34 protein-coding genes are annotated in these 40,677 nt (G+C 71.3%); 15 read left to right on the forward strand and 19 right to left on the reverse strand.

Annotated features, from left to right (window positions below):
• Nucleotides 1–1,509: metallophosphoesterase (locus ACOJUJ_RS19190; protein WP_420128511.1), on the forward strand; the 1,509-nt coding region annotated here is incomplete at its 5' end.
• Between the two features lie 43 nt (nt 1,510–1,552).
• Here ACOJUJ_RS19190 and ACOJUJ_RS19195 read toward each other — a convergent pair.
• Nucleotides 1,553–2,110, reverse strand: coding sequence for an RNA polymerase sigma factor (locus ACOJUJ_RS19195; RefSeq protein WP_420128512.1), 558 nt, complete (start codon nt 2,108–2,110; stop codon nt 1,553–1,555).
• 5 nt (nt 2,111–2,115) lie between these two features.
• A complete protein-coding gene (locus ACOJUJ_RS19200; RefSeq protein ID WP_420128513.1) occupies nt 2,116–2,412 on the reverse strand; it encodes a hypothetical protein in 297 nt (98 codons plus the stop codon).
• A gap of 372 nt (nt 2,413–2,784) precedes the next feature.
• Between ACOJUJ_RS19200 and ACOJUJ_RS19205 the strand changes: the two genes are divergently transcribed.
• The 7 genes from ACOJUJ_RS19205 (at nt 2,785) to ACOJUJ_RS19235 (ending at nt 11,821) form a co-directional block, all read left to right on the forward strand.
• Nucleotides 2,785–2,982 carry an SEC-C metal-binding domain-containing protein gene (locus ACOJUJ_RS19205; RefSeq protein ID WP_420128544.1) on the forward strand — a complete coding sequence of 66 codons (198 nt, stop codon included), beginning with the start codon at nt 2,785–2,787 and terminating at the stop codon, nt 2,980–2,982.
• Nucleotides 2,983–3,292: 310 nt separating this feature from the next.
• Complete coding sequence (locus tag ACOJUJ_RS19210; RefSeq protein WP_420128514.1) at nt 3,293–4,690, forward strand: 3' terminal RNA ribose 2'-O-methyltransferase Hen1; 1,398 nt, start codon at nt 3,293–3,295, stop codon at nt 4,688–4,690.
• Nucleotides 4,687–4,929, forward strand: coding sequence for a hypothetical protein (locus ACOJUJ_RS19215; RefSeq protein WP_420128515.1), 243 nt, complete (start codon nt 4,687–4,689; stop codon nt 4,927–4,929). Before ACOJUJ_RS19210 ends, ACOJUJ_RS19215 begins: the two co-directional genes overlap by 4 nt.
• A gap of 50 nt (nt 4,930–4,979) precedes the next feature.
• Nucleotides 4,980–5,903: a DNA polymerase beta superfamily protein gene (locus ACOJUJ_RS19220; RefSeq protein WP_420128516.1), complete on the forward strand. Its 924-nt coding sequence runs from the start codon at nt 4,980–4,982 to the stop codon at nt 5,901–5,903.
• Between the two features lie 25 nt (nt 5,904–5,928).
• On the forward strand, nt 5,929–6,699 hold the full coding sequence (locus ACOJUJ_RS19225) for a DNA polymerase beta superfamily protein (RefSeq protein ID WP_420128517.1): 771 nt from the start codon (nt 5,929–5,931) through the stop codon (nt 6,697–6,699).
• A gap of 662 nt (nt 6,700–7,361) precedes the next feature.
• Nucleotides 7,362–8,948 (forward strand): HEAT repeat domain-containing protein, encoded by a 1,587-nt coding sequence (locus ACOJUJ_RS19230; protein WP_420128518.1) that lies wholly within the window; start codon nt 7,362–7,364, stop codon nt 8,946–8,948.
• Nucleotides 8,949–9,181: 233 nt separating this feature from the next.
• Nucleotides 9,182–11,821: a polynucleotide kinase-phosphatase gene (locus ACOJUJ_RS19235; protein WP_420128519.1), complete on the forward strand. Its 2,640-nt coding sequence runs from the start codon at nt 9,182–9,184 to the stop codon at nt 11,819–11,821.
• Nucleotides 11,822–12,253: 432 nt separating this feature from the next.
• Here ACOJUJ_RS19235 and ACOJUJ_RS19240 read toward each other — a convergent pair whose 3' ends face one another.
• Both ACOJUJ_RS19240 and ACOJUJ_RS19245 read right to left on the reverse strand, forming a co-directional pair.
• Nucleotides 12,254–13,090 carry a PIG-L deacetylase family protein gene (locus ACOJUJ_RS19240; protein ID WP_420128520.1) on the reverse strand — a complete coding sequence of 279 codons (837 nt, stop codon included), beginning with the start codon at nt 13,088–13,090 and terminating at the stop codon, nt 12,254–12,256.
• 385 nt (nt 13,091–13,475) lie between these two features.
• Nucleotides 13,476–14,561, reverse strand: coding sequence for a hypothetical protein (locus ACOJUJ_RS19245; protein ID WP_420128521.1), 1,086 nt, complete (start codon nt 14,559–14,561; stop codon nt 13,476–13,478).
• 285 nt (nt 14,562–14,846) lie between these two features.
• Between ACOJUJ_RS19245 and ACOJUJ_RS19250 the strand changes: the two genes are divergently transcribed.
• The 3 genes from ACOJUJ_RS19250 to ACOJUJ_RS19260 all read left to right on the forward strand — a co-directional run bounded on the left by ACOJUJ_RS19250 (nt 14,847) and on the right by ACOJUJ_RS19260 (nt 19,656).
• On the forward strand, nt 14,847–15,230 hold the full coding sequence (locus ACOJUJ_RS19250; RefSeq protein WP_420128522.1) for a BlaI/MecI/CopY family transcriptional regulator: 384 nt from the start codon (nt 14,847–14,849) through the stop codon (nt 15,228–15,230).
• The gene (locus ACOJUJ_RS19255; protein WP_420128523.1) at nt 15,227–17,806 is read left to right on the forward strand and encodes a M56 family metallopeptidase; all 2,580 of its coding nucleotides are present in this window, start codon (nt 15,227–15,229) and stop codon (nt 17,804–17,806) included. Before ACOJUJ_RS19250 ends, ACOJUJ_RS19255 begins: the two co-directional genes overlap by 4 nt.
• A 98-nt stretch (nt 17,807–17,904) precedes the next feature.
• Nucleotides 17,905–19,656, forward strand: coding sequence for a serine hydrolase domain-containing protein (locus tag ACOJUJ_RS19260; RefSeq protein ID WP_420128524.1), 1,752 nt, complete (start codon nt 17,905–17,907; stop codon nt 19,654–19,656).
• Nucleotides 19,657–19,853: 197 nt separating this feature from the next.
• Here the strand turns inward: ACOJUJ_RS19260 and ACOJUJ_RS19265 are convergent, their stop codons facing one another.
• Both ACOJUJ_RS19265 and ACOJUJ_RS19270 read right to left on the reverse strand, forming a co-directional pair.
• Nucleotides 19,854–20,591, reverse strand: coding sequence for a Bax inhibitor-1/YccA family membrane protein (locus tag ACOJUJ_RS19265; protein WP_420128525.1), 738 nt, complete (start codon nt 20,589–20,591; stop codon nt 19,854–19,856).
• Nucleotides 20,592–20,683: 92 nt separating this feature from the next.
• The gene (locus ACOJUJ_RS19270; RefSeq protein ID WP_420128526.1) at nt 20,684–21,673 is read right to left on the reverse strand and encodes a lipid A-modifier LpxR family protein; all 990 of its coding nucleotides are present in this window, start codon (nt 21,671–21,673) and stop codon (nt 20,684–20,686) included.
• Between the two features lie 210 nt (nt 21,674–21,883).
• Here ACOJUJ_RS19270 and ACOJUJ_RS19275 point away from each other — a divergent pair, with 210 nt between their 5' ends.
• Nucleotides 21,884–22,180 (forward strand): Rho termination factor N-terminal domain-containing protein, encoded by a 297-nt coding sequence (locus ACOJUJ_RS19275; RefSeq protein WP_420128527.1) that lies wholly within the window; start codon nt 21,884–21,886, stop codon nt 22,178–22,180.
• A gap of 631 nt (nt 22,181–22,811) precedes the next feature.
• On the opposite strand, the gene ACOJUJ_RS19280 is transcribed toward ACOJUJ_RS19275, so the two are convergent.
• The 11 genes from ACOJUJ_RS19280 to gcvH all read right to left on the reverse strand — a co-directional run bounded on the left by ACOJUJ_RS19280 (nt 22,812) and on the right by gcvH (nt 35,892).
• Complete coding sequence (locus tag ACOJUJ_RS19280; protein WP_420128528.1) at nt 22,812–23,846, reverse strand: FAD binding domain-containing protein; 1,035 nt, start codon at nt 23,844–23,846, stop codon at nt 22,812–22,814.
• Between the two features lie 370 nt (nt 23,847–24,216).
• Nucleotides 24,217–25,683, reverse strand: coding sequence for a PAS domain-containing sensor histidine kinase (locus ACOJUJ_RS19285; protein ID WP_420128529.1), 1,467 nt, complete (start codon nt 25,681–25,683; stop codon nt 24,217–24,219).
• Nucleotides 25,684–25,834: 151 nt separating this feature from the next.
• Nucleotides 25,835–27,400 (reverse strand): M28 family peptidase, encoded by a 1,566-nt coding sequence (locus tag ACOJUJ_RS19290; RefSeq protein WP_420128530.1) that lies wholly within the window; start codon nt 27,398–27,400, stop codon nt 25,835–25,837.
• A complete protein-coding gene (locus ACOJUJ_RS19295) occupies nt 27,401–28,210 on the reverse strand; it encodes an MBL fold metallo-hydrolase (protein ID WP_420128531.1) in 810 nt (269 codons plus the stop codon).
• Between the two features lie 473 nt (nt 28,211–28,683).
• Nucleotides 28,684–29,361 (reverse strand): cyclase family protein, encoded by a 678-nt coding sequence (locus tag ACOJUJ_RS19300; protein WP_420128532.1) that lies wholly within the window; start codon nt 29,359–29,361, stop codon nt 28,684–28,686.
• Nucleotides 29,361–30,524 (reverse strand): NAD(P)/FAD-dependent oxidoreductase, encoded by a 1,164-nt coding sequence (locus tag ACOJUJ_RS19305; protein ID WP_420128533.1) that lies wholly within the window; start codon nt 30,522–30,524, stop codon nt 29,361–29,363. The genes ACOJUJ_RS19300 and ACOJUJ_RS19305 overlap by 1 nt, the downstream gene beginning before the upstream one ends.
• Nucleotides 30,525–30,984: 460 nt before the next feature.
• Nucleotides 30,985–31,698 carry a methyltransferase domain-containing protein gene (locus ACOJUJ_RS19310; protein WP_420128534.1) on the reverse strand — a complete coding sequence of 238 codons (714 nt, stop codon included), beginning with the start codon at nt 31,696–31,698 and terminating at the stop codon, nt 30,985–30,987.
• Nucleotides 31,695–32,618: a cation diffusion facilitator family transporter gene (locus tag ACOJUJ_RS19315; RefSeq protein ID WP_420128535.1), complete on the reverse strand. Its 924-nt coding sequence runs from the start codon at nt 32,616–32,618 to the stop codon at nt 31,695–31,697. Before ACOJUJ_RS19315 ends, ACOJUJ_RS19310 begins: the two co-directional genes overlap by 4 nt.
• Entirely contained in the window at nt 32,615–33,976 is a 1,362-nt protein-coding gene (locus tag ACOJUJ_RS19320; RefSeq protein ID WP_420128536.1) for an amidohydrolase family protein, read from the reverse strand. The genes ACOJUJ_RS19315 and ACOJUJ_RS19320 overlap by 4 nt, the downstream gene beginning before the upstream one ends.
• Nucleotides 33,977–34,715: 739 nt before the next feature.
• Complete coding sequence (locus ACOJUJ_RS19325; protein ID WP_420128537.1) at nt 34,716–35,399, reverse strand: metal-dependent hydrolase; 684 nt, start codon at nt 35,397–35,399, stop codon at nt 34,716–34,718.
• Nucleotides 35,400–35,505: 106 nt separating this feature from the next.
• The gene (gene gcvH, locus ACOJUJ_RS19330; protein WP_420128538.1) at nt 35,506–35,892 is read right to left on the reverse strand and encodes a glycine cleavage system protein GcvH; all 387 of its coding nucleotides are present in this window, start codon (nt 35,890–35,892) and stop codon (nt 35,506–35,508) included.
• 172 nt (nt 35,893–36,064) lie between these two features.
• On the opposite strand from gcvH, the gene ACOJUJ_RS19335 reads away from it, so the two are divergent.
• Complete coding sequence (locus tag ACOJUJ_RS19335; RefSeq protein ID WP_420128539.1) at nt 36,065–37,273, forward strand: hypothetical protein; 1,209 nt, start codon at nt 36,065–36,067, stop codon at nt 37,271–37,273.
• 85 nt (nt 37,274–37,358) lie between these two features.
• Nucleotides 37,359–37,733: a hypothetical protein gene (locus ACOJUJ_RS19340; protein WP_420128540.1), complete on the forward strand. Its 375-nt coding sequence runs from the start codon at nt 37,359–37,361 to the stop codon at nt 37,731–37,733.
• Between the two features lie 213 nt (nt 37,734–37,946).
• Here ACOJUJ_RS19340 and ACOJUJ_RS19345 read toward each other — a convergent pair whose 3' ends face one another.
• The gene (locus tag ACOJUJ_RS19345) at nt 37,947–38,624 is read right to left on the reverse strand and encodes an HAD-IA family hydrolase (RefSeq protein WP_420128541.1); all 678 of its coding nucleotides are present in this window, start codon (nt 38,622–38,624) and stop codon (nt 37,947–37,949) included.
• Between the two features lie 43 nt (nt 38,625–38,667).
• Nucleotides 38,668–39,618, reverse strand: coding sequence for an alkaline phosphatase family protein (locus tag ACOJUJ_RS19350; RefSeq protein WP_420128542.1), 951 nt, complete (start codon nt 39,616–39,618; stop codon nt 38,668–38,670).
• Between the two features lie 511 nt (nt 39,619–40,129).
• On the opposite strand from ACOJUJ_RS19350, the gene ACOJUJ_RS19355 reads away from it, so the two are divergent.
• The coding region (locus tag ACOJUJ_RS19355) for a hypothetical protein (protein WP_420128543.1) at nt 40,130–40,677 on the forward strand (548 nt) is incomplete at its 3' end.

Here is a 40,677-nt window from a genome sequence, read left to right on the forward strand (position 1 = left end):
GGGATGTGGGGCGTGCTGCTGCTGGTCGCCGTCCCGCTGTGGATCGGCCTCGCGCTGCGCGAGCGCCGCTCCCCGGTCGAGCACGCCGTCAGCGGCGAGGCGCCCCCGAGCGGCCGGATCATCCACTCCCGCACGGACGCACTGCGTGGATCGGTGTTGGAGGGCGTGTGGGGACGGATTACCATTCGCCCCGGCCCTACCCGTACCGCGTCGGCGCGTCCGGCGCGATCCACTCACCCGTTGCATGCAGGAGACGGATCAATGAAGCGGATTTCGCTTGTCGTGGCGGCGCTGCTGGCGCTGTGCGCGGGCTCGGCGCGCGCGCAGCAGGGGATGCTGCTGTACTGGTGGACACAGGCGGGCGCGGAGGGAGAGTGGCAGCTGCGCACCGTGTATCAGGGCGGCACGGTCTGCCCCGCGCCGGCATCGGTACGGGCGATGCCTTCGGACAGCTTTCCCGTGCTGGTATGCCAGCAGCGGCTGGACGGCACCCCCGTTCAACTGCCGGAAATGCCGCGGCCGGTCGCCCCGCCGCCGTCGCGGGTGCAGCGGGTGGTGGCCATCGGCGACACCGGGTGCCGGGCGGAAAAGCAGGACTGCGCGGTCCCCGCGGACTGGCCCTTTGCCGCGGTGGCGTATCAGGCGGCGCGGGCGGGGGGCGACCTGACGGTGCACGTGGGCGACTACATCTACCGCGAAACGGTCAAGGATTGCGGCGGACACACGCCGTGCGGAGACAACTGGGCCGCATGGAACGCCGACTGGTTTGCGCCCGCGGGCGAGCTGCTGCCCGCCGCGCCATGGGTGTTCGCGCGCGGCAATCACGAAGACTGCGTGCGCGGCGGGCGCGGATGGTTCGTGTTCTTCGATCCGCGCGCAATGCCGGCGGGCGGGTGCGCCGACACCACGGATCCGTACGCCGTGCAGGTGCCGGGCGTGGGCACGCTGCTGATCATGGACACGGCCTGCGCGCCCTCGTACTCCCCCGACTGCTGGCCCAAGAACGGGCAGAACGACTCGGCACGGGCGATTCCCGCGTACGCGCGGCAGTTTGAGCGGCTGCCGGGGCTGATCGCCGCCGGGGAGCCGGCGTGGCTGGTGACGCACGTGCCCACGTGGGCGCGCGATTTTGCTGGACAGGCGGATTCGGCGGGCTCGTACATCCTGCAGGCGGCGCTGCGGCGGGCATCGCCCAGCGGAGAGCTTCCCGCGGCGGTCGCACTCTCGCTGGTGGGCCACGTGCACGCGTGGGAGGGATTGGATTTCGCGGCCCCCCGCGCGCCGGTCCTGGTGGTGGGCGACGGCGGCACCGACGAGAGCGTGGGGCTGCCGGCGACACTCGGATCACCCGCCGGCGGGGTGGCGGTGGATGGCTACTGGTCCGGCCTTGCGTTTGGATACACGGTCCTGCAGGCGGCGCCGAACGGGTGGAACGTCACCCTGGTTCCGGTCTCCGGAACCGGCGGGGGCATCACCTGCGCGCTGGTGAACGGGCAGCTGGCCTGCTGAGGAAAGTGCGGGAGTGCGAAAGTGACGGATCACCACGTCTGCACTAACGCAGTTCCGCCTCCGTAAGCGCGCGGCGCAGCGTCGCCAGGCCGTACGCCAGGCGCGATTTGACGGTGCCGGTGGGCAGGTCCAGCACGGCGGCGGTTTCGTCCAGCGACAGGTCGTCCAGGTAGTGCAGCGCCAGCACGGCGCGGCTGGCGGGGGAAACGCGCGCCAGCAGTTGGGGAAGGCGCTGAAGCAGGTCGTCCGGGGGCGCCGGGGGATCGGCGTTATCCGGGAGATCCGGGGGAAGCTCGTCGTGCAACTGGTCGTGGGCGCGGCGGCGGCGCAGCGCGCGAAAGATCTCGCGGCTGGCGGTGCGCCGGGCCCACGCGGCAAAGGCGCGCGGCTCGCGCAGCGTCCCCAGCTTGCGGTAGATCAGCAGCAGCACGTCCTGCAGCACGTCGTCCGCGGCGTCGGCGTCGCGCAGCATGAGGGTGGCGAACGGGCGCAGCAGCGTGTCCGCGTGCGCCAGCAGCGCCTCCAGCGCGGCGCGGTCGCCGGCCTGCGCGCGCAGCACCAGCCAGACGGTGCCGCGCGCGTCCTCGGCGGGAGCGGGCACGACGGCTACGCGGCCGGCCGGCGCTCGTCCAGCATCTGGATGGCGTGCAGCAGCCGCGCGTCGGCCGCGGCGGCGCGCGAGGCGATGGCCGCCAGCCCCAGTGCCAGCGTGCTGTACACCAGGATGCCGATGATCAGGATGAGCAGGTGCGTGTCGTCATCGAAATCCATCACCAGCAGCGCCGTGGCAAGCAGCACCATCTCCAGCAGCGCGGCGGCGTACAGGGCGTAGCGGCTCATGCGGTCGCGGCGGTCGGCGGCCGCCAGCGCGGTGTGCACGGGGTTCGGTCTGTCGGGGGTCATGAGAGATGTCTCCGATCGTTTGTAAATGAACGTTCAGGATTCAGTCGCCGCGGATGCGCACGATCAGCACGGTGGCGATGATCACCGCCTCGATGATGGCGAAGGCGATGATCGCCCACTTCTGGATCCGTGCGTCTCGCTGGTTCACGGCTGAAAGTCCGGTGAAGGTTCCGTCGGCGGCGCGGCGTCATCGTGCGCCGCCACAAGACGGGAGGCGGTGAAGGGCCCGGGTGTTCGAATCAACCAAAAACTCTGGAGCGGAGGGTGTGACGATGGCGAAGAACAAGACGGACCAGCAAGCCTCCTTTTGAGCGCACCAGCAAGCGGCGCCACGGCTACCCCTCTGAGACGAAGGTGAAGCGCGGCGTGCGCGTGGTCCATGGCGACAAGGAGCTGCTGGAGAAGCTGGGGCGCAACGACCTGTGCCCCTGCGGAAGCGCGAGGCGGTTTCAAGAAGTGCTGCATGAAGTCCGGCGGCCACGATGGCTCCAACCGCCACGACTACTTTCAGGGAGTGACGCGGGAATCCGATCCGGCGACCGCGCGCGTCCCCTCCCCAGGAGCGATTGAAATCGCCGCTGGAACTGCGCGAAGTACGCCTTCGCGGACTGTTGCCGCGAGTTCCCGACGCGCGACGACCATCCCGGTAGCGGACGCGCAGTCGCCTGGGACGCCGTACCCGGCCGGGCCGGCGAGTCCTTGAAGGCGGACTTTGCGATTTTCCAGCGGCGAATTCATTCGCTCCCGCGGGCGGACGCAGCCGATTCCCGGCTCGGATTCGCCGGATTGTGAGTCGCTCCCGCGGGGTAGTCGGCTCGCAACCCGGCCGTAGTCGGGACGCATTGACCGTCTCACGAGCCACGAACATCGACCGAAGCACATGCTCCTGACCATCCGCACCACGCACTTCCCGGCGACGGACCTGGGCTACCTGCTGGGGAAGAACCCGGCGCGCGCGCAGTCGTTCGAGCTGGCGTTCGGGCACGCGCACGTCTTCTACCCCGAGGCGGAGGAAGCGGCGTGCACGGCGGCGCTGCTGCTGGACGTCGATCCAGTCGGCCTGGTGCGCGGCAAGGGCGGCGGCGAGGGCGCGCTGGACCAGTACGTCAACGACCGGCCGTACGTGGCCTCGTCGTTCCTGTCCGTGGCCATCGCGCGGGTGCTGCGCAGCGCCATGACGGGCGCATGCCGCGAGCGGCCGGAGCTGGCGCAGACGCCCATCCCGCTGGAGGCGCGGCTGGCCGTGCTCCCCGCGCGCGGCGGCGATGACGGCGTGCGCCGCCTGTTCGAGCCGCTTGGCTACACGGTGGACGTGCAGCCGCACGCGCTGGACGAGGCGCACCCCGAGTGGGGCGACAGCCGCTACTTCACCGTCACCCTGTCGGCCATCAAGCGGCTGTCGGAGCTGCTGACGCACATCTACGTGCTGGTGCCGGTGCTGGACGGCGCCAAGCACTACTGGGTAGGCGACGAAGAGGTGGAAAAGCTGGTGCGCCACGGCGAAGGCTGGCTTTCGGCGCACCCGGAGCGCGAGTGGATCGCCTCGCGCTACCTGAAGCACCGCCGCAGCCTGGTGCGTGACGCCATCGCCCGGCTGGAGCCGCTGGAAGAGGTGGAGGACGAGCCGGAGGAGGCACCGGCGGCGGGCGAGGACGCGCTGGAGGAGCGCATAAGCCTGAACCAGCAGCGCCTGGCCACGGTGCTGGCGGCCCTGCGCGGCAGCGGCGCAAAGCGCGTGGTGGACCTGGGATGCGGCGAGGGTCGGCTGCTGCGGATGCTGCTGGACGAGCCCGCGTTCGACGAGATCGTGGGGATGGACGTATCGCACCGCGCGCTGGAGATCGCGGCCGACCGGCTTAAGCTGGACCGGCTTCCGCCGCGCCGCCGCGAGCGCATCCGGCTGATGCACGGCTCGCTGATGTACCGCGACCGCCGCCTGGACGGCTACGACGCGGCGGCCGTGGTGGAGGTGATCGAGCACATGGACCCGCCACGGCTGGCGGCGTTCGAGCGGGTGCTGTGGGAGCACGCGCGCCCGGCCACCGTCGTGCTCACCACGCCCAACGCCGAGTACAACGTGCGCTGGCCGTCGCTCCCCGCGGGCAACTTTCGCCACCGCGACCACCGCTTCGAGTGGACGCGCACGCAGTTGCAGGCGTGGGCCGGCGGCGTGGCGGAGCGGTTTGGCTACACCGTCCGCTACGCGCCCGTGGGTCCCGACGACGCCGAGGTGGGTTCGCCCACGCAGATGGCCATCTTTACGCGGATGGACGGATGAGCGCCAATCCCCTGCAGGCGCTGCTGGATTTTCTGCTCGCGCTGGAGACGCGGAAGATCTTTTACCGGCTCTCCAGGCCGCGGGGCGAGGCGCTGATGGTGGAGGTCGCCATGCCCGGCGAGCGGTGGGAGGTGGAGTTCTTTGCAGACGGAAGGGTGGAAACTGAGCGGTTCGTGACGGAGGGCGTCGTGTGGTCCGATCCCGCGCTGCTGGACGAGTTGCTGAAGCACGGCGCCTGAGCCGGCGGGGTGACCCTCAGCCGCACGAACGTAAAACATCGTACAGATCCATGAGGAACCTGCACCTGATCCTGCCGGTGGGCACCCAGGTGGTCACGCGACGCGCGGTGGCCACGGGGGCCGGCGTGCCCATCTGCCCCGCCGGTGCCGTGGGCCAGGTGATCGGCGCGCCCGCGGACTACTCGCACGCCTACCGCGTCCGCCTTCCCGACGGGGTGGAGGTCTCGCTGCGCCGCGACGAGCTGAGCATCCGCAAGCAGGAGCAGACCGGCGTGATGGGCGACCCCGGCGAGATCCTGCGCGACCACGACCTGTACGCGCACGTCGTCTACCGCTGCGTGGTCGGCTCGCGGGCGTACGGGCTGCAGAACGACGCGTCGGACGTGGACCTGCGCGGCGTGTACCTGCCGCCGGCGGAGCTGCACTGGTCGCTGTACGGGGTCCCTGAGCAGCTGGAGAACCCGGCCGCGGAGGAGTGCTACTGGGAGATGCAGAAGTTCCTGGGGCTGGCCCTCAAGGCCAACCCCAACATCCTGGAGTGCCTGTACACGCCGCTGGTTCAGCACGCCGCGCCGGTGATGCAGGAGTTGCTGGCGGAGCGGCACCGGGTGCTGTCGCGGATGGTCTACCAGACCTTCACCGGCTACGTGCTTTCGCAGTTCAAGCGGCTGGAGGCGGACTTTCGCGCCAGCGGCGCGCCGCGCTGGAAGCACGCCATGCACCTGATCCGGCTGCTGCTGGCCGGCATCGCCACCCTGCGCGAGGGGCACGTGCCGGTGCGCGTGGACGAGCACCGCGACCGCTTGCTGCGCATCAAGGCCGGCGACGCCGCGTGGGACGAGGTGAACGCGTGGCGGCTGGCGCTGCACCGCGAGTTCGACGCCGCGTACGCATCCACCGGCCTTCCCGAGCGGCCGGACTACGAGTGGGCCAACGACTTCCTGGTGCGCGCCCGGAGGAGCGCGGTCCAGTAATCAAACGAACGAAGGGCAGGGAACGATGAAGAGGATGTTGGATTCGGTGTTGATGGACGAGGTGCGGGCGCACCCGTATCCGCTGCTGTTCGCCACCGTGAGCGGCGCGCACCTGTACGGCTTTCCCTCCGCGGACAGCGACTACGACGTGCGTGGCGCGCACCTGCTGCCGCTGGACCACTTTGTGGGGCTGGAGCCCGGCGCCGAGACGGTGCAGACGTCGCGCGTGCGCCACGGCGTAGAGGTGGACCTGGTCACGCACGACGCGCGCAAGTTCCTGGGGCTGCTGCTGCGCAACAACGGCTACGTGCTTGAGCAGCTGTACTCGCCGCTGGTGGTGCACACCACGCCCGAGCACGCCGAGTTGCGGGCGCTCGCGCGCGGGTGCATCACGCGCCGGTGCGTGAGGCACTACGTGGGCTTTGCCGCCAACCAGTGGCGGCTGTTCGAAAAGGAGCAACCCCGGCGGGTAAAGCCGCTGCTGTACGTGTACCGCGTGCTGCTTACCGGCATCCACCTGATGCGCACCGGCCGCGTGGTGGCGTCGCTGCCGGAGTGCAACGCGCACGTGGGGCTGCCGTACGTGGACGAGCTGATCGCCCGCAAGACGGCCGGCCCCGAGCAGTCCGTGCTGGCGGATGCCGACGTGGAGTTTCACCGCGCCGAGTACCTGCGGCTCAACGAGGTGCTGGTGGATGCCGCCGAGCGCAGCCACCTCCCCGAAGAGCCGACCGCCCGCGCCGCCCTGCACGATCTGCTGCTGCGCATCCGCCGCACCCCCGCCGCCGTCGCCTGACGCGGCGGCGGGGGAGGCCTCGGCCGAAGCGGCGACTTCCTGAGGCTGAGGCTGAAGGTGGTGCCCAACGTCACCCGCTGCCGCCAGTCGCACACTGTCATCCTGAGGGAGCGCACGCCCCGCAACTTTTATCACCACGGAAGCTTGTGCGCGACCGAAGGATCTTTGTCGGGTCGCGCAAGGCCCAGCCTTCGGGAGCCGTTCACGTCCTGCGGTCAGGCGGACGAGGTGTCTCGGTCGCGCGCAGGCCGTTGTGAAGGTTTTGGGTTCCCGCGGCGTTCCCTCAGAGGGTATTTAAGAATCGACCGAGGGCTCGATTTCCTGAGGGAGGCGCCGCTCCGAACCTGCTGCCACAAAGCCACTTGGCGCCGACCGAAGGATCTCGCTGGCAGCACCCCGGGGCTGGACCTGTGCCGCCGGGCCTGCCTCGCGATCGCCGAGACGAGATCCTTCGGTCGCGCGTAAGCGGTTGAGTGGATTCAAGTTGAGGAGGCGCGCTCCCTCAGGGAATCAAACGTTGGGTTGTCTGAGGATCAGATTCTTAGACACACTCTCAGGAAGGCGACGCGCGGGAGTTGGGGATCTACCCGCTAACGTGGCATGACCGGCAGATACCCAAGGGGCCCGATGTACACGCAGGCGATGGATGGATTGGAGATGCGATGCCGTTGAAGTGGCTGATGGGCCTGTTTGAGCAGGACGCGCCGGAGCACCTGGAAGCGTCGGCCGTGCTCCCCGAGGGCGCCGCCGAGTCGTGGGACGGAAGGCTGATGACCCTGCTGGCCGACGCTGGCGCCCGCGATCCCGGGCGCGCGGACGCGGCGGCGAGGGAGCTGCGCAACCGGGTCGAGCGGATGGATGCGCCGCAGTGGGTGCGCGCGGACGACGCGTTGCGCCACTGGCTGCGCATCTACTATCGAGCACAGTCGCCCGCGTGGCTGGGGGGCACGGAGGATGTGCGGGCGCTGCGCCTGCCGGCGGATGCCGAAGCCGCGGTGGTGGGGCTGCTGGGGGCGCACCACAGCGGCTACATCCGCGAAGCCGCCGTCCGGCGCCTCGCCCTGGTCCGCGGCGGCGACGAGATGCCGCCGCTGCTTCTGCGCGCCAACGACTGGGTGCCGCAGGTGCGCGGGTTGGCGCTGGATGCCCTGCGTGCCCGGCTGAGTCCCACGTACGCGGAGGCGTGGGTGCGCTGGCTGCACCTGGTGCTGCGGCTGGGCGGCAGGGGCAGCGCGGACGCGCGTCCGCTGGTGGACGCGGTGATGGAGCTGCTCCGCGCGCCGGAGTGCGCGGACGCCGTGTGGGCGGGGCTCGGCTCTCCGGACCGTACCGTGAGGCGTACCTGCTTCGGCATCCTGGAGCGGGCGGGCGGCACCGGGCTGCGGCCGCTGGCGCAAGCGGCGCTGGGCAGCAACGACGTGGTCCTGCGGCGCCACGCCGTGCGTGTGGCGGATGCGCTGGACGATGCCTCGCTTCGGACTGTTCTCCCCGCGCTGGTGCGCGACCCGCTGCCCGGCATCCGGCGCGACGCGCTGGGGCTGGCGGCGCGGCGCGCGGGCGCGGATGCGCTCCCCTGGCTGCGCGAGGCGCTGCTGGACTCCGCCGGCGGCGTCCGCGCCGAAGCCCGTGCCGCGTTGCAGCGCCTGTCCCCGGTGGACTTCGCCGCATTCTATCGCGAGCAGGTGGCGGCGGGTGGCGCCCGATTGGCCGCCGCCGTGGCGGGGCTGGGGGAGACCGGCGGCGAACCGGACGCCGAATCCGTGTGCCCGCTGCTGGGCGATCCGCTTCCGCGCGTACGCGCCGCCGCGGTGCGAGCCCTGGCGCGGCTGGGCGGAACCGCGGCGCTCCCCACCGTGCTCGCTGCGGTCGCGGATGCCAGCCCGTCCGTCTCTCGCGCGGCGGCCGCGGCGGTGCTGGACGGGGTGCGAACCCTCGGCATCGCGCCGCTTGGCGCGCTGATGCGCGACGGGCGGGCGCACGTGCGACAGAGCGCGCTGTCGCTGCTGGTGGCGCGCGGCAAATGGGAGTCGATTCCGTGGATCCTGCGTGCGCTGGTGGATCCGGATGAGCGCATCCGCAGGTACGCGCGCACGTACCTGCGGCAGTGGAACCAGCGCTTCAACCGCGTGGCCTCGCAGCCCACGCCGGAGCAGCTGGCCGAGTTCGGCGCCGCTCTGGAGCAGGCGGCGGACGCCGTCGATCCGCAGATGCGCGACTGGCTGCGCTTCGCCGCCGGCCTCCCGCGTTGACGCAGGAAGGTGGTGCAGCGGATGCTCTCCGGTTGCGGACGCGCAGGCGCATGGAACGCCGCACACACCCGGGCCGCCGAGTCCGCGCAGGCGGACTTTGTGTAGTTGTTGCCGCGAATTTATTCGCCCCGGCAGGTGGCCGCTCCGAACTCTGTCGATGACGCGCAACCCGCCGCGGATCAAGACGGCAGCCGTAGCCGATCGTTGTTTTGATGAACCACGCTCCACATCCGATGACCGACACCAACGAGCAGCATCCATCCGAACCCATCGTCGTGCCGGAGTCCGCCCCGGAGTCCGGGCACCGCGACGCCGCACCAGCGACCAGCATCCGCATCCCCAACCTGGCGATGGTTGTGCTGGTGGGCGCGTCGGGGTGCGGCAAGAGCACGTTCGCGCGGCGGCACTTCAAGCCCACGGAGGTGCTGTCGTCGGACTTCTTTCGCGGCATGGTCTCGGACGACGAGACGGACCAGACATCCACCGACGATGCCTTCAAGGTGCTGCACTTTGTGGCGCGCACGAGGCTGCGGGCGGGGCGGCTGACCGTCATCGACGCCACCAACACGCAGTCCGCCGCCCGCAAGCCGCTGGTGGCCATCGCGCGTGAGACGCACGTGCTTCCCGTCGCCATCGTCCTGAACGTTCCCGAGCGGGTGTGCCAGGCGCGCAACCGCTCGCGCCAGGACCGGCAGGTGCCGCCGCACGCCATCACCAACCAGGTGCAGCAGCTACGCAAGTCTATCCGCGAGCTGCGGCGCGAGGGCTTTCGCCACGTCTTCGTGCTCGACGAGGCACAGGCCGACGCGGTGGAGACCATCGTGCGCGAGCCGCTGTGGAACGACCGGCGTCAGGAGCACGGCCCCTTCGACATCATCGGCGACGTGCACGGCTGCGGGGATGAGATGGACGCGCTGCTGGATACGCTCGGCTACCTGCCGGGCGCAGACGGCGTGCGCCGGCACCCGGAAGGCCGTAAGGCGGTGTTCGTGGGCGACCTGGTGGACCGCGGGCCGCGCATCGTCCACGTCCTGAACACCGCGATGGCGATGGTGCAGGCGGGGAGCGCGCTGGCGGTGCCCGGCAACCACGACATCAAGCTGGTAAGGGCGCTGCGCGGCCGCGACGTGCGCATTACCCACGGGCTGGACCGCACGCTGGCCGAGCTGGAGGCGCAGACCCCGGAGTTCCGCGCCGCCGTCGCGGAGTTCCTGGACAAGCTGGTCAGCCACTACGTGCTGGACGGCGGCGCCCTGGTGGTGGCCCACGCGGGGCTCAAGGAAGAGCTGCAGGGGCGCGGCTCCGGCGCCGTGCGCGAGTTCGCGCTGTACGGCGAGACCACGGGCGAAACGGACGAGTTTGGCCTGCCCGTGCGCTACAACTGGGCGGCGGAGTACCGCGGCAAGGCGGCCGTCGTCTACGGCCACACGCCGGTGCCGGAGCCGGAGTGGCTGAACCGGACGATCAACGTCGACACCGGCTGCGTGTTCGGCGGCCGGCTTACGGCGCTGCGCTGGCCGGAGCGCGAGCTGGTCTCCGTTCCCGCCGCGCACACTTACGCCGAGCCCGCGCGCCCCTTTCTGGCCGCGGACGAGGCGGCGCCCGCGCTTACCGCGCAGCAGCAGCACGACGAGCTGCTGAACCTGGACGACGTCACCGGCAAGCGCATCGTGCAAACGCGCCTGTCCGGCCGCGTGACCATCCGCGAGGAGAACGCCGCCGCCGCGCTGGAGGTAATGAGCCGCTTCGCCGCGAATCCGCGCTGGCTGGTCTACCTGCCGCCCACGATGTCGCCCTCCGCCACCACCGCGGAGCCCGGCCTGCTGGAGCACCCCGCGGAGGCGTTCGCGTACTACCGCAACGAGGGGATTCCCAAGGTGGTGTGCGAGGAAAAGCATATGGGCTCGCGCGCCGTCGTCGTCATCTGCCGCGACGAGGAGGCGGCACGGAGGCGCTTTGGGGTGGTGGATGAGGGGATCGGCATCGTCTACACCCGCACCGGCCGCCGCTTCTTCGACGACGCGGCGCTGGAGGCGCAGGCGCTGGACATCCTGCGCGACGCGATGACGGCGTCGGAGTTCTGGGAGCAGATGGGGACGGACTGGGCCGTGCTGGACTGCGAGCTGATGCCGTGGTCCGCCAAGGCGCAGGAGCTCATCCGCGGCCAGTACGCCGCGGTGGGCGCCGCCGCGCGCGGCGCGCTGGATTCGGTGGCCGGCGTGCTGCGGCAGGCGGAGGCGCGCGGCGCGCCGGTGGACGGCCTGCGGGCGAAGTTCGCCGAACGGCAGGCGCTGGCGGGTGCGTACGTGCAGGCGTACGGGCGATACTGCTGGCCCGTCGAGTCGGTGGACGACCTGCGCCTGGCGCCCTTCCACGTGCTGGCCACGGAAGGCGCGGTGCACACCGACCGCGACCACCTGTGGCACATGGAAACCATCGGCCGGGTACGCGCCGCGTCGGACCGGCTGCTGTACGCCACCGAGCACCGCGTGGTGGACGTCACGGACCCGGAAAGCCAGGCCGCCGCCATCGCCTGGTGGGAGCAGATGACGGGCGCCGGCGGCGAGGGGATGGTGGTAAAGCCGCTGGAGTTCGCCGCGCGCGGCCGCCGCGGCGTGGTGCAGCCGGCCGTGAAGTGCCGCGGCCGCGAGTACCTGCGCATCATCTACGGCCCGGAGTACACCATGCCCCAGAACCTGGAGCGGCTGCGCATCCGCGGCCTGGGCGCCAAGCGCTCCCTGGCCATGCGCGAGTTCGCCCTGGGCATCGAGGGGCTGGAGCGCTTTGTCCGTGGCGAGCCGCTGCGCCGCGTGCACGAGTGCGTGTTCGGCGTCCTTGCCCTGGAATCAGAGCCGGTGGATCCGCGGCTGTGAGGGTGTGAGGGTGTGAGGTGTGGGGGTGTGAGGGTGTGAGCGTGAATGGCACAACGGCAACAGCGTCGCGCTGCGCGCGGACCCCTCACCCCCGGCCCCTCTCCCGCAAACTGCGCGGGAGAGGGGTGACGCGATCCGAACGTTTGGCGCGCAACGGGAAGCACGACGTAACGCAGGCTTTTTCGAAGCGGGATCCAGTTCTCCCCCCCCACACACAATGTGTGGGGAAAGGTCGGGGATGGGGGGCGGCTCACCATCCCGCGCCGGACTGTGCGGAGCACTACGATAGTTGCCCGAACACCCACCCCGCCCCCCCGGGTTGGGGCGGGGTGGGGGGCGGAGTACCCCATCGGCGCCAGTTCAATTCTCGTCGAAGCGCCTCGACCTCAACCCCCGCCCTCGACCACGCCCCGCATCCCGGTCCGGCTCCATTTACCACCGCCGGTTCAGCTCCAGCAGCTCCATGGCGTCGGCGGCCAGGGCGCGCCAGTGCTTGCCGCGGATACCCAGCGGATACCGTTCGTAACGCAGGCGGCCGGCGTGGGGGGCCTGGGTAAAGTCGTAACGCGGCGCGGGGCGAAAGCGCTCCACGCGCACGGGCATGTCGCGCAGCACGCCGCCCTGCGTGTAGAAGCAGTCGTACATCCGCCGCTTCATGTCCTTTTCCTCCGCCGCCAGCACCACCTCCGTCTCCGGCGCGCCGTCGAAGGGAAGAAAGCGGTTCACCACCTTGTCGCCGCCCTCGTTGTGGTACGAGGTGAACTCGGTGATGGCCGGCGCCGGGGCGCCGTCGCGCGCCAGCAGCGTGCAGGCGGCGCGGACCGCAAAGGCGGTGGCGTCGTGGTCGGTGTGGCCGCCCTCGTACGGGTGCGTAATCACCACCTCGGGGCGCAGGTCGTCCAGGATCTCCATCAGCCGGCGGGTGACCGGCACCATGTTGAGCGACACCTCGCTGTCCATCACCTCCATCCGCCGGCACACGGACGGGTCCACCCCCGCCACCCGCAGCGCGCACTCCACCTCGTGCAGCCGCTGGCGGGCGTAGTCGTCCCAGGTGGCGTACTCCTGCCGCCCCCATTGCCGCCGGTGGCGCGGCGCGCCGTCGGTCACGTGCAGAACGGTGAGCGCGCCGTCCAGCCGCGGAAACATTCCGCCCACGCCGATGGTCTCGTCGTCGGGGTGCGCGGCGATCACCAGGGTGCTGGGCGGATCGCCCTGCCCCGGCGGCACGTTGAAGCAGCGCAACAATGCCGTAATTCGCGGGTCCACCGTGCGTGGAGCCGGGACTACATACTCGTACGAAACACGTGGGACAGTGAACGCCATCTACAATTCCTGTAACGCTCTACGCCGCCGCCATCTGGCGCGGGGCGAGACGGCTTTGCAGGAATCACACCCGCTCTGCCGCACGTTGAAGTAGCAGAGTTTGTTCGATCTGGATCATCAGCGACACACGCGTTCGGTGCGGGGTGCGATGGAGCCGGGATGATGGAGGGTCGGGAGACGGTCGCACCGCGGGCGGGTCCCCTTCGTTCCTCGATTCCGCGACGACAAGCTTTCTGCCGTTCTCCCTCCCCACGCAGTTTGTTGGAGAGCCCGGGGAGCAACCACCGCGCACCCAATCAGCCGAAGCTTGCGGGCGTCTGCCGATTACCTACGGATCGTCCGCGGGAATGCCGAAGATGAGGACGCGCTCGCCGGCGACCGCGGCGTCCAGGCCCCAGCGCAGGCCGCCGGCGCTCTGCAGGTCACGGACGCGGTAAAGCACCTGCGCGTGCGCCACGTCTTCCGGCGTGGGCGAGGGTGAGCGCATCTCCGGACAGCGCCGCAGGTCCGCGCTGATGGAACGCCACGCGCAGGTGTGGCCAAAGCCCAGCGCGTGCATCATCTCGTGCCCCACCAGCTCCGGCCCGTAGCCGGTGCGCACCACGTCGCGCCGCTGCAGGCTCACGGCGGCGTACTCCACGATCCCCCGCCGCCCCAGCGCCATGGTGAGCCCCGCGACCGGCAGGCCGGGGTCGACCACCACCAGCACCACGTCGTCCGCGCCGATCTCCTCCATCCCCCGCGCCAGCGTCTGCAGGTAGCGCGCGGGGCGGAACAGGTCCATCCCGAACGCGTCTTCCATGCTTTCCACGCCGCGCCAGAACGCCGCGGAATCCGGCGCCGCGCCGGCGGGGATGGAGTGCTCGCGGTCAAAGGCCACGCGCAGCGGAAAGCGCGAGGCGGGCCACCCCTGAAAGCGCACCACCCCGTCCGGAAGGGGATCCTTTACCCAGAACACGCTGCATCCCGGGCACACCGGCGTGCGCGCGCGGTGCGGGCTGACGGCCACCGACTCGCCCGCGTAGCGGCCCGTGGGGATGGTCCACGTCCGCGGCACCATCACGATTCCCTGCTCCGCCTGCGCGTCGCGCCGGTGGATGCGCGCCAGGGCGGGGTGGTACGCTCGCGCCCCGCGGTCCGCCGCGTCCACGACCAGCTGCAGCGAATCCGCCGCGCCCTCCGCCAGCGGCAGCGCGAAGCGGCCCGCCGAATCCACCGCCGCGGAATCCACCCGCGTCGCCGTGTCGCCCGGCGCGCGCCAGCGGACGAACGCGCGCAGGCTGTCCGTCCGCGCGCCGTCCGCCGCGACCACGCGCCCGCGCAGCATCGCCGGTTGCTGCGCCGCGGCCGGCGCGGCGGCGAGCATCAGCGCCAGCAGGATCATCAACGGCGTGAGGCGCGGGACTCTGGGCATGCAGGGGATCGGGTGCGGATGATGCGCGATTCAGCAAACATCCAGGCATCTGGCGTACCGGCGGCGGCGCAGGGGCCCGTCCACCGCCCTCTCCCCTCTCCGCGAGGAACGAGCGGAGAAGGGGCGGGGGAGGGGCACCGCCTCGGCGTAATCGGAGGCTCCTGGAAGCGCCACATCACCTCGCCTCGCACAAAACACTTGACGCACCTCCGCACTGGATGCTACGTTCGTAGCACGATGCTACGGACGTAGCACCTCCATCCTCCGAAGATCCTCGTCAGCCCCATGCGCGAAGCCTACCGCGACCTGACCCGCCGCGAGCGCCAGATCATGGATTCCGTGTACCAGCGCGGCTCCGCCACCGCCGCGGAGGTTCTGGAAGACCTTCCCGAGCCGCCCAGCTACAGCGCCGTGCGTGCCATGCTGCGCAAGCTGCAGGACAAGGGCTACCTGACCTCGGTGCAGGACGGCCCCCGCTACCTGTACTCCGCCGTCATCCCCCGCGACGAGGCGCGCGAGTCGGCGCTGCACCGGCTGGTGCGCACCTTCTTTGACGGATCACGCGCCAAGGCCGTGGCCGCGCTGCTGGATCCAGACGAAGGGGCGCTCTCCGCCGAAGAGATGCGTGAGCTGGAAGAGCTGATCCGGCGCCAGAAGGAGGGCAAATGAGCGGGATGATGGGGATCGACACCGCCGCGGCCGTGAGCGCCGTCGCGGACCTGGCACTCAAGGGCACCGTCGTCCTGGCGGCCGCGGCGATCGCGGCGGTGATGCTGCGGCGCGCGGCGGCCAGCGCGCGGCACATGGCGTGGACCCTCGGCTTCGCGGGGCTGCTGGCGCTTCCGGTCCTGGGCCTGGCGCTCCCCTCCTGGCGGCTCCCGATCCTTCCGGCAGAGCCCGTCGCGTACGCGCCTGCCCGTTCCTCGGAGCCGGCGCGCGAGACGAGGACGGCGGATGCGCTGCGGTTGATCCTGGACACGGCTCCGAACGCCGACGCCGCGCCGGCCGCGGCCGGGACGATCGAGACTTCCGCGCCCGCCGTGGACGAGCGGAGCGGGATGTGGGATGCGCTCGGCGGCGTGGTGGTGGGGTCGTGGATGCTGGGCGTGCTGCTGGCGCTGGCGCGGCTGGCCAGCAGTGTGACCCGCGTGCGGCGCGAGGCGCGGACGGCACGGCCGCTGGCGGACGGGCCCGCGGCGGAGATGCGCGACCGGCTGGTGTGGCGGATGGGGATCGACCGCCGCGTCACGCTTCTGGAGGGCGCGGTGGGGTGCATGCCGCTCACCTGGGGGGTCGCGCGACCCTGCGTGCTGCTTCCCGCCGGGACGGAGCAGTGGCCGGCGGACCGGCTTGAAGCCGTGCTGACGCACGAGCTGGCGCACGTGCGGCGGCGCGACTGCGCGTGGCGGCTGGTGGCCGAGGCCGCGTGCGCGCTGCACTGGTTCAACCCGCTGGCCTGGGCGGCCGCGCGCCGGCTGCGGCTGGAAAGCGAGCACGCCTGCGACGACCAGGTGCTCATCGCCGGGTCGCGCGGCGCGGACTACGCCGGGCACCTGCTGGACGTGGCGCGCACGCTGCGCCCGCCCCGCGCCACCCCGCTGGCCGCCGTCCCCATGGCGCGCCCCAGCCAGCTTCGCACGCGGCTGCACGCGGTGCTGAGCGCCGAGCGCGCGCGTGGCCCCGTCCCCGCGCACGTGGCGGCGCCCGCGCTGATTGGCGCCGGGGCGCTGCTGGCCGTGATCGCGGCGCTCACCCCCGCGCGCGCCGGCGCCGCGGAGCCGCTGACCGTTGCTCCCGCGCCCTGCTTTGTTCCCGCGCGCGGCAGCAGCTTTGACGAAGAAACCGACGTCCAGGGCGTGTACACCGCCCGGTGGAACACCGGCACGTGCAGCGGCAGCGCGCGCATGGAGGGCGACGTGCGCTTCGCGGACGACTACACGGCCGTCCGCTCGGTGGCGCCGGGGGGAACGTTCCAGATCGCCCTGCGCGACGGCGGCCGCTCCACGGAGGTCGTCCTCCGCGCCGGGGAGCGCGGCGGCATCCATCGGACGCTGCGCATCGGCGGGCGTGAGGTGGCGTGGGGGCCGGAGGGCGAGCGCTGGCTGGCGTCCGCGCTCTCCGAGCTGATGGGCATCTCCCAGTACGGCGCCAACCACCGCGCGGCCACCCTCCTGGCGCAGCAGGGCGCGGACGCCGTGGCTGGTGAGACGGACCGCGCGGCCAACGAGACGCTGCGGTCCGAGTACGCCGCCGCGCTGCTGCGTGGCGGGCTGGACCCGGTGACCATGAGCCGGGCGCTGGACGGGGTCGCCACCCTGGAGGACTACGCCGAGGTGCCCGACCTGCTGCTCCGCGCCGCCGATCTGGTTCCCGCCGACCCGCGGGTGCACGCCGCCTACCTGCGCGCCGCCGGCCGCATCGGCGCTGAGGCGGACCTGCGCCGGGTGCTGACCGCGCTGGCGGCGCCCGGAAAGCTGCGGACGGAGGGTTGGATGGAGATGTTCCGCCACGCGCGGCGCATCGGCGGCGGCAAGGAGCTGGCGCTGCTGCTGATCGGCATTGCCCCCGCGCTCCCCGCGGACGGCCGGGTGCACGCCGAGTACCTGGCCCTGTCGCGGCGCCTGGGCGACGACGCGGACCGCCGCCACGCCCTCGCGGGGCTGATCGCCAGCCGCAAGGTGGACGCGGCCATGCAGGTGCGGGTGATCGGCGAGGCGGCGGCGCTGGGCTCCGAGCGGGAGAAGGAGCGGATGATGACGCAGATCGCCCCCCTCCTTTCCCGTGACGCGCGGGTGGCGCAGGCGTTCGAGGCCGCGGCCGGTTCGATCGGCGGCGCGCCGGCCCGCGCGCGGGTGATGGCGGCCTGGTCCGGTGCGGCCGCGCCGGACCAGGCTCCCTCCCCGGCCGACACCGTGCCGGAGGAGAACCTGGACGATACCGACGGGACCACCGTCCTTTCGCACCAGCAGACCGTGGACGGGCGGCGGAGCGACCTGGTGCTCCTGGCCAGGGACGTCCTGCTCACCGCCGACCGCCGCGACTTCGAGCGCATCTCCGGGGACGGCTTCGTGGTCTTTCGCGAAACCGCGGAAGGCGCCACCCGCCGCGTCCGCATCCAGCCGGGAAGCGACGGCCGGCTGCGCTACACCTGGAACGGCGACTTCAGCGGCACCGACCGCGACGCCTGGCTGCGGCGCATGTTCACCCACTTCGCCGATTCCACCCGGCCCAACCGACGGTGGTAGCACCGGCCTGAACCCACCCTCCCCACAACACGAAACGGCCCCCCGCGGGATGCCTGAAACGGGCATCCCGGGGCGGAGCCCTTGCCCCGGAACGAACGATGAACATCCACAGAACCCTGTTTTCCCTCGCAACGGTGGCGATGACGGCCACGGCCGCCGGCGCACAGCAGCCCGCGCAGCAGACCGGCCCCCTTCCCATCAACCAGGACGCGCGGCAGGTGGCGCAGCGGCTGGACGAGCACATGAAGCGCCTGGTCCCCTTCGGCTACTCCGGCTCGCTGCTCGTCGGCAAGGACGGCCAGGTGGTGCTGGCCCACGGCTACGGGCTGGCGGACCGGGAGAACAACGTCGCCGTGACGCCGGAAACCGTGTTCGACATCGGCTCCATCACCAAGCAGTTCACCGCCGCGGCCATCCTGAAGCTTGAGATGGAGGGCAAGGTCAGCGTGAACGACCCCGTCTCGCGCTGGTTCCCGGACGTCCCAGCGGACAAGCAGGGGATGACGCTGCACCACCTGCTGACGCACTCGTCCGGGCTGCAGGACGTGTTCGGCGGCGACTACCAGGTAGCGGAGCGCGACTCGCTGGCCGGCGTCATCCTGGCCTCGCGGCTGCAGTGGGCGCCGGGCACGCGCTACGACTACAGCAACGCCGGTTACTCGCTGCTGGCCATGGTGGTGGAAAAGGCGTCGGGGATGCCGTACGAGGACTACGCCCGCCAGAAGCTGTGGGCGCCCGCGGGGATGACGCGCACCGGCTACCGTGGCGTGCAGTGGCGCCCGGGTGAGCTGGCGGTGGGCTACCGCGGCGGCCAGCGCTGGGGCACGCCGACGGACCACCTGTGGGCGGCGGACGGGCCGTACTGGAACCTGCGCGGCAACGGCGGCGTGCTGTCCAGTGTGGCGGACCTGTTCCGCTGGCACCAGGCGCTGGAGGGCGACGCCATCCTGAGCGCGGAGGCCAAGCGGAAGATGTGGATGCCGCACGTTCCCGAAGACCCGGAAGGCCGCTCGCACTACGGCTACGGCTGGGCCATCGGTCCCACGGCGCGGGGAACGAAGCTGATCGCCCATAACGGCGGCAACGGCATCTTCTTCGCCGACTTTCGCCGCTACGTGGACGAGGGCGTGGTGGTGCTGGTGATGTCGAACACCACCGAGGCGCCCGCCGAGCGCACGCTCACCGCCGTGGCGCGGACGATCTTTGGCGGCGGCGAGGTGGTCGCCCCGCCCGCGGCGGCCGGCGGCGACCCGGCGCGCGCCGCCGCCGCGGCGGGCACGTACCGCCTTTCCGGAGACGCCACGATGGCGGTAGCGGCGGACGGCGAGCGGCTGGTCCTGCGGCCGCAGGGGCAGGAGGCGTACGCGCTGCTCAACGGCGGTGTGGGCGATGCGCGGATGGATTCGCTGGGCGCGCGCGCCGTCGCCATGCTGCGGGCGGCGGCGGACGGCGACTACGCGTTGCTTCTGCGGGCGTTTGGCCCCGAAGTGCCCGAAGGCGAGATTCGCGCGGAGCACGAGGAGTACATGACCGACGCCCGCGCGCGGCTGGGCGCCCTGCAGGGGGTGGAGCACGTGGGCACCTCGCCGCGCGGCGGCAGGGCGTTCACGACGGTTCGCCTGCGTTTCGAGCGCGGCACGCCGCTGCTGCGCGTAACCTGGGCCGGCGACCGGGTGTCCGGCGTTACGCCCATGCGCGAGCCGCCGGCGGCCGTGTTCGTTCCCGTGGCCCCGGACGCGTGGGCCTCGTACGACATCGGCACCGGCGCCATCAGCCGCGTGCGCCTGGAAGCCGGCGCGCTGGTGGTCGACACCCCCGCCGGCCCGGTGCGCGCATCCAGGTCCGAGTAGGTCCACACAACCAAACAGAGGATGGGGTACAGAGGAACAGAGCACGGCCAGAGGAACAGAGGAAGCACGTCCTCTGTTCCTCCGGCTTTGTCTGTTCCTCTGTACCCCATCCTCTTTTGATTTTTGGGGGATGAAAGAAAGGGCGGGCTCCCGCGCCGGGGAGCCCGCCCTTCATCCATCCACCGAAAACCGGAAACTCAGTCGCGGCTCTGCAGCTTGGCCAGCAGGCGCAGGATCTCCAGGTACAGCCACACCAGCGTCACCATCAGGCCGAACGCGGCGTACCACTCCATGTACTTGGGCGCGCCCATCTCCGCGCCCTGCTCGATGAAGTCAAAGTCCAGCACCAGGTTGAGCGCCGCGATCACGACCACGAACAGGGTGAACAGGATGCCGAACGTGCCGTTGCTGTGGATGAGCGGCATCTGCACGCCAAAAAAGCCCAGCACGATGCTCGCCATGTAGAACAGAAAGATGCCGCCGGTGGCCGCTACGATGCCCAGCTTGAAGTTCTCCGTGGCGCGGATCAGCCCCGAGCGGTACGCCAGCAGCAGCGTGAACAGCGTGCCGATGGTCAGCGCGATCGCCTGCAGCGCAATGCCGGGGAACCTGGCCTCGAACACGCCCGAGATGCCGCCCAGGAACAGGCCTTCCAGCACCGCGTAGATCGGCGCGGTCACCGGGGCCCACGTCTTCTTGAAGACGGTGATCAGCGCAAAGATCAGCGCGCCGATCGCTCCCATCACCGCGGTGCCCATCGCGGCGTTGGGATCCCAGTTCGTCAGCACCTTGCTGAACATGTACGACGCGGGCACCAGCATCAGCACCAGCAGGATGCCCACCTTGTTGACCGTGCCCCCGATGGTCATGACGCCCGCGCCCGGGGCGGCCTGCTCGAAGGTCTTGGAGTTCAGCGACGGATTGGACGTTCTCATGGCTCCGTGAGACTCGGGTTGGGTGGTTCCGACGGCGCTTGATACGCCGATGGTGTGCGGCGTGTTTCGCATCGCCGCGTGAAAACGGCGGCCTAGCGCCGCCAGGTGATCTCGATGGTGCTGTACGGGTGCCCGCCCGGCTCCTCGGCGTACGACCGGGAGCGGCGCTGCACGCGGTACTCCACGCCCAGCCGCCGCGCCACGATTCCGACGCCCCAGCTGGTCTCGGCCACCAGCGGCTCGCGCGAGACGCGCGTGTTGCCGCCAAAGGTGTTGCCGTCCAGAAACAGGTCGTGCGCCACCACCTGCGCCGCCGCGCCCGCCGCCACGTACGCCGACAGGGCCCGCGGTGCCCGCGCGGCCCACGGGTGCGGCAGCTGCATCCCCGCGCGCGCCCGGGCACCCGCCTGGACGGCGGTGCGCAGGTTCCCCGCCGACGCGCCCGCCTGTGCCACCACGTCCGCCGCGCGCACCCCGCCGATCCGCGCCTCGGCCACGCGCCGCTCCATCCCGTAGCGGATCGCCACCGCCGGCTCGAACGCCAGCTGGTGGCGCCATCCCACCGGGGCCCAGAAGCCGGCCACGCGGTGGTACGTCTCCATCACCGGCTCGCCCAGCGAGGGACTTCCCGTCACGCCGGCCTCGATGCCCACGGTGTGGCGCGTGTTTCCATCCACCACCCGCCCGGTGGCCGCGGCGTACAGCCAGCCGGCGTACGGGCGCTGGCCCACCATCGGCTCGTACGTGTCCAGGCGCGGCGCGTACAGCCGCTGCCCCGCCTCGAACGTGGTCGAGGCGCACCCGGCCTCCGCGTCCGGCGCCGCCGTCCCCGCCGCGCAGGGGGCAAGGGTGCGCGACAATCCGCTCCACAGTACCGCCCCGTCCGCCTCTACCGCCACCCGCAGCCCGTTGCTGTACTCGTAGTCGGGCCGCACCGCCATGGGGATCCAGAAGTTGTACGCGTCGTTGTCGCTGGTAAGCTGGTACGCGCGCACCTGCGCCGCCGCCGGCGTGGCCATGCCCGGCGAAACCAGCAGAACCGCGAGCGCGATGGCTCGCCGGGACAGGCGAAACGGCCGCATGCGCTGGGGAGAACGAAACGTACGGCGGAAGGACGAGGTGCAGCGGACAGGGAATGTAATCGATTCCCGGGCGTCACGTAAAGACGGACATTCCTTCGCGTGTGGGGCGCGTGCGATCCGCCACTCGTCCATGGGGGATCAAAATGCAGCGTTCAGGCCGATTTCTTGCCTCACGCGGGGCCGCGGGCACACCTGATCCTGGAGGAAGCGATGCCGAAGGGCTGGAGCAAGCACGACGAAACGATGTACGAGGCGATCAAGGAGAGCAACCTCGACAAGGGGATGGACGAAGGGCGCGCCCAGGAGATCGCCGCGCGCACCGTCAACAAGAACCGCCGGTTGGAGGGCCGCACGCCCAACAAGCACACGCAGGGCACCGGCAATCCCAACAGCGGCTACGAGGACCGCACCCGCGACGAGCTGTACAACATCGCGAAGCAGAAGAAGATCCCCGGGCGCAGCAAGATGGACAAGCAGGAGCTGATGGAGGCGTTGCGCAGTCTGTGAGGGTGTGGAGGTGTGATGGTGTGATGGTGTGATGGTGTGATGGGCCCGCGCCGGTGTTTGGCGAGTGAACGTGAAATCGCGGCTGGAAAGTCACGAAATCCGCCTTCGCGGATTGTGGCCGCTGGCCCGGGGGCGCAACGACGAATCACGGGTCGTCGGACGGTGGCTTGCTGACGGAGCGCCGCGCAGATCCATCCGCCACCCCAACCGTTTGGCGCGCGGACGAAGGACCTTCTCTCCGACGACGTGGGGCCGGCTTCGACCAATCGGAGCCGGCCCCACGGGTTTTGCGTCGAAGGCGATACTGATCCGGGAATCTCCCCGGTTGCGGACGCGCAGGTGTCTGGAACGCCCTCCGCCGTCCGGCCGCCGAGTCCGCGCAGGCGGACTTTGCGCCTTTGTAGCGGCGAATTCATTCGCTCCTGCAGGCGGACGCGCCACGTCACCGGATCCAACGCGCGGTCCGTGGATGCAGACGCGCCACGTTGCCGGATCGAACGCGCCAACCCCCTATGCGCGGACGGCACGTCCCCGATCACGATCCGAACTCCGGGATGCGCGCGGCACGCCCCTGGTTCCAATCGCGACGGGTCGGCGGCGGATGATCGCGGACCGGCTTCCGGTGCGGGCCCTACGCCGCCAGGGCGCGGGTGGGGATCATCTCCTGCAGCGCGCGGCGCACGTAGACGGGGACCATCGCCCGGCGCCATTCGGGATCGACGATCAGGTTCTCCAGCGGATGGCACTGCTTGAACGCCTGCTGCGCCACCGCCTCCACCACCTCGCCCAGCCGGTGCCCCACCGCGACCTTTTCCAGTCCCGTCACCACCCGCGGCCGCGACCCCAGCGCAGACACGACGAGCGAGATGCGCTGCACCGTCTCGTCCGGCGCCAGCTCCACCGCCGCGGCGATGGAGAGCAGGGGAAAGTCGATGGAGTTGCGCTGCCGCACCTTTACATACGCCGTGCGCACCGCGGGATCGGGCAGCGGGATGCGCACGCGCGCCACCAGCTCGTCGCGCTTCCGCACCGTGTTCCACATGCCGTCGGCCACGAAGAACGGGTCTACTCCCACCGTTCGCGTTCCGTCCGCCGACACCAGGTCAACCGACGCCCCCAGGGTGATGAGCGCCGGCACCGTGTCGGCCGAGTGGGCGGCCACGCACTTCTTGCCGGTGCGCGTGACGTGGCACACCTCGCCGTCCTTCTTGAGGCAGAAGCCCAGCGCCTGACGCCAGAACAGCGACTGGTTGTAGTAGGTGCAGCGCGTATCCAGGCACAGGTTGCCGCCGATGGTCCCCTGGTTGCGGATCTGCGGTCCCGCCACCTTTCCCGCCGCCTCGGCCAGCGACGGCATCGTCCGGCGCACCAGCGGGTTGCGCGCGATCTGCGTGAGCGTGGTGCACGCGCCGATCACCACCTGCGCCGCCGCCGGCGATCCCTCCTCCACCGCGTTTCCGTCCGCATCCGCCAGCCACACGCCATGCAGCTCGCGCACGCCCTTGAGCGCCACCAGGTGGCGGGGCGTGAACAGCCGGTGCTTCATGTTCGGCATCAGGTCCGTCCCGCCCGCGATGGGCATGGCGTCCTCATGCGCGCGCAAAAACGCGACGGCCTCGTCCAGCGTGCCGGGGCGGTGGTACGCGTACTCGTGAAGGCGAAGCATCAGCCGTGCTGCGGGTGATTGGGCGATCGAGAACGCGGCAAGATACGCCGCCGAGGCACAAGTTTCCAGAGGAGACGCGGGTCGTCGGGGTGGTTGGGACGGAAGAAGGCGCGACGACAGACATCGAACTTCGTCCGCGGGCGGCCCTCACCCCCCCGACCCCCTCTCCCACAAACTGCGTGGGAGAGGGGGAGACCTCAATCGCGCGTCGACAAGCGCGGGTGTTTCGTCCACCTCAACCGGCCGGAGCGCGCCGTACCCACGGATTCACTCACACCCCTCTCCCGCGCAGTTTGCGGGAGAGGGATCGCCATCCGTCGCGAGGAACGAGCGAAAGGCCTGGGGGGGGTGAGGGCCCCGCCGTAGCGCATCATGACTCACGGTCCGCTGGGCGCGACTCCATCGGCAGGCGCAGGACGAACTCGGCGCCGCCGCCGTGGGCGGGGCGCACAACGATGTCGCCGTCCAGGCGGCGGGCGAGCTGGCGGGCGATGGTCAGGCCCAGGCCGGTGCCGCGGTTCAGCGAATCCGACCGTGCTTCCTCGCCCAGCTGCTCAAAGGGGTGAAAAATCCGCTCGCTGGCCTCTTCCGGCACGCCGGGGCCGGAGTCGCGCACCGCGACCTCCATCCACCGGCCCCCATCCACCACCTGCGCCCGCACCCCCACCGCGCCCCTCGCCGTGAACTTGATGGCGTTGCTCACCAGCGCCGTCACCACCTGGCGCAGCCGCTCCGGATCCGTCTCCACCACGGGCAGGCCGTCCGCCACGTCCAGGTGAAACTCCAGACGCTTGGCCTCGGCCTGCTGCGCCAGGTGCTGCAGCACCGGAGGTAGAAAGTCGCCCAGCCGCACGGGGGCGTGAAAGAGGGGAAGCCGGTCGATCTCCACCGTGGTCAGCAGCAGCACGTCGTCCACCAGCCGCGCCAGGTGCTCCGCGCACACGCAGGCGCGCTCGCTGGCCCGCGCCGCGCCGGCGGGAACGTCGCCGTAGGTCTGCGTGGCCAGCAGGTGCGTGTACCCCACGATGGCGTTCAGCGGGGTGCGCAGCTCGTGGCTGGCGGCGGCGAAAAAACGGCTCTTGGCGCGGCTGGCCTCCTCCGCCTCGGCCGCCAGCCGCGCCAGCTCCCGCTCGCGGATGATGCGCTCCGTTACGTCCTCGAACAGCATCGACACGCCGCCGTCGGGGAGCGGGTGGATGGACACGTCGAAGCAGCGGTCGCGAAAAACGGGGCCCTTGGGATACAGCGCGGGCAGGTGCCGCGGCTCGCGGTCCACCATGGTGGCGCGGATGGCCGTGCCCAGGTAGGCGGGTTCCGCGGGGAGCAGCTCCCACAGGTCCGTCCCCGCCGCGCGGTCGCGGCGCAGCGAGACCAGCACCTCCGCGGCGCGATTCACATACAGAATGCGCCACTCGCGGTCCACCGCGATAAAGCCGTCGCGGATGCTTTCCAGCAGCTGCTCGTACTGGTCGGCCAGCCGCTGCTCGCCCGTGGCGTCGCGAAAGTGCAGCGCGATGCCGCCGTCCTCCATGGGCGAGGCGTGCACGGCCAGGTGGCGGACGAACAGCTCGCGGTCGCTCAGCACCGTCAGGTTAAGCACCACGCCCTGGTCGGCCACGCGTGCCAGCCGTTCGCGCACCTGCCCGTCCGCCGTGCCGGGGACCACGCTCCACAGGGCGCGGCCCAGCGCGTCGGCGCGGTCCACGCCAAACAGGCGCTCCGCGGCGGCGTTCCAGTAGCTGATGCGATATCCAGCGTCCGCGATGCAGAACCCGTCGGCAAGCGCCTCAAGGACCGCATGGCGGTTTAGCTCCACCATTGCAGACACGACGGACACAAGCTGGCTCCAGAGAATCGCCCGGCGTGCGGGCGGAAAGCGGCGGGGCCGCCGCACGGTGCGTGCCGCGCCCCGTTCTGGTCAGATCCGCCGCAGCGTACGGGGTTCCCCCCCCGCGCGTGCCGATCGTCCGAGAAAGAACGGGATCCAGCTACCGCCGCGTGAACCCCGCGCCGGGCAGCCATGCGGGAAGCGGGCCGCTCCACGCCACGTCCAGCGCCGTGCGCAGCATCACCCGCCCCTGCTGCAGGGCGCCGGCGTAGTCCCACCCTTCGTGATAAGAATCCGACGGCTGATGGTAGTGCTTTGTCACGAACTCCTCGTACCACGTCTGCCCCCACCCCTCCGGCCGCCCCTCGAAGGTGAGCCCGTGGTCGAACGCCAGCGCGGGAACGCCGGCCCGCGCCATGGGAAAGTGGTCCTGGCGGTAGAAGATGCCCTGCTCCGGATGCGGATCCGGCCGCACCTCCAGCCCTTCCTCTCCCGCCGCCGCGCGCACGAGATCTCCCAGCGAGGAGCGGTCGGCGCCGATGGGGACGATGTCCGTCGTGCGGCCCTGCAGGTTGGCGCCGTCCACGTTCAGCGCGGCGGCGGTGGTCGCCAGGGGAAAGAGCGGATTGCGCGCGTACCACTCGCTGCCGATCAGCCCCGATTCCTCCGCCGTGGTCGCCACGAAGAGCAGGGGGCGCGGCGGGCGCACGGGCATGGCGGCCGCCGCCTCCGCCAGCGCGAGTAGAAGCGAGACGCCGCTGGCGTTGTCGTACGCGCCGGGGTGCACGCGCCGCTCCCCGTCGGCGGAGTCGCGCACGCCCAGGTGGTCGTAGTGCGAAGTCATGACCACCGGCTCCGCCGCGCGTGCGGGGTCGCTCCCCGGCAGCAGACCCACGACGTTGGCCGTGCGCACCGGCTCCACCTGGCTGCGGACGGAGGCGCGGACGCGGACGCCAGTGTCCAGCGGACGAAAGCCGCGGTTCTCCGAATCCGCCATCAGCGTGGCGAAGTCGTATCCTCCGCGTGCCAGCAGGTCGCGCGCGACCGACTCGCTGATCCAGCCGCGCACCTGCAGCGGAAACTCCGGCGCGCCGGCCAGGCCGTACTGCGTCCCCGTGTTGGAGGTGCGCACCACGCTCCACGGATAGCCGGCGGATTCATCCGTGTGGATCAACAGGGCCCCCGCCGCCCCGCGCCGCGACGCCTCCTCGAGCTTGTACGTCCAGCGCCCGTAGTACGTAAGCGCCTTGCCGCCAAAGAAGTCCGGCGTGGCCTCCGTCCCCGGATCGTTCACGCGGATCAGCAGCACCTTGCCGCGCAGGTCCACGCCCTTGAAGTCGTCCCACTGGTATTCCGGCGCCGCGATCCCGTATCCCACGAAGACCAGCTCCGCATCCGTCTCCACCTGCTCCTCGGGGACGCCCGCCTCCAGCACGTACTCGTCCTCGTACCGCGGCTCCATCGCCCCCTGCGGCGTTTGCAGCGCGAGGGTGGGATGCGGCGTAAGGCCAACCATCGGCACGTCCTGCAGGTACGCGCCGTCGACGGGGTGCAGGCCGATGCGCTGGAACTGGCCGCGGATGTACTCCATGGCCAGCGTGCCGCCGCGGGTGCCGGGGGCGCGCCCCTCCAGCAGCTCGTGGGATAGAAAGCGCAGGTGCGCGTCGATGACGTGCGGCTGGATGCGGGCGAGCGCCTGGTCCAGCGCGGTGGGGTCAATGGGCATTCAGCTGTCGGTCAGGTGATGGCGGCCGCCGGATGCACGGACGCGTCCGGCGCCGGCGAGATGACTGAGAATCGCGCGGAGCGAGCCCTCCGCGGCCCCGCGGAGCCCCGGGTGCAGCTCGGCGCCGTACACGCGGTCGATCAGCTCGCCCGGTGCCGCGGGTCCCTGCCGCAACGCGCGGACCACCTGCTCGATGCGCTCGGCGCGGTGGGCGCGGTAGCGGCGGATGGCCTCCATCCCGTCCGCGATCGCGGGGCCGTGGGCGGGGTGGATGGCGCCGGGCCGCAGCGCCTCCAGCCGGTCGAGCGAAGCCAGGTAGTCCGTCAGGCTCCCCTCCGGCGGCGCGACCAGCGTGGTGACTGCGCCGCCCATGAACATGTCGCCCGCGATCAGCGCGCCCTCGTGCTCCGCCGGCCCGTCCGTCCACAGAAAGCAGACGTGCTCCGGCGCGTGCCCCGGCGTGGCGACCGCCAGTAGCGCGCCCGCGTCCGTTTCGATCCGCTCCCCGTCCTCGATCCACTCCGTGACCACCTCCTGCAGCGGCACCAGCGCACCCCGCGCCATCCGCACCGGCGCGCCCGTGCGCGCAAAGAGCAGCCCCGCGGACGCGGAGTGGTCGGTGTGGCCGTGGGTGAGAAGGATGGCGATCGGCGCGTGCCCGTTCAGCGCGGCGACGATGGCGTCCAGGTGCGACGGATCGTCCGGCCCCGGATCGATCACCACCGGCCGCTCGCGCCCCACGATGAACGTGCGCGTGCCGTCCAGCGTCATGGGAGATGCGTTCGGCGCGAGGATGGTTTGCAGCATCATGGGTGGATGTGGTGTGTGAAGCAGGCCGTGGATTGCGCCCGCGGTGCCCCTCCCCCGGCCCCTCCCCGTTCGTTCCTCACGGAGAGGGGAGAACTTCAGGACCCTTCGGCAGGCATCCGACTGCGTCGACTGGGGCCCTCACCCGCTCGCTTAGGCTCGCACCCTCTCCCGCAAGCGGGAGAGGGTATAAACTTCAATCCCGGTACGACATACGACCATCGAGATCTCCCTCCCCCACGCAGTTTGTGGGGGAGGGCCGGGGAGGGGGGCGGCCTACCATTTCGCACCACCCTCTCCCCAACTCACCAATGGCAGCCGCACACCCAACCTCCCCCGGCAGTTTCGGGGGAGGTGGGCGAGGTTTACGAGCCCGGAGGGGGCGCCGCCCCTTGCCCCGCACCTTCGGCAACGCGTCGAAGCCCATGCCGTGTATCCCCCCTCCCGCGCAGTTTGCGGGAGGGGGTGGCGCGCTCTCAGGCGCCGCCGGGGGAGGGTCCCAGCGCCGCCGCAGCCGTCTGCTCGATGGCGCACAGCACGGCGCGCACGGGCGACGCCTCCGCCTCCACCAGGCGCAGGGGGAGCGCGATCAGCTCGTACTCGCCGGGCGGTACGCCATCCAGCATCACGTTCTCCAGGATGCCGGCGCCGGCGCCCAGCAGCACGTGGTGCGCGGTCAGGTCCGCGGAATCGAACGGGTCCGGCGACGGGGCGTCCGTGCCGAACAGGCGCAGCCCCGCATCCACCAGCATCCGCACGGCATCGGCGTCAAGCGCGGCGAACCGGGTGGGGAAGACGGCGGGGTCCGTCCACGCGCCGGTGCGCACCAGCAGCCGCTCCGGCGCGCCGGCGGCCAGCACCCCGGCGGCCCAGGCGGCATCCAGCGACGCGCGGCCGGTCGCATCCACCACCCGTGCGGGGCCCAGGTACGCGTCCAGCGGCGCCGCGCCGATCATCATTCCGTCCGCCAGCATGTGGAACGGGCCGTCAGCGTGGGTGCCGGTGTGCGGGCTCATCCGCAGCTCGGACTGATTGTAGGGCACGCCGGGCCCCATCCGCGCCTTCCAGTCCAGGCGGCACGGCGAATCCCCCGGCCAGACGGGGTGCCCCGCAAAGAGCGGGCGGGTGACGTCGTACAGGATGGGTCCGGGCATCAGACGATGATCTGGGCGATGAGGCTGGGGCGCAGCAGCGAGCGCACGGGGCGCACGTCGCCGGTGGCGTGGATGATGGCGTCGCCCAGCTGCGGGCGGCGGTCCAGGCGGCGGGCGGCCCACCCCAGCAGCCGCGGCCGCGAAACGAACGCCTCTACCACGTGCTGCAGCCGTTCGCCGGGCCCAAACGCGCGGCGGCGGGCGCGCTCGTACGGCATCAGCGCGGCGGCCGAGGTGTCGCCCGCCCGCAGCGCCGCGCCGACGGTTTCCGCCGCCAGCTCGGCGCCGCGGAGGGCGCGGTAGATGCCTTGCCCGGTGAACGGGTCGTAGTAGCCCGCCGCGTCCCCCACGAGCAGCGCGCCGTCCGCCACGGCGCCGCGCACGGGGCAGTCGAAGGGGCCCGTCGCCAGCACGTCGTCCACCCGCTGCGCGTCCGCGAACCCGCACTCCCGCAGCGCCGCGTCGAAGTACGCATCGGCGTGGCCGCCCACCTCGTGCGCCTGCTCGCCGGGAACGACGACGGTCACGTTCGCCAGCCCGCCGCCGACCTCCGCGATGCCCACGCACCTGCGGCCCCGCGCGCGCATCTGGCCGCAGCCGCGCATGTCCGGCAGCCCGCGCACGTGCGCCGTAAGCGCCAGCTTCCGCAGCCGCGGCGCGCGGGCCAGCAATCCCAGGCGTCGGAGGATGATCGAGCGTAGCCCATCCGCCCCGATCACAATCCGCCCCGCGATCTCCTCCCCGCCCGCGATCACGCCGCGTACGCGCCCGTCCTCATCCCGCGGCAGGTCGGTGACCTTGATGCCGGTCCGCACCTGCGCGCCGGCGTCGCGGGCGTGGTCCAGGAGGATGGCGTCCAGCGTTTCGCGCGGCAGGGCGATCCCATGCACGCCGCCGCTGAACCGCCCCAGGAACGATGGTCCGGCGTCCGACACGATCCGCCAGCCGTCCAGCCGCGCGGGGCCGGCGTCCATCACCCGGTCCAGCACGCCCAGCCGGCGCAGCGCGGCCACGCCCGCGGGGTTGATGCACTCCGCGCACGGCTTGCGGCGCGGAAAGTGGGCGCGGTCGATGATCAGCGTACGCCATCCACCCCGCGCCAGCAGCGCCGCCGCCGCGCTCCCCGCCGGCCCTCCGCCCACCACGATGGTGTCCCACGTCATGGGCGCCTCGGGAGGAGAGGGAAACGGCCGTCAGCGCCGGCCCCGCGTCGGGGCGGTTGAAACCGCGGCTGGAACGTCACGGAATCCGCCTGCGTGGATTGTGGCCGCGGGATCGGCGCATGAAGGCTGGCGCAACGCTCCCCCCAGATGACAATCCCAGGCGTGCGGACGGGTGTGGTTGCGGACGCGCAGGTGCGTGGGACGCCGCACCCCGCCAGGCCGCCGAGTCCACGAAGGTGGACTTCGTGCCGTTGTAGCCGCGACTCCAATCGCCCGGGACGGAGCCGGTCGCGCGCGTGGCTGCGGACGCTCAGGTGCCTGGAACGCCGCACACCGCCAGGCCGCCGAGTCCGCGCAGGCGGACTTTGTGTAGTTGTTGCAGCGAATTCATTCGCCCTTGCGGGCGGCGTGCACGACCGCCTGCTCGACGACCCTCGACCGACTGCCGAACGCGTCCTCATCACCGCTCCCCCTCCCACACCAGCGCCACGCGAAACGGCTCGTGGCGGTGCGCGCGGGCGCCGGGAAGGCCGGCGGCGCGGGCCAGGTCGTCCAGCTCCGCGGGGGTGAACGCGCGGCGGACGGAGAGCGGGCCGTCGTGCGCGGTCACGGGGTGGCGGCGCCAGAACGTCGCCGCCAGCAGCCGCGCGCCCACGTACGCCGGCCGCGAACGCCGCAAATCGTTGACGATCCCGCCGATGCGCGCCACGCGATGCATCTCCCCCAGCACCCGCAGCAGGTCCGCGCGCGCGTCGAAGTGGTGAAGCGCGGTGGAGCACACGGCGAAGTCGAACGCATCGTCCGCGTACGGCAGATGCAGCGCGTCCGCCGGCTCCACGCGCACGTTCGCGTCCGCCGCCGCGTGCCGCCGCGCAACGTCCAGCGTGGTGGGATGGTTGTCCGTCGCCACGACCTGCATGCGGATTCCCCGCGCCCGTGCCCACGCCGCCACCTTCAGCGGGATGTCCGCCGATCCGGTGGCCACGTCCAGCACGCGGTACGAGGGCCGCGGATGCCGTGCCACCAGCTTTGCCAGGTGATGCAGCACCACGCGGTAGCCGCCCAGCCAGCGGTTCACGTGCCGCAGGTCCGCGAGCGAGCGGTTGAGCTCCGCCGGGTCCTGGTCCGGCTCGTCCATCCGCTCGGCGCCGGCGGCGCGGGGAAGCGACGTCACTCCGCCGGCCCTTCCAGCACCCGCGCCGGCGCGGCGGAACGCGGCTCCACGTGGACCACCACGCGCCGCGCGCCCAGCCGGCGGCGCACCTCGTCCTCTACCAGGTCCGCGATCTCGTGCGCTTCTTCGATGTCCAGCCCGCTGCGCACCGCGATCGTCAGCTCCGCGAACCGCGCCCCTTCGCGACGGCCGCGGGAGCGCACGTCGTAGGCGGCATCCACCCCGTCCATCGCCTCCGCCATCCGCCGGATCTCCGTCGCCTCCACCGCGGCCTCGTCCACCAGCACGGGAATGGTTTCGCGGAGGATGTGAAAGCCGGTGCGTGTGATGAGGATCGCCACCAGCAGCGTGGTCCACGCGTCCCCCGAGCGCCAGCCGAAGCGCGTCAGCAGCAGGCCCACAAGGACGGCCAGGGTGACGTAGACGTCCGCGCGCAGGTGGGCCGCATCCGCCAGCAGCAGCTCGCTCTGCAGCGCCATGCCGCGACGACGCTCGTACTCCGAGGCCACGATGCCGATCACCAGCGACACCGCCATCACACCCGCGCCCAGCCCCGTATCCACCCGCTCGCCGCCGTCCCCGCCAATGCGCCCCAGCGCCGTCCGCACCAGCTCGTAGACGGTAATGGAAAGGAACGCCACCATCGCCAGCGCGCCCAGCGCCTCGAACTTTTCGTGGCCGTATGGATGCTGCTCGTCCGGCTCCTGCCCGGCCACGCGCGCCAGGGTGATGGCCACCAGCGTCGTCAGCACGTCCAGCCCCGAATCGAACGCGCCGCCGAGGACCGCCAGCGAGCCGGAGATCAGCCCCGCCGCCGTTTTGGCCGCCACCAGCACCAGGCTGACGCCCAGCATGAGCATCAGCACCCGGCGCACCTCGCGCGAGCGCCCGTCCTGCGCGGCGTCGGCGGCGCGCGTCACGTCATCGCCTCCCGCAGCCGCCGGGCCGCGTCGTCCATCACCGGCTCCAGCGCGGCGGGGTCCAGCGTGGCCAGCAGGCCGTCGCGGTACAGCACGCGCCCCTGCACCGCCGTCAGCACCACGTCGCAGCCGCGCGCGGCGTGAAAGACGGCGGCCACGGGATCGTGCACCGGGCGCACGTGCGGCGCGGCCAGCGAAACCACGCACAGGTCCGCGTCCTTCTCCGGCTCCAGCGTGCCGACGGTGTCCTCCATCCCCAGCGCCCGCGCCCCGTCGAGGGTGCACAGCCTCAGCAGCTCCGCGGGGCCCAGGACGCCGCAGTCCGCCAGCCGCGCGCGGTGCAGAATGCTGGCGATGCGCGCCTCTTCCAGCAGGTCCAGGCGGTTGTTGCTCCCCACGGAATCCGTTCCCAGCCCCACGCGCACGTTCCCGGCGATCAACTCCGGATACGGCGCCAGGCCGTGCCCCAGCCGCGCATTGGCCACGGGGCAGTGCGCCACGGCCGACCCGGTGTCGCGCACGCGGCGGATGTCGTCCGCGTCCAGCAGCACGCAGTGGATGAGCAGCGGCCGCGCGCGCAGCACGCCCAGCCGGTCCAGCATCTCCACCGTGGTCCGGCCGCGCGGGGGCGTGTCGATGCCGCGCGCCCGCAGCCCCGGGGCGAAATCCCCCTCCCCCGCCTGCACCAGCTGGTGCTCGATGGCGCTTTCCGCCGCGTGCACCGCCATCGGAAGCCCCTCGGCGATCGCGTACTCCGCCGTGGCGGTGAAGAGCGCGTCCGACACCGTGTACGGCGCGTGCGGCGACACGCCGATGCGCACCCGGTCGCACTCCCAGGCGCGCAGGCACTCCACGTTGGCGCGCAGGCCGTCCATCATCTCGCCGCACACCGCCGGGTCCGGACCGAAAACCTCCTGGTAGACCACGCCGCGCAGTCCCGCCTCGCACAGTGCCCGGGCCGACGCCCCGGACGATTCCGTCGCCGCCAGCGTGGTGATGCCGGAGCGTAGCGCCTCCACCATCGTCCAGCGCGCGGCGGCCTCGAAGTCCGCTTCCGTCAGCGCCGCCCGCTTGGCGCCCACCAGCCGCAGGATCCAGTCGCGAAAGCACAGGTCCTCCAGCGCCCCGCGGAACATCGCCAGCTCCGGGTGCGCGTGGACGTTGACCAGGCCGGGGAGGATGGCGGCCTCACCCAGCTCCTCGATGACGCACCCCTCCGGCGGCTCGATGGCGAGCGCCGGCCCCACCGCCGCGATGCGGCCGTCCGTGCCCACCAGCACGGCGCCGTTGCGGATGGGGTCGGCGCAGACGGGCAGAACCCAGGCGGCGCGATACAGCGTGAGGGGCAGTTCCGGCATCAGCTACGTTGATCCATCCGTCGATTTCATCCCGATTCCACATCCGCGCGTCGTCGTACATCGGCGGCGCGCCGCGTCCGCTCTGCATCGTGCGGGCGAGGGGGTGGGACAATAGCAGGCGACGGGCCGCGAGGCGCAATGGGGTCCTCCCGCGGGCCCTCCCCCGGCGGCGCCTGAGAGCGCGCCACCCCCTCCCGCAAACTGCGCGGGAGGGGGGATACACGGCACGGGCGGCGGGGCGGCGCCGATGGTGTGGCGCGACCCTCGGCGCCCCCTCCGGGCGAGCACCACTCGCCCACCTCCCCCAAAAAACCCTGGGGGAGGTTGGGGTTGGGGCGGGGATCTGAGTGCTTCGGCTGGATTGGGAGCTGCGTCCGCGGGAGGGCTTACTCCCAGCTCCTTTGCCGCAAACCGCGCGGGAGAGGGAACCCGCTCTGAGGCATGTCGAAGCGGGATCGAAGTTTATACCCTCTCCCGCTTGCGGGAGAGGGTGCGAGCCTAAGCGAGCGGGTGAGGGCCCCCGCGGGCGCCAACTCAACGCCTGTCGCCGAGCTTCGATCTCTCGCCACCACCCCTCCCCCGAAGTTGGGGGAGGGGTCGCCAGCCGTCGCGAGGAACGAGCGAAAGGCCTGGCGGGGGAGAGGGCCCTCCGCCGTCCACGCACGAAAATCCGCCCCCCGCCGATCATCGGCGGAGGGCGGAAATTCTCCCATCACAAATCCATCCCGTCACCCCGCCGTCACACCTCGAACGTGCCGCCGGGCTGCAGGATCTCCACGCGGGCCGCGTCGCCCACCATCTCGCGGAAGCCCTCGGGGTTCTGCTCGATGACGGGGAAGGTGTTGTAGTGCATGGGGATGACGATCTCAGGCTGGATCATCTCCACGGCGCGGGCCGCATCCTCGGGCCCCATGGTGAAGTTGTCGCCGATGGGAAGGATGGCCACGTCCACGCGCCCCTGCAGCAGCTGCATGTCCATGATCAGCGCCGTATCGCCCGCGTGGTAGATGCTGGGCCCGCCTTCCAGGCTGATCAGGAACCCGCAGCAGTCGGTGGTGAACGCGCCGTCGTCGCCGTCGATGGAGCCGGTGTGCAGCGCGGGCGTCAGCTTCACACGGCCGAACGGGAACAGGTACGCGCCGCCGATGTTCATCCCGTGCCCGTTCTTGGCCCCCTGCTTCTGGCAGAACGACACCAGCTCGAAGGTGGAGATGACGGTGGCCCCCGTCTTCTTCGCGATCTTTACGCAGTCCGCAAAGTGGTCGGAATGGCCGTGCGAGACGAGGATGTAGTCGATCTTCCCCACGTCGCCGCTCTTGATGGTGGCGGAGGGGTTGTCGTCGATCCACGGATCGATGAGGATGCGCGTGCCGTCGTGCTCCAGCGTAAAGCAGGAGTGCCCGATCCAGGTAAGCGTCGCCATGATCAAACAGTGCGGAAGTGCGTGAAAGAAGGAGTGCGAAAGTGCGGGAGTGCGAAAGTTGAGCCGTTACTTTCGCACTCTCGCACTCTCGTACTTTCGCACTCCGTTATCCGATCAGCCCCTCGTACCCGGCGGCGTCCAGCAGGGCCGCCACGGCCGCGGCGTCGTCGGCGCGCACCTTGATCATCCAGCCTTCGCCGTACGGGTCGCTGTTGATGGCCGCCGGGTTGGCGTCCAGCGCGCCGTTGGCCTCCACCACCTCGCCCGACACGGGCATGTACAGGTCCGACACGGCCTTGACTGCCTCGATGGTGCCGAACACCGCGCCGGCCTCGTACTTCGACCCCGGCTTGGGCAGCTCCACGAAGACGATGTCGCCCAGCTCGCCCTGGGCAAAGTCGGTGATGCCGACGTAGAACACGCCGTCCTCACCGGCGGGCTTGAGGTACTCGTGCTGGCTGGTGTACTTGAGGTCCTGCGGGACGTTCGCCATGATGCTCTCCGCGCGGTTCGGGCCGGTGCTGATTTCGCCGGGAGATATAGGCCGCGCGCCCCGCGAACGTCAAGCACGCGCGGCGGGTCTGGACGATGCGCCCTCGTCTTTGCATCATACGTTTGCGCCCGATCCCCCGATCTACATCGCCGAGCTACGCAGGATTCCCACCATGGACGCCGCTCTCGAAGTCCCCGGTTCCGCCGCGCAGCCGCCCATCATCCGCAAGCCCGCCAAAAAGCCCGCCTGGCGCGGCCTGCTGGTCGGCGTCTTCAGCGGTGCGCTGGGCGCGCTGCTGGCCATGGGCGCAGTCCGCCTGCTGGGTGAGGACATGACCGGCGTGGGCGACAAGGAGGCCCTGCGCGTCGCGTTCGGGGCGTGGACGGGCGCGGTGGTCGCGCTCACCGCCCTCATCGCCGGCTACCTGGCCATCGTGACGCACGAGGTGGGGCACCTGGTTGGCGGCAAGCTCGCCGGCTTCCGCTTCTTTCTGTTCGTGGCGGGGCCGCTGCGCATCGACCGCGACTCGGCCACGGACCGCATTCGTGTGGGGTTGAACCGCGACCTTTCGCTGGCCGGGGGGATTGCCGGGTGCCTGCCCACGGGCACCGAAGCGCTCCCCCGCCGCCTGGGGCTGATGGTGGCGGGCGGACCCGCGTTCAGCTTTCTGCTCGCCGGTGCCGCCGCGGCGCTCACCGCCGGCCCGGCGGCGGAGGGGCCGGCGCTGCTGAAGTCGATGCTGGGGCTGATGATGATCATCTCCTTCGGCCTGGGCGTGGTGACGCTGATCCCCATGCGCTTCAGCGGCTTTGCGTCGGATGGAGCGCGGCTGCTGCGGCTGGCCCGCGGCGGGCCACAGGCGCACCGCGAGGCCGCCATCCTGGCGCTGGTCGCGCTCACCACGATGGGCACCCCGCCGCGCGATCTTTCCGACGAGATGGTCGGCTCCGCCATCGCCGCCCGCGACGGCACCTCCGACGAATGCACCGCCAACCTGCTCGCCTACACCCAGCGGCTGGACCGCGGCGACACCGCCGGCGCGCGGGCGGCGCTGCACCGTTCGCTGGAGCTGGCGGACCAGTATCCCCCCGCCTTTGTGCCCGCCATGATGGTGGAGGCGGCGTTCTTCGAGGGGTTCGTCTCGCGCGACGCGGCGGCCGCCCGGGCGTACCTGGCCGAGGTGCCGGCAAAGTCCATGGTCGTCTCGCCGTTCGATCGGCTGCGCGCGGAGGGCGCCATCGCGCTGGCGGAGGGCGACGTGGCCGGCGCGCGGGAGCGGTTTGAGCGCGCCCGGGCCGTCGCCCCGGCAAGCGACCCGTTCCGCCGCACCCTGCTGGACCGGATGGCCGCCGCCACGAACGCGGAGCCCGCCTCCGCCTGATTCCGCGCCGCTGGCGGCCGTTCGCGGCGCAAGTGCACGGCGAGCGCGCCTATCGCGCCAGACGGCGGACGCTTTGGCGCGTCTCATGCGGTTTTCGTTCGGCATGTCGCCGCCTCGCCTTGTGCCCGCTGACCCCGATCCCGCCGACCTGATCGGCGGCGCCCTGACCGCCGCCGAAGCCGCGGCGGAGCGCTTCGCCACCGCCAAGACGGAGGTGCTGCACGCGCTGGCCAGCGTGGACGAGGCGCTGGTGGACCTGGTGCAGCGCGTGTTCGACGCGACGCCGCCGGAGTTCAAGCGCACCTGCACCGTCTCCTTCGACGACGCCGATCCGGAGGAGATGGACCTTCCCGACCTTGTCCGCGCCCTGCTGGAGCGTCCCGGCGGCACCCGCGCCGAACTCACCATCACCGTCGCCGAAGACCTTTACGACGACACCCCGGCCGACGACGACGAGTAGCCTCGCATCCCACGCGGTGCTGAACCCGCGGCAGTGAACGCGGAAAGCCCCGCGAACCGTGCGGGGCTTTCAACCCATCCAATCTTCGGCACTCACCCTCGGCTGGCCGCGAACCCCTTCCGCGCGGGCGAACATCGCGTTATCGCGGCCCCGAGTTCATTCGCCGTGGCCCAATCCGTTCGGTGGCTTGTTACTCTCCCGACACCGCTACCGTCAATCGGCTGAGCCGTGCCCGTTGAGCAGGCGGAGCACGTCGCGCTGTTCGCGCAGAAAGGCGTCCGGGCGTGCATCCTCCAGCGCCTGGCGGGAGAAGGGGCCCCAGAGCGCGGCTGCGGTGCGCGTGCCGGCGGCGCGGCCGGCCGCCACGTCGTGCGGCGAGTCGCCCACGAACAGCGCCTCGTGCGGCGCCACGCCCAGCTTTTCCAGCGCCATCAGCACCGGCTCGGGGTGCGGCTTGGGCTCCGCCACGTCTTCGGGGGTGATGATGACGTCAAAGTGGCGCACCAGGCCGCACAGCTCCATGCCGCGCATGGCCGCGTGGCGGTGCTTGCTGGTGACGATCGCCAGCCCGAACCCGCGGCGCTCCAGCTCCGCCACCGTATCGACGGCATCGGGGAACGGGCGCAGCAGCTCGTCGTGAATACCGTCCTGGAACTCGCGATACGTGTCCAGCATCGCCTCCACCTCGGCGTGGTCGCGGCCAAAGCGGCGCATCTGCGACTCCAGCGTCATCCCGAAGCCGCTCAGCCACACCTCGTCGGCCGGCACGTCGCCCAGGTGCGTGCGCATCGTATGGCGATACGACCGCATGATGAGCTCGGTGCTGTCCGCCAGCGTCCCGTCAAAGTCGTAGAGAACCGCCCGGATCCCCGTCAGCGTCGTTTCCGTCATCCTGCCTTTCATCTCCCCGGTGAATACGGATCGTGGGAGTCTATCATCCACCGTTGTCTGAAGATAGCCCTCGCCCATCGATCCCAAGTGCCTGAAGCATCGCCAGCGCCACATCCATTAATGAACGTACATTCATTAACTGTTCACGCCTGGTGCCGACCGCGAGTACGGGAACGGGATGGATGGTGTGCCCGCCGCGCACGTCCTCCACGTTGCCGTGGTCGCTGGAGATGACGAGCAGCGCATCCGCCGGCAGCGCGTCAGCCAGCGCGCCGACAAAGGCGTCCACTCGCTCCAGCGCGGCGACGGCGCCGTCCATGGCGCCGCGGTGGCCCGTGTAGTCGGTGTCGTAGTGCGCGAACAGCGTGACGTCCGCATCCGCGGCGATGCGGGCGAGGGTGCGGGCGGCCTCCTCCGGTGTGACTTCGGGAACGTCGCTGCCCAGGTGCTCGCGCCACCGTTCGTTGGTGATGGACGATGCGACCGCGCGCCCCTCCGCCAGCTCCGCCGCGCCCCGCGTGAGCGCGCCGACGGACTGCGCCGCCAGCATGGGGCCGGCGGGGCGGCGAAAGATGCGTGGGTCGGCGGGCGCGCCGGAGAGCGGATACGCGTTGGCGAACGCCGCCGTCCGCCCGGCGTCAGCGGCGCGGCGCAGCAGGTTCTCCGCGGCCAGCATGGGGCGAAGCGGCGTGGGCACCCACGGGCCAAAGTGGCGCCCGTACTCCGCCGCGCCGTTGCGGCCGGTGAGCAGCGTGGTCTGCCCCGTCCCGCTCTGTGGCAGCCCCTCTACACCCAGCGTGGCGTCCGCCGCCACCAGCACCGCCCGCTCGCTGACGATGCGCCTGTCCGCATCCAGGTGCTCCGCGATGGGAAGCCGGCCGCCCAGCAGCGCCTGGATACGCGGCAGGTGCGCGACCACAAACGGGTTGAACGCCAGGTCCCCCTCCCCGATCCCGACTCCGTCGAGGAACACCAGGATCGCGCGTTGAGGCATGATTTGGGTGCGGAGTGAGAAAACCGGAGCCGCGAGGCCCACCAATCAGAAAGAAGAATAATACCATCTCCCAGGTTTCGATGTGCAGTGAGGGGAAAGATTGTCACGCGGAGGCGCGGAGAAAACGGAAAAGGCGCGGAGGGAACGCCAAAAACGCCTCCGCGCCTCATCAGTTCCTCCGCGCCTCCGCGTGATGCTTTTCCGTCGTTCGTCTGATTGCACAACGAACTGCGAGAAATGGTACAACGCACGGCGGCGCGGCGTCAGCCAGAACTGCCCTGGACTGCGACAGATTTTGTCGCAGCCGGCTTGCCCAAATGGATGATCTCAATGTATACTGTCCCCTTTCCAGCGCCCGAGCGTTGCGGCGTCCGCTCCATCTGGACCACCCTGCCTGTCCTGCCCGAACCGGTTTTCCGCGATTGACGTCGTGAATCCTCGCTGTGCGCGGCGCCGTAGGGTCCGCCACGGCCAGCGTTGTGTGTTCCATCCCCAACCAGCTCGACTCCTGATGCGCCTTCCGAACTTCAACCTTCGGCGTCCGCCCGCCGACGACACCAGTCCCGTGCCCGCGGCCGGCGCGGGCGCATCCGACGCCGATTCCACCCTCGTCGTGGACGCGGAGAACGGGTGGGCCATCGGCACCGCCGCCGACCTTTCCGAGATCGACGGCGACCCGGTGCACAACGTTCTCAAGCGGACGGAAGTGTGGTTTGGGTACAAGGCCGCCGCGGTGGAAAAGGAAGCGGCGGAGCTCGCCGCCGCGCACGCCGACAAGGGCCAGCCGCGCCACGACCTGCCCCGCACCGAGCCGCTGGAGATGGAGGTGCTTCTGGAGCAGCGCGCCCGGGAGGTGCTGTCCGGCTGGGAGGAGCGCGTGCATCGGCAGCTGCAAGGTGCGGTGGCGGCGGAGACGGAGGCCATCGGCACCGGGCTGGCGGCGGCGCGGCGCGCCGTGGCGAACGCCACGTCCGCTCGCGCCATCCTGGGCCCGCGCGCACCGCTCCCGGAGGCCCTGCCCGCGCTGAGGATCGTCCGCGACGAGTCGCCGGCGGACAC

The sequence above is a fragment of the Longimicrobium sp. genome, from assembly GCF_048594345.1.
GTDB lineage: Bacteria > Gemmatimonadota > Gemmatimonadetes > Longimicrobiales > Longimicrobiaceae > Longimicrobium.

Bases quoted from the DNA above. Each gene is read 5' to 3' on its own strand.
- ACOJUJ_RS19200 (WP_420128513.1), bottom strand. From the start codon at position 2,412: ATGACCCCCGACAGACCGAACCCCGTGCACACCGCGCTGGCGGCCGCC.
- ACOJUJ_RS19210 (WP_420128514.1), top strand. From the start codon at position 3,293: ATGCTCCTGACCATCCGCACCACGCACTTCCCGGCGACGGACCTGGGC.
- ACOJUJ_RS19215 (WP_420128515.1), top strand. From the start codon at position 4,687: ATGAGCGCCAATCCCCTGCAGGCGCTGCTGGATTTTCTGCTCGCGCTG.
- ACOJUJ_RS19220 (WP_420128516.1), top strand. From the start codon at position 4,980: ATGAGGAACCTGCACCTGATCCTGCCGGTGGGCACCCAGGTGGTCACG.
- ACOJUJ_RS19225 (WP_420128517.1), top strand. From the start codon at position 5,929: ATGAAGAGGATGTTGGATTCGGTGTTGATGGACGAGGTGCGGGCGCAC.
- ACOJUJ_RS19230 (WP_420128518.1), top strand. From the start codon at position 7,362: ATGCCGTTGAAGTGGCTGATGGGCCTGTTTGAGCAGGACGCGCCGGAG.
- ACOJUJ_RS19235 (WP_420128519.1), top strand. From the start codon at position 9,182: ATGACCGACACCAACGAGCAGCATCCATCCGAACCCATCGTCGTGCCG.
- ACOJUJ_RS19245 (WP_420128521.1), bottom strand. From the start codon at position 14,561: ATGCCCAGAGTCCCGCGCCTCACGCCGTTGATGATCCTGCTGGCGCTG.
- ACOJUJ_RS19250 (WP_420128522.1), top strand. From the start codon at position 14,847: ATGCGCGAAGCCTACCGCGACCTGACCCGCCGCGAGCGCCAGATCATG.
- ACOJUJ_RS19255 (WP_420128523.1), top strand. From the start codon at position 15,227: ATGAGCGGGATGATGGGGATCGACACCGCCGCGGCCGTGAGCGCCGTC.
- ACOJUJ_RS19260 (WP_420128524.1), top strand. From the start codon at position 17,905: ATGAACATCCACAGAACCCTGTTTTCCCTCGCAACGGTGGCGATGACG.
- ACOJUJ_RS19265 (WP_420128525.1), bottom strand. From the start codon at position 20,591: ATGAGAACGTCCAATCCGTCGCTGAACTCCAAGACCTTCGAGCAGGCC.
- ACOJUJ_RS19270 (WP_420128526.1), bottom strand. From the start codon at position 21,673: ATGCGGCCGTTTCGCCTGTCCCGGCGAGCCATCGCGCTCGCGGTTCTG.
- ACOJUJ_RS19275 (WP_420128527.1), top strand. From the start codon at position 21,884: ATGCCGAAGGGCTGGAGCAAGCACGACGAAACGATGTACGAGGCGATC.
- ACOJUJ_RS19280 (WP_420128528.1), bottom strand. From the start codon at position 23,846: ATGCTTCGCCTTCACGAGTACGCGTACCACCGCCCCGGCACGCTGGAC.
- ACOJUJ_RS19290 (WP_420128530.1), bottom strand. From the start codon at position 27,400: ATGCCCATTGACCCCACCGCGCTGGACCAGGCGCTCGCCCGCATCCAG.
- ACOJUJ_RS19295 (WP_420128531.1), bottom strand. From the start codon at position 28,210: ATGATGCTGCAAACCATCCTCGCGCCGAACGCATCTCCCATGACGCTG.
- ACOJUJ_RS19300 (WP_420128532.1), bottom strand. From the start codon at position 29,361: ATGCCCGGACCCATCCTGTACGACGTCACCCGCCCGCTCTTTGCGGGG.
- ACOJUJ_RS19305 (WP_420128533.1), bottom strand. From the start codon at position 30,524: ATGACGTGGGACACCATCGTGGTGGGCGGAGGGCCGGCGGGGAGCGCG.
- ACOJUJ_RS19320 (WP_420128536.1), bottom strand. From the start codon at position 33,976: ATGCCGGAACTGCCCCTCACGCTGTATCGCGCCGCCTGGGTTCTGCCC.
- ACOJUJ_RS19325 (WP_420128537.1), bottom strand. From the start codon at position 35,399: ATGGCGACGCTTACCTGGATCGGGCACTCCTGCTTTACGCTGGAGCAC.
- gcvH (WP_420128538.1), bottom strand. From the start codon at position 35,892: ATGGCGAACGTCCCGCAGGACCTCAAGTACACCAGCCAGCACGAGTAC.
- ACOJUJ_RS19335 (WP_420128539.1), top strand. From the start codon at position 36,065: ATGGACGCCGCTCTCGAAGTCCCCGGTTCCGCCGCGCAGCCGCCCATC.
- ACOJUJ_RS19340 (WP_420128540.1), top strand. From the start codon at position 37,359: ATGCGGTTTTCGTTCGGCATGTCGCCGCCTCGCCTTGTGCCCGCTGAC.
- ACOJUJ_RS19345 (WP_420128541.1), bottom strand. From the start codon at position 38,624: ATGACGGAAACGACGCTGACGGGGATCCGGGCGGTTCTCTACGACTTT.
- ACOJUJ_RS19350 (WP_420128542.1), bottom strand. From the start codon at position 39,618: ATGCCTCAACGCGCGATCCTGGTGTTCCTCGACGGAGTCGGGATCGGG.